This is a genomic window from Paraburkholderia sediminicola (genome assembly GCF_902859805.1).
GTDB lineage: Bacteria > Pseudomonadota > Gammaproteobacteria > Burkholderiales > Burkholderiaceae > Paraburkholderia > Paraburkholderia sediminicola.
Window position 1 is genome coordinate 288,357 of sequence record NZ_CADIKC010000009.1, and the last position, 56,789, is coordinate 345,145.

The following is a 56,789-nucleotide window of genomic DNA, read 5'->3' on the forward strand; positions in this document are numbered from 1 at the left end:
GCGATTCGCGCTCCACGTTGTACTGCTCGGACGTCGTCAAGATGATCGAGGCGCCGGTGCTGCACGTGAACGGTGACGATCCTGAAGCGGTCGTGCTGGCTACGCAGCTGGCTATCGACTTCCGGATGCAGTTCCACAAGGACGTGGTTGTCGACATCGTCTGCTTCCGCAAGCTGGGTCACAACGAGCAGGACACGCCGGCTGTCACGCAGCCGCTGATGTACAAGACGATTGCGAAGCACCCGGGCACGCGCGCGCTGTACGCTGAAAAGCTGGTGCAACAAGGCGTGATCACCGCGGCAGAAGGTGACGAATTCGTCAAGGCTTACCGCAAGGCGATGGACGAAGGTCATCACACCGTCGACCCGGTGCTCTCGAACTACAAGAGCAAGTACGCGGTGGATTGGGTTCCGTTCCTGAACCGCAAGTGGACCGACGCAGCCGACACGGCAGTGCCGCTGGCTGAGTTGAAGCGCCTTGCTGAGCGCGTCACCACGATCCCGGAAAACTTCAAGGTTCACCCGCTGGTCGAGCGCGTCATCAACGACCGTCGCGCGATGGGCCGTGGTGAAGCGAAGCTCGACTGGGGCATGGGCGAACACCTGGCATTCGCGTCGCTGGTCGCATCGGGCTACGCAGTGCGCCTGACCGGTCAGGACTCGGGCCGCGGCACGTTCACGCACCGTCATGCAGTGCTGCACGATCAGAACCGCGAACGCTGGAACGACGGCACGTACGTGCCGCTGCAGAACATCGCCGAAGGTCAGGCGAAGTTCACGGTGATCGACTCGGTGCTGTCGGAAGAAGCGGTGCTGGGCTTCGAATACGGTTACTCGACCGCTGAACCGAATACGTTCGTCGCATGGGAAGCGCAGTTCGGCGACTTCGTGAACGGCGCGCAAGTCGTGATCGACCAGTTCATCTCGTCGGGCGAAGTGAAGTGGGGCCGTGTCTCGGGTCTCACGATGCTGCTGCCGCATGGCTATGAAGGTCAGGGTCCGGAGCACTCGTCGGCACGTATCGAGCGTTTCCTGCAATTGTGCGCAGACCACAACATGCAGGTCGTTCAGCCGACCACGCCGGCGCAGATTTTCCACCTGTTGCGCCGTCAGATGATCCGCCTGTTCCGCAAGCCGCTGATCGTCGCTACGCCGAAGTCGCTGCTGCGTCACAAGGAAGCCGTGTCGGATCTGTCCGAACTGGCGAAGGGCGCGTTCCAGCCGATCCTCGGTGAAATCGACGAAGCGATCGAGCCGAAGAAGGTCAAGCGCGTGGTGGCCTGCTCGGGCCGCGTGTACTACGACCTGCTGGCACATCGCCGTGAATCGAAGTCGAACGACGTCGCAATCATCCGTATCGAACAGCTCTATCCGTTCGCGCATAAGCAGTTCGAAGCGGAAATGAAGAAGTACGACAACGCGACCGAAGTGGTGTGGGTGCAGGACGAGCCGCAGAATCAAGGCCCGTGGTTCTACATCGAGCATCACCTGAAGGAAGGCATGAAGGAAGGGCAGAAGCTGGCATACAGCGGACGTCCGGCTTCGGCCTCGCCGGCAGTCGGCTATTACGCGAAGCACTACGAGCAGCAGAAGGCGCTGATCGAAGGCGCTTTCGGCCGCCTCAAGAGCGCGTCGATCGCTAAATAAGGAAAACAGACGAACCGGGAAAGCGCGTTGCGCTTTCCCGTGCCGCGTTCAGTCACCACATGGTGGTTCGTTCCCGGCAAGTATGGTTCGCAGGCGGTCGTCGAGTACATAGATCGCGCGCCGTCACCCGATACGTATTCAGGATATTCATAATGGCTATTGTTGAAGTCAAGGTTCCCCAGCTTTCCGAGTCGGTCTCGGAAGCCACGATGCTGCAGTGGAAGAAGAAGCCCGGCGAGGCTGTTGCTCAAGACGAAATTCTCATCGAAATCGAGACCGACAAGGTCGTGCTCGAAGTGCCGGCGCCCTCCGCCGGTGTGCTTGCACAAGTGATCTCGAACGACGGCGACATCGTCGTAGCGGATCAGGTGATCGCCAAGATCGACACCGAAGGCACGGCAGGCGCCGCTGCTGTCGAAGCCGAAGTGAAGCCGGCTCCCGCCGCCACGTTGGCACCGGCTGCTGCACCGGCCGCTCCGGCTGCATCCGCAACGGGTGCGAACACCGCTGCTTCGCCGGCTGCCGGCAAGCTGATGGCCGAGAAGGGTCTGGGCGCGGGCGACGTCGCCGGCACGGGCCGCGACGGCCGCATCACCAAGGGTGACGTGCTGACGGCAGGCGCACCGGCTGCCAAGGCTGCACCGGCACCGGCTGCTGCCGCACCGAAGGCTGCGAAGCCGTCGCTGCCGGACGTCAAGGCGCCGGCCTCGGCCGACCAATGGCTGAAGGACCGCCCGGAACAACGCGTGCCGATGTCGCGTCTGCGTGCGCGTATCGCCGAGCGTCTGCTCGAGTCGCAGCAAACCAACGCCATCCTCACCACGTTCAACGAAGTGAACATGGCGCCGGTGATGGACCTGCGCAACAAGTACAAAGACAAGTTCGAAAAGGAACATGGCGTGAAGCTGGGCTTCATGTCGTTCTTCGTGAAGGCGGCTGTTCACGCGCTGAAGAAATTCCCGCTCGTGAACGCGTCGATCGACGGTAACGACATCGTCTATCACGGCTACTTCGACATCGGTATCGCAGTCGGTTCGCCGCGTGGCCTGGTGGTGCCGATCCTGCGCAACGCAGATCAGCTGAGCCTCGCTGAAATCGAGAAGAAGATTGCTGAATTCGGCCAGAAGGCCAAGGACGGCAAGCTGTCGATCGAAGAAATGACGGGCGGTACGTTCTCGATCTCGAACGGTGGTGTGTTCGGTTCGATGCTGTCGACCCCGATTATCAACCCGCCGCAATCCGCCATTCTGGGCGTGCACGCCACGAAGGAACGCGCTGTGGTCGAGAACGGCCAGATCGTGATCCGCCCGATGAACTATCTGGCGCTGTCGTACGACCACCGGATCATCGACGGCCGCGAAGCGGTGCTGTCGCTGGTCGCGATGAAGGATGCGCTGGAAGACCCGGCGCGCCTGCTGCTCGACCTGTAATCGACGGTATGGCCGGTGTCGGCTTGCCATCGCGCAAGCCGACACCATATAAGCAGCACGTCTCTAGCATTCCGCAGTACTGGATCGACGCGCGCCACGAAGCGTGGCCGCGCGTCGATCCGTCATCAAAAGGATTGTCATGTCCAAAGAATTTGACGTCGTCGTGATTGGCGCCGGCCCCGGCGGTTATATCGCCGCTATCCGCGCAGCGCAACTCGGCAAGACCGTCGCATGTATCGAAAAGTGGAAGAACCCGGCCGGCGCGCTGAAGCTCGGCGGCACGTGCCTGAACGTGGGTTGTATTCCGTCGAAGGCGCTGCTCGCGTCGTCGGAAGAATTTGAAAACGCGTCGCATCACCTCGCTGACCACGGCATCTCCGTGGAAAACGTGTCGGTCGACATTTCGAAGATGCTGGCCCGCAAGGAAGGCATCGTCGAGAAGATGACCAAGGGCATCGAATTCCTGTTCCGCAAGAACAAGATCACGTGGCTCAAGGGCCATGGCAAGTTCACCGGCAAGACGGACGCCGGCGTGCAGATCGAAGTGAGCGGCGAAGGCGAAACCGAAGTCGTGACGGCGAAGAACGTCATCATTGCAACGGGTTCGAAGGCGCGTCACCTGCCGAACGTTCCGGTCGATAACAAGATCGTTGCCGACAACGAAGGCGCACTGACGTTCGACTCCGTGCCGAAGAAGCTCGCCGTGATCGGCGCAGGCGTGATCGGTCTGGAACTCGGTTCGGTGTGGCGCCGTCTGGGCGCGGACGTGACTGTGCTCGAAGCGCTGCCGGAATTCCTCGGCGCGGCTGACCAGGCCCTCGCTAAGGAAGCTGCCAAGCAATTCAAGAAGCAAGGTCTGGACATCCACGTCGGCGTGAAGGTCGGCGAAATCAAGACCACGGACAAGAGCGTCACGATCAATTACACGGACAAGGACGGCAACGCGCAAACGCTTGAAGCCGACCGCCTGATCGTGTCGATCGGCCGCGTGCCGAATACCGACAACCTCGGTCTCGAAGCCATCGGCCTGAAGGCGAACGAGCGTGGTTTCATCGACGTCGACGACCACTGCGCAACGGCTGTGCCGAACGTTTACGCGATCGGCGACGTGGTGCGTGGCCCGATGCTCGCGCACAAGGCTGAAGACGAAGGCGTGCTGGTTGCCGAAATCATCGACGGTCAGAAGCCGCATATCGACTACAACTGCATTCCGTGGGTGATCTACACCGAACCGGAAATCGCGTGGGTCGGCAAGACCGAGCAGCAGCTGAAGGCCGAAGGCCGCGAAGTCAAGACGGGCCAGTTCCCGTTCATGGCGAACGGCCGCGCGCTGGGCATCAACAAGGCGGAGGGTTTCGTCAAGATGATCGCCGACGCGAAGACCGACGAACTGCTCGGCGTGCACATCATCTCGGCAAACGCATCGGATCTGATCGCGGAAGCTGTGGTGGCGATGGAATTCAAGGCGGCGTCGGAAGACATCGGCCGCATTTGCCATCCGCACCCGTCGCTGTCGGAAGTTATGCGCGAAGCGGCTCTGGCCGTGGACAAGCGCGCGCTGAACATGTAATCACGCGCACGCCTGACTGAACGCAACTCTGGCATCACCACGAAGGCGGGCGGGTTCACTCCCTCCCGCCTTTCTTTTTGCAGCAACACAATGAACGTCACCGAATACTACGAAAAAGAACTGCAGACGCGGGGTTATCAATCGGACCCGGCGCAACGCGCGGCGGTAGACCGTCTGCAGCGGTGCTATGAAGAGTGGACCGAGTACAAATCGCGCCGCTCGAATGCGTTCAAGAAACTGCTCATCCATCCTGATCTGCCGCGCGGCGTGTATATGTGGGGCGGGGTAGGGCGCGGCAAGAGTTTCCTGATGGACAGCTTCTACATGATCGTGCCGCTGCACCGCAAAACGCGGCTGCATTTCCACGAGTTCATGCGCGAGGTCCATCGCGAACTGGAAGACCTGAAAGGCACCGCCGATCCGCTCGACGAACTCGCGCGCCGCATCGCCAAGCGCTACCGGTTGATCTGTTTCGACGAATTCCACGTCTCGGATATCGCCGACGCGATGATCCTCTACCGTCTGCTCGACAAGCTGTTCGAGAACGGCGTGCAATTCGTAATGACGTCCAACTACGATCCGGACACGCTCTATCCGGACGGTCTGCATCGCGACCGCATGCTGCCGGCCATCGAACTGATCAAGTCGAAGCTCGACGTGATCAATGTCGACGCGGGGATCGACTACCGTAAGCGCACGCTGGCTCAGGTCGAGGTGTATCACACGCCGCTCGGCGCGGCGTCGGACAAAGCGTTGCGCGACGCGTTTTCACGACTGGCCGCGGTTCCTGATGAGAGCCCGATCCTGCGCATTGAAAAGCGCGAGCTGAAGGCGCTGCGGCGTGCTGACGGCGTCGTGTGGTTCGATTTTGCGACGCTCTGCGGCGGTCCGCGTTCGCAGAACGATTATCTGGAGCTGGCGAGCCGCTTTCACGCTGTGATCCTGTCGGGCGTGCCGCAGATGTCGGTGCGCATGGCTTCGGAGGCGCGCCGCTTTACCTGGCTGATCGACGTGTTCTACGACCACAAGGTCAAGCTGCTGATGTCGGCTGCGGTGCCGCCCGATCAGCTGTATGTCGACGGTCCGATGGCCAACGAATTCGCACGCACGGTCTCGCGCATCGTCGAAATGCAATCGAAAGAATATCTCGACACACCGCGTCGGCTCGTCGACACATCGCTGACTTAAGCCGCCGCGTGACGCGGGCGCGGATGCTTTTGCGATAGATCACGGTCCGCTTGTCGAAGAGGCGGAGTCCGAAGTCGTATTTTTAAGATTCGGATTGGTCTTATGTTCCGTCCGCGGACGACTGGATATCTTCTTTGTCATGGTTCTGACAAAGGAGAAGCCATGAATCCGTACCGTGATATCAATGATGAAGAATGGCAACGTGTTGCACCGTTGCTCCCCGAACTGCGTCCGCGTTCCGAACTGCGCGGCCGGCCACTCGCCAACACGCGCTCCGTGCTCAACGGCGTGCTGTGGGTGATGTATAGCGGCGCGACGTGGTCCGCCATGCCGCGCAAATATCCGTCGTATCAAACTTGCCATCGCCGCTTCAAGGCGTGGTATGAGTCCGGCGTACTCAAGCGCGTCATGGACCAGTTGTTCGGTGCAGCGAGCGAGGAACTTTGCAACTTGATGGAAGCGCGCATGCGCACGCATGTGAGCGCGGAACAGAAGGGCGTTGAGGCAGAGAAAGTGCCCGCGGCAGTGCCACCGGTGTACAGCCCGGCAGCGGCCAAGCCGTTACCGTCTTCGCCATTCGCGTACGCGTCGCCGTTCAAGCACGCTGCATGAGAACCTCAACCAGCCAGACTCAAACAAAAAAACGGCCGCACGATGGCGATCGTCGGCCGTTTCTTGTGGTTCCATTCTGGCAGCAGATACGGCCCTGATGGAACACTACCTTCGCGCGTCAGGCATCGGCGCCTGAACGACGCGCTTCATATCTTTACTGCTGGCGAATCCAGGTCTGCGAGCGGCCCAGCAGCGAAACGCCAATATAGCCACGCACCACCAGCTTGTTCCCACCGTCTTCCAGGTGCATTTTGCACTTGTAGACCTTGCCGTTTTCCGGGTCGAGAATCTGCCCGTGATCCCAACCGTCGCCGTCCTTTTTCATATCGTTGATGATCGTCATGCCGAGGATCAATTGGTCCTTGCGCGCGTCCGTGCATTCAGTGCAGCGGCGATCCGGTTGATCGTTCGCGCTGAGTCCCTTAACCACCTTGCCGCTCAGCGAGCCGCTGCTGTCCTGTGCAATTTGCACGAGTGCCTTGGGCTGGCCGGTGTGATCGTCGATGGTTTGCCACATACCGATCGGGGAATCGGCCTGCGCCATCGCCGTGACGGCGCTAACGAGCAGCACGCCCGCGAGGGCGGCATGTTTGGCTGTGCGAAGCGCGATTGCGCGCGCGCGTTGAGTGAATTGCATCATTGTCTTCCTCCTTGATTAAAGACGGCGCGATCATGGTCGCGCGGCGTTATTGGCGTCTCGGGCGGTCTTTAGTTGCGGGCTGCCGTGATGCCTGGTATTGCCTCTCAGATTCAACTTCGGCACATCGGTGTGTGCGGTGTACGGCTCGCGGCCCGGGTGTCGCGGGTCGCATACCGTCAGCGCAGAATACGTGAAAGTGCGCGTGTCGTTTGATAGTGGAACCTCTAATCAGGACGCGGCACTTTCGAACCTCAGTTCAGCTGATACGAGAACGTCGCGTTGATGCGTGGGCTGCGCGACGCGCTTTCCACCGGCGCATCGCCGATCGGTTTGGCTACCGACAAATCCAGGCTGTAGTACTTCGCGTCCGAGATCCGGAAGCCGAACGCAATCGACGAAAGCTTCGACGGCGAGGGCGTGCCCGCATGCAGATACACGCGCGCCATGTCGAACGAGACATACGGTGTGAAGGTGCGCAGATAGGTGAAACCCGGCGTGAACGGCCGGTTGACTTCGAATATCGCGCCCCAGCCCGAATCGCCGGACGCTTCGCCCGGTTCATAACCCTGAGCAAAGCGTTGCGCGCCGAACGAGATCTGCTCCGACGTCGGCAGCGAGACGGCGCTGTACTGACCGGTCAACGAAACCGAGGTGCCGATCTTCAGCGGCCACTCGTTGGTTTGCGAAAAGCTTGCACCGGTCCGCACGAAGTTGATCGACGCCGGATTCGTGACCGTCGTGCCGGGAACGTTCGAGTCTCCGGATTTCGACGCACCAAGGATATCGAAAGCCTTCGCCACATTGATACTCGCGCGGCGCACCTGGCCGGTCTCCACGTTGGTGTAGTCGGCCTGCAGTTGCAGCACCCGCACCTGTGAGCGAAAACCGATCTGCGCGCCGGTGTCGTGATTGTTATAGCGATCTTCATCGTGCGACGCATACACCGAGGCCGTGCCGATCACGCTCTGCTTGTTGCTCAACAGGATCGGATACGCCAGCGAGCCGCCGACCTTGTCGTTGATGACCGTGCGCTCGATATAGGAGGGCAGGCCGGGATTGTCGGTGGGGTTGCCGCGATAGTGCGACGCGTCGATCTTCCCAATCAGCCCATTGCTGCCGATCGGCACCGCGGCGTGTGCAGCAAGATACGTGACGTTGTCGCGGCCCTTCGGCAGCAACGCAGACACGCTCAACTGCTCTCCGAGCGCGGTCAGGCCGTTTTCGGTGGCCGTCAGCAGGCCTTGTACGCCCGGGTGATTGAAGTCGATGCCGGTGCTGACGTCGAACGGTTTGCGGTCCACGTTCAACTCGAGCGTGGTGGCGCCGTCGGTATTTTGCGGAGGCGCCACGTTGGCCGCGACTTTGATGCCGGGTAACAAACCGAGCACGTTGATGTAACGCTCGAAGGTGGCGCGCCGCAACGGCCGGTCGGCAACGATGTGATCGGCAATCGCGCGAATCTTGTCTTCGACCGCGCCCGGCTTGCCCGTCACCTTGACGGCGGACACGTAGCCTTCGACCACCGTCACGCGCACTACGCCGTCGTCGAACGTTTGCGCGGGAATGAACGCGAACGAGAGTGCATAGCCGCGGTCCTGATACAGCTTCGTAACGCCATTGGCGACCTGAATCAGATCGCCGATGGTGGTGTCTTTGCCGACGAGCGGCGTGAAGCGCTGCGCGACTTCGTCGAACGGAATGGACTTCACGCCCTCAACTTGAATCTTCGACGGCGTCAGATGGCGGGCGAGCAGTTCCTGAAGCTGGGGAGCTTGCGGTGTGACCTGCATGGTCACGTTCGGGCCTTTGTCGGGCGCCTTGATCTGCGGCAGCGAATCGAGAGGATTGCCGCCGACGGTCGGGCCGGCTGGGCGTGACTGCGCGTGTGCTGCTACTTGCATCCCGCTTGCCGCGATCGCCGCGAGCAGGAGGGTCCATTTGCTACTACTACCGTACCCGAGTTTCATCGGATTTTCCTCGTATGCCGTTCTTGTCTTGCGGACGCGCCGCCTGGCCGGGCTGGTCGCGATCGCTTATGTGTGGCTCGACGCATACTGCCATGCTTGCATGTATTACGTCACGTGCTCCGTTGTGCTTGAGCATTGGCTGCAAAAAGCGCGGAGCACGTGATAACGCGGACTGCTTATGCGCACTGCATAACGGGGCGTCCAACGGGACGCCTTGTACGCGCGGCATCAACGAGCGACTTATGCGGACTACTTATGGCTCACCGGCACGAGGCCGCCGAGCAGTGTCGTCAAACCGCCCGTCGCGCTACCCGAGCCGCTCGTCGAACCTGCCGCCGAGCTGAGCGTGCCGGTCAATTGGCCGACGAGGGCGGTCACCGGAGCGAGCGGGTTGCTGCCGCTACCCGAGGCGCCGCTGGTGACGCCGGAGAGCGCGCCGGTCAGCGTCGACAGCGGATTCGATGCGCTACCCGAGCCGCCCAGCGCCGAGGTGAGCGAACCCAAAGGCGTGCCGCCCAGCACCGAAGTCAGCGAACTCAGCGGCGAGCCGCCCGAAGTCAGCGAGCTCAAGGGCGTGCCGTTCAACGCCGAGGTCAGGCCGGCCAGCGGCGTGCCGCCGAGCAGCGTCGACACCGAGCCGAGCGGGTTGTTGCCGAGCCCGAGACTCGCGAGCGTGTTTTGCAGCGGGCCAAACGGGCTGCCGTTGGCAGGCGGGCCATTGACGACCGGCACGTTGGTGCTGCCGACGAGGCTCGTAATCAAGCCGGGAATCGGATTCGCGCCGTTCGGGCCGTTCGGATTGACGAGGCCGCCGGCGTTCGTCACCGTGTTGCCGAGCGAGCCGACCAGGTTGCCGAGGTCCGCGCCGAGCGGGTTGTTGGTTGCCGCGCCGACTTGTGTGCTGGTCGATTTCAACGTGCCGCCGATTTGCGCGAGCAGGCCGCCTACCGGCGCGCCGAGGCCGGTCTGCGTGCCGACCGTCTGCGTTACGAGTCCGACGGTCTGCACGATCGGCGTGATCGCGGTGCTGATCGGCTGGGTGATCTGCTGCACCGGCGCGGAGGCCAGCGAATTGCCGAGCGTCACGCCACCGGCGTTCAGTGCGCCGGCGGTGGTGGAGAGGACCGTTGCCAGCGGTGTGGTAAGCGGCGACAGCGGCGCGAGATTGCCGGTGCCGAGCCCGCCGACTGCAGTGCTCAGACCTTGCACGACGCCGCTTGTCGAACTGACCACCGAACCGAGGCCCGCGACCGTGGTGCCGACCGGGTTGGAGGTCGTGCCGATTTGCCCGACGCCGCCGCTCACTGCGTCAGCCAGTGAGTTCAGCGTGCTGCTCGTGCTCGACACCGCGTTGCCGAGACCTTGCGTGACCTGCGGGCTGAGGCCCGGGATGGTCTGCGAGGCGATCGTGTTGCCGAGGTCCTTGGTGGTCTGCGCGGCGGCAGTGGCGAGGCCGGTGGTACCCGACGACGCGCTGGTCGGCGGCCCGCCGCTCGACGAACCGCCGCCGGCGGCGCTACCGCCGTTGGACGCGGTGGGTGGTGCAGTGACGCCATTGCCGCCACACGCGGCGAGCAAGCCTGCGGCCGCAACGGCGATCAACGGTGCGCGCAACGACGACACTGTCGCGCACGCCGCATGGAGAGTAAAAAAACGTTGGCTGGACATATGTGCTCCTCAGTGTCTTCTAGGTGTCGTATGCGTGGTTTGTGTGCGCCTGTGCAACGGGTGTCTGAGCGGCGCGGCTCAGTTCATTCAGGTTCCGGCAGCGCCGAGGCACGGCTGGTGGGCCGCACACTCGGGGACCGGTTACGGCACTTCTTTCGATAGCATTACTTACTTCTTCGTCAGACCACCAAGCAGGCCGCCAACGAGCGACGTCACCGGGGCAAGCGGATTGCTGCCCGATCCTTTGCCGCTGGTGCTCGACAGCGAGAGTCCGGGGCTCGATGTGGTCGTGGTCGTCGTGGACGGCGTCGCGGCCGCCGTTGTCGTGACGCCGCCGAGCGCGCCGGTGACGCTCGCCAGCAAGCCGGTAACCGGAGCGAGCGGGCTGCTGCTGCCGCCGGTCGCGCTGCTCAGACCGTTCGTCACGCTCGAGAGCAGACCTGTGACGGGCGCCAACGGGCTGCTGCCACTCGATGCACCGCCCAGACCGCCCAGGCCGCCCGTTACGCTGCTGAGCACGCCGGTGAGCGGAGCGAGCGGGCCACTGCTGGTGCCACCCGTCAGGCCACCGAGTACGCTGGTGAGCGGAGCGAGCGGGCCGCTGCTGGTGCCGCCGGTCAAGCCACCGAGTACGCTGGTCAGAGGACCGAGCGGGCCGCCGCTGGTGCCGCCCGTCAGGCCGCCGAGTGCGCTGGTGAGCGGAGCAAGCGGATTACCGCCGGTGCCGCCGGTGAGCAGGCCGCCTACCGACGCGACCGTGGTGCCCGTGTCCGTCACCGTATGACCGAGAGCCGCCGTGATCGGATTGCCGCCTGTTGCGCTGATCAGCGTGCCGGCCTGACCGAGGCCGCCGCCGAGCGTTGCAAGCAGGCCGTTCAGCGGTGCGCCGAGGCCGGTCGTGGTGCCGACCGTCTGCGTGGTTGCCGCGACCATCGACGTAATCGGTGTGATCGCGGTGCTGAGCGTTTGCGTGATTTGCTGGACCGGGCCTGTCGAGAGTGCCGTGGTGAGTGTGCTGCCGCCGTTGGTGACTGCATTGCCAAGCGTATTGACGACGCCGCCGAGCGGCGTGGTGATGGCTGCCAGCGGCGCGAGCGGGCCGCTGCCGAGGCTCGTCACGAGGCTGCCTGCATTCGTCACTGCGCCGCCAACGTGACCGACCACGCCACCGAGGCTCGAGACCGTCGTGCCGACCGCATCGCCGCCGGTGCCGAGTTGGCCGAGCCCTTGCGATACGCCGGTGCCGAGCGTCGAGACCGCCGAGCCGACCTGTTGCACGATGCCGCCGGCGGCCTGGGTGGTTTGCGCGCTGACGCCAGGCAGGCTTTGCGAACCGATCACGCTACCGATGCTCGAGACCGTCTGGCCGAGATCGTTGACCACGCCGCCGCCGTTGCCGACGACCGTGCCGAGCGCATTCGCAACCGGCGTCGTGCCGGTTCCCGTTCCTGTTCCGGTGCCCGTGCCGGAGCCGTTTCCTGAGCCGTTACCGCTGGTGTTCGTGCCGGAACCGCCCGAGCCCATCGACCCGCTGCCGCTACCGGTGGTGGTGGAAAGTGCGCCGCCGGAGGAGCCGCTACCGCTGCCGCCGGTGCCGGCACTTAGGGTTCCGGAGCCCCCGCAGGCGCCGAGAGAAAGCATTGCTGCCACGCTGGTGGCAATCAGGGTTGTTCGAAGTGTGGTGTTGGCCGTTTGAATGTTCATGTCGCCCTCGCATCGCATGTGTTATTGGGTGTTGCTGCGTGCCTTCCTCTGCATGAGCCGTGCCATTTCGACTGAGTAATGCAGAAGATTTTTTTGCGAAGAGGCTTAAAGCCATATGTGATATGGCTTTGCGATGAATTGATGGAGTGTCTGCTGACTCAGATATACGGCGGGAAAATGAATTCGCTAAACGTTTGCGAGGGCTGCGTAACGTAACGAGCCGCGCGCGCCGTTACGAAACACGGCGTAACGCAAGCGCAGCGGGAGGGTCCCGGACGCTTGAAACGTTCTGTTCAAACAAATAATTAGTGCAGCGAATCTAACTCATGGTTATTCCTATGTGCTGCAACGCACGAACTGCCGTTAACCTGAGTACGACGCTAAAACGCATATGGTGTCGAGCTAAGGGCAGCGGACAATTGCTTAAATATGATTGTTCGGCTATAAAACCCGAAAGCATCACGGATTGACGAGGGAGGTGCGTAATCGAACAGACAGCTCATAGACATCTGTTTTATTGAAGCCGGCTGCAAGGCGGTGCTTCCGCAGCGCAACACGCAGGACCAGGAATGAGAGACCAATGGTCCGCAGCGCTGAAGACTCCGTCATCCGAAGCAGCACGTAAACAAACGAAATAAATGAAAGTCCGAGGGTAAAAATGAAAAAGTTCACACAACGCTTCCTGAGAGATAACCGTGCGGTCACCGCACTGGAATACGGGCTGATCGCGGGCCTTATCGTTGTCGTCATTGGGACGACCGTATCGGGTCTGGGCCTGCAGTTGAAGGCGGCATTCGTCTCCATCACTACCATGCTACCGGCGGCTTAATAGACTGCCACGGCCTCCAATCGCTTCTCGAGAAATGCCGGCATGCACGTCGGCTGACTTGGTGATCATTAAGAGGCCTTCCCGATAGGAGGCATACGGACTGTGGTCGTGGTCCGTATGCGTTTTGTTTCGCCTGTCGAGGCTGACATGAACCCGTCCGTCGCTCTAATTCTGTTCGTTGCGTGGGCAGCGTGGGTCGCCGTGTGCGACTGCCGTAGTCGGCGCATTTCGAATTCAATAATCGTTACCGGTTTGGTGACGGCGTTGGCTTGCGCATTACTGCGCCAGAATCCATTCGGCATTTCCATCGCGCAGGCTGCACTTGGTGCCGCGGTGGGTCTGGTCGCGTTACTGCCGTTCTTCGCCATCGGTGTGATGGGTGCTGCCGACGTCAAAGTGTTCGCAGTGCTCGGAGCATGGTGCGGTGTGCACGCACTGTTTGGGTTGTGGGCGATCGCGAGTCTCGCGGCTGGTGCTCACGCAGTCTGGTTGCTGATTGCGACTCGTACCCGTTTCGCATCATTGCTGCAGCGTCGAGCGCCGACCTTCGAGTTGGCTGGCAGGCGCGCCACGCCGTTTGTTGCATGCCTGACCGTGCCGACGATTGTATGGTTGGCGACTCAGGTTGTTGCCGGAGGCGCGCGATGACCACGTATCCGGCGCAACGCAACCCTTGCAAGCGAGCGCGAACTCTCAGTTGCCGAAGAGATGCGCAACGCGGTGCGACGGCTATCGAATTCGCGCTGGTGTTCCCGATCTTTTTTTCGATTTTTTACGTGATCGTGACGTTCAGCATGATCTTCGTTGCGCAACAGAGCCTGACGCTCGCGACCGCGGAGGGCGCACGCGCGGCGCTGAACTATCGATCGGCGAGCAGCGTGCCTGGCGCGATTAGCTTGCGTGCGACCGCGGCTTGCAATACGGCTACTAACATGGTTGCACCGATGATTCAGAGCGCCGCCTGCCAAACTGCGCAAGCTACGTGTAACTACGATTCCACCATGACCTGTATCGCCGTCACGTTGACCTATAACTACGCGGCCAGTCCGCTGATACCGACCTTGCCGGGTCTAGGTCTTTTGCTGCCACAGAATCTAAGCAGTACTGCAACAGTGCAACTCAATCCGGTGAACATACTTTGACTTACGCGCCTGCTCCTCGTCGTACTGTCTGGCTTCGCTCTTCTGAGTGCATAAGCCAACGGGCGCAATCGACTCATTCAGCGAGCCAGCATGCCTAAACTAACCAAAATCGCGGCGGGCGCGCTGATTGTATTGGCACTGTTGCTCGGCATTTTCGCGGTAACGCTCTCGCGCAAGCCCGCCGCCGTGCCTGCAGCGTCAGTGGCACAAGCCAGTTTTCCTGTGGTTGTGGCAACCCGTCTACTGCCAGCCGGCCAGCCCATCACCGCTGACGGATTGCGCGTTCAGTCGTTGCCGATCAATCCGAACGGTGCCTTCACCGATCCAGCGCAGTTGGTAGGCCGTATTCCGAACGCGGATGTCGGTGCGCAGACACCGATACTGGAAGCTCAACTGTCGTCCGGGATTGCCGAGCGCATTGCGCCGGGTGAGCGTGCGATTGCCGTGCGCGTCGACGAATCCAATGCGGTCGGCAACAGGCTGCGGCCCGGCAATTTCGTCGATGTTTTCTTCACGCTCAAGCGTGACGGAAACATGGGTGGCAACGCAGAGATCGATCGGTCGCAGGCGCGCCTCCTGATCTCGAAGCTGCGGGTGTTGGCTTTCGGCAATGCCACGGCTGGCAATGACAATTCGGGAGACCCGAACGGAATGGTGCGCACCGCTGTGCTTGCGGTGCCGGTCGCCGACGTCGACCGGTTGACGCTCGCCGAAACCTCCGGTCGTCTTGTATTCGCGTTGCGCAATCCGAACGATGCCGAAGTCGTCGACGCCGGCGCGTTCGCGGCACTACCGGCAGTGTTGAAAACATCGGGGCAAGCTGGCGGCGAGCCTCTCAAAGATTCGACTCGTGCGGCCGCCGGCGTTTCGCTCGACGCGTTATCGGGTACAGCAGGAAACACGACTGGCCGAACACTAGCAGCTCCGCGGATTGCCGCCCCCATGACGAGGGTTGCAGGCAATACGAGTGGTGCGATTGAAGTTATACGGGGTGGGCGAGCCGAAACGGTCGCTCGATAGCAGTTTCAGGGAGCAGGCGGCCAACGCGCCCAAAACAAAATGAAAGAACGCTTTTTTGCATACGGGACTATGGCGATGTTGTGCGCAGCATCGCTCGCCGTGTCGTCGGTGAGTGATGCTGCCGCTAACGCACGAAATGTCGACATCATTGTCGGCTCACAACAATCACTCGCGAGTGGCCACACCTTGCGACGTGTCGCGATCGGCGACCCGACGGTGGCGGACGTGCTGATCATAAAAGGCGACAAAACGGGTGGCGTGCTGCTGATCGGAAAATCACCCGGCACCACCAGCGTCATGCTGTGGGAGCAGGGTAAAGATGCGCCAGTTTCCTATACCGTCAACGTGACTACTGCCGCATCGCAGACTCTGCTCGGACCCGATACGCCTGCTGTGAAAGTGCTTGGTGACACCGCGCTGATTTCAGGCACGACGCCAACTATGGAAAAGCACCAGCGAGCAGTGGCGGCCGCGGAAATCGAGGCGCGTCAGCGTGCGGCTCGCGGCGACGGTGGCACGGGCACCGGTGGTGCTGCTGGGTTCGGTGCGAGTGGCAAGGGTGGCGGTGCGGGCGGGATTGGTGGCGACGCTGGCGCAGGTGTCGCGACGTACGACACGTCGACGGTCGCCACGCGCTCGGTGGTTCAGGTCGACGTGCGGGTTGTGGAGTTCAGCCGCTCGGTGCTCAAACAGGTGGGTTTTAACTTTTTCCGGCAGAACAATGGATTTTCATTCGGCACATTCGGCCCGACGGCGAGCACCTCGGCGACGTTGCCGCCCACGCAGATAGCCCCGAATGTGAGTACGCCGATCGGTCCGGCGCTGGCGACGCCGCTGTCCTCCGCTTTCAACCTGGTCTTCAATTCGGCGTCGCACGGTATTTTTTCAGATCTGAGCCTGCTGGAGAGCAACAACCTCGCACGGGTTCTCGCAGAACCAACGCTTGTTGCGTTGTCCGGACAAAGCGCAAGTTTTCTCGCTGGGGGAGAGATCCCGGTACCGATACCCCAGGGGCTGGGTACCACGTCGATTGAATACAAACCCTATGGCGTAGGCCTGACGCTCACGCCGACGGTGCTCAGCCCGCAGCGAATCGCGCTGAAAGTGGCACCGGAGGCGAGCCAGCTCGATTTTGCGAATGCGGTGACGATTAGTGGTGTGTCGGTTCCCGCGATCACCACCCGGCGCGCCGACACGACGGTCGAACTCGGTGACGGCGAGAGTTTTGTGATTGGCGGTCTAATCGATCGCGAGACGATCTCGAACGTTGCCAAGGTGCCGTTGCTAGGCGACCTGCCGATCATCGGTGCGTTCTTCAAGCAATTGAACTACCAGCAGAACGACAAGGAGCTGGTGATTATCGTGACGCCCCATCTGGTGTCTCCGCTTGCGAAAGGTGCAACGTTACCGTCCACTCCAGGCGAGCAGGCTGAGCAGCGTAACGCTCCAGTGTGGCGAGCGTTGATCGGTGGATTCGCATCTCCGGATGCTGTACCAGGGTTCTCGAAGTGAGCAGGCGCGAGCATTCAGCATGTGGCGCGCTCCGGCACGGCGACGAAGCGTTTTGCGCTTCGGTGCAGGCCGCGCGCCGCGGCGAGCAGTACAAGGCGGCGGCGCTTCAGCCAATGCCGCAACAGGATGTCCAACATGAACGCGAGAACGCATTCATTGACTGAACGGGCTGTCACCGATTCCTTCGTGTTCGCGTCATTGGTTGACGAGCACGTGCGTTGGCTCGTCGAAACGCTGATCGCAGCAGGGCGGGTCGAAGCGGTGACGCTTGACCCGGCGACGCTTACGCAACGCATTGCGGTGCTCAATCCGTCGCTGGTATTCATCGACTTTTCGGGCGGCCGAGCGGCCGCTGCGAGTGCTGCCGCAAGCACGGTGCGTGCAGCCTATCCGGGACTGCAAATCGTTGCCATAGGTTCGCTTGCCGAGCCGGAGAGCGCTATCGCCGCGTTGCGTGCCGGGGTGCGCGACTTTATCGATCTCTCCGCTCCCGCAGCCGATGCACTACGTATTACGCATCAGGTCATCGACAATCTTGTCGAACCGGTCAGCCGGCACGGCCGTGTGACGGCGCTGGTGGGCGCACGCATCGGTATGGGTGTCAGCACGCTCGCCGCGAATCTGGCGGTCATGTTGCAGCGTCGCGACGTCGAGCAGGGCCGGCAGGCGGCGTTGCTCGATCTTGGGTTGCCGGCCGGCGATGGTTCGTTGTTGCTCAACACGCGCAGCGAATTTCATTTCGTTGAAGCGGTGCGCAACTTACGCCGCTTCGATCAGACCTTCGTTCACACAGCACTTTCGCATCACGCAAGTGGTCTTGCGTTTACCTCGCTACCGCCGAACCTGGCGGAGATGCGCGAAGTGTCGTATTCGTCGTCAATCAGTTTGCTGAATCGTTTGCGCGCTTTCTTCGACCAGCAGATCGTCGATCTCGGAGGCTTCTCCAGCAGCGAGTTCATCGCGCACGTGGTGCAGTCTGCGGACGAGACCTGGTTAGTGTGCGATCAGGGGGTGGCGTCAATTGTATCGGCGGTCGGCGTGCTCGACTCGTTGCGCGAGGAGGGTATCGACTTGGGAAACGTGCGATTGATCGTCAACAAGTTCGATCCGGACCTTGGCCTGAGCGCCGTCCAGATTGGTCAGCGTCTGGAAATTCCATTACTCGCTACTTTGCCTGAACGGCGCGTGGCACTCGGTCAGACTGCCAATCAAGGGCACCTGTTGGTCGAGGCGGCGGTGCGCGACCCTTACGTCCGTGCGCTGGAGCCGCTTATCGAACGCCTCGGCGGCGCCGCTCGCGCATCAGCGCAGTTGCCAGGCAAGTCTGCGCTTGGTGCTCTCAAGCGCCTTATTCCAACCTCCACCAAGCGGTCATAGACGATGGTAAAAGAGATCGAATTCGCCGACGACGTGCCATCGTTCGCGCAAAGCCAGCAGTTCCAGGACATCAAGAACGCGGCGCACGAACATCTGCTCACTCGCATCGAGGAACTGGGTTCCGAGTTCGGCCGGTGGTCGCGTAATGCGATCAACCAGTTCGTCGATCTGGAAATGGACAGCTTTGTCCGGCTGCGCAGAATCCCGATCAACGAAGCCGAGGTCCGCGCGATCGCAGAGGCGCTTACCAAAGAACTCGCGGGCTTTGGTCCCATTGAGGATTTGCTGAACGATACGGCCGTTGAAGACATTCTGATCAACGGCTACAACGACGTATACGTGTCGCGCCACGGTATTCTGACCAGAATTCAAGTGCGCTTTGCCGATAACGCGCATCTGCTGCGGATTGTTCGACGGATTCTGGCACCGATCGGTCGTCGTCTGGATGAGTCGAATCCTATGGTCGACGCGCGCTTGCCGAATGGCGGTCGCGTCAACGTGGTGATCGAACCGCTGTCGATCGACGGTCCGATCGTTTCGATACGCAAGTTCCGCAAGGATCCGCTGCGCCCCGACGATCTGCTCGGCAATGGCACGTACAGCCCGGAAATAGGCGCACTGCTCGAAGCAGCGGTGGCCGCACGTTGCAACGTGCTGGTGTCTGGCGGCACGAGTTCGGGGAAAACGTCGCTGCTTAATGCACTGGCATTTCACATTCCCGAAGTAGAGCGTGTGGTGACGATCGAGGACACGGCAGAACTGTCGTTAAACCACCCGCACGTGGTGCGGCTTGAAAGCCGCCCGGGTGGATTTGACGGCGCGGGTGTTGTGACGATTCGCGACCTTCTGCGCAATACCTTGCGGATGCGCCCGGACCGGATCATCGTCGGCGAAGTGCGCGGCGGCGAAGTGCTTGAAATGCTGCAGGCGATGAACACCGGTCACGACGGCTCGATGGGTACGGTCCACGCCAGTTCGCCGCGTGAATGTCTCTACCGGTTGGAGATGCTGGCGGGGTTCGCCGGCTTTCAGGGTACCGAGTCGAGTTTGCGCCGCCAGATCGCCAATGCGATCGATTTCATTGTGCAGATTGGCCGGCTGTCGAATGGTCGCCGGCGGATTTTGTCGATCACTGAAGTGACCGGGCTTTCCGACAACATTATCGCGACTCAGGAGCTCTATCGTTATGAGCCTGTGGTGGCGCAGGATGGGGAAGAACTGGATCAATGGGTGTCGCTCGGTATTCATCCGCATTCGCCCAAGCTGGCGCGCTTCCGACAGGCGCTCGGCGGGGGCGGCGGAACGGACTTTGGTGGCGGCACCGGCGGGTTCGGCGGGGGCTTCAATGTCTAGCACGGTCATGGTCTTTGCCGCGCTCGCGCTGCTGTGCGCAGCGGGTGCGTTGCTGATATTGCAGCGCGGCGCGCAACGCGAAGACCAGGCGAGCACCAAACGCTTCATCGACAGCCGGATGGTTGTTGCCCAGCCGGCAGTGTCTGCACCGGTACCCCATACCGCCACTGCGCGCCGGACGACGCCTACGGTTTCGTTTGCACCACAGGCTCCCGCAGCCGGCGCGGAATGGACCGAATACTGGCGTTATCTCAAGGCGCGGATCGGTTATTCGTTCGCAAACCTGATGAATCGTGCGGGACTGGGAAAAGCGCGTGCGCCCGCACTGATCGTCTTGGGCGGCGTGCTGACGCTGTGCCTCGTGGCGGCAAACCAGGGCGGCGCACTGGCAGCCGTTGTGACATTGCTTGCATGTCTTGTGTTTCTCTACTTCGTGCTGTCGATACGCGCCCACAGGCGTCGCCAGGCAATCGTTCGGCAATTGCCATCGTTTCTCGACGGCATTGTTCGTCTGATTACGCTTGGCAACAGCGTGCCGGCGGCTTTCCAGGCCGCACTGCAAACCACGGAAGCACCACTGCGCGAGTGCCTGGATTATGTCTCGCGGATGCTGCGATCCGGTGTCGAAATTGATCGTGCGCTCTCTCACGTTGCGTTGCTGTATGGCGCTCGCGAGCTGGAACTGGTGGGTGCAGTACTGCGTCTGTCGGTCAAGTATGGTGGCCGGGCCGACGTTATGCTCGATCGGATGTCGTCGTTCATGCGTGACCTGGAACAGGCAGAGCGCGAGCTCGTGGCGATGTCATCGGAAACGCGCTTGTCGTCCTGGGTACTCGGTATGTTGCCGGTCGGGATCGGCGGGTTCCTGATTCTCACAAATCCGAGCTATTTCGGATCGATGTGGTTCGATCCGAGCGGACGCCAAATACTGTATCTCGCCTTCGGCCTGCAACTACTTGGCGCATATTTGTTGTACCGGTTGGCTCGGCTGAAATCATGACAATGCAACCAAATTATCTGATTGCCCTTGCGCTCGGTCTGGTGGCGCTTGCTTCGCTGCTGATCGCAGGACTTCTGATCGTACGGATTTCGGCCGCGCGGCGGAGCGACCGTACGCTTATGCAAGCACTCGACGAACGAGCGTTGCAAAACGCTGTCGCAGCAGCGGCACGCGGCACCGTTGGCGCTCAGGGCAAGCAGAGTGCGAGCACGCCGGCGAGAGGCATGAAGGGATTGTTGGAGCGCTTTGCGCATGCCGGTGTCCGTTGGCTTGATACGCCGATTGGCCGGCATATCGTAGCGGAGGAAGATCGCCGCCTGCTGGAGCAATGCGGCTTTGTCGATGTGCGTAGTCGTGGACTTTTTCTGACCGCCAGGATCGCGGGCGCAATCGTGCTGCCACTGCTCGCCGGCACGATTGCCAGCGGTCGTATTGACGGGTCGCGCTACGTGATGCTGGTGATTGCCGCGGTGGCGTGCGGCATCATGATCCCGAAGGTTGTATTGAGCCGGCGCGCGGCGGCACGGCGCCGCGGCGTCGTCGATGAATTGCCGATGTTGGTCGATCTTTTGCGCTTGCTCCAGGGTGTCGGCTTGTCACTGGATCAGAGTCTCCAGGTGATGGTCAGTGACTTCCACGGAATATTGCCCGTACTGTCAAGCGAGCTGGAGATAGCACAGCGGCAGTTTGCCGCCGGCCGCACTCGGGAGCAATCGTTGCAGCGGCTTGCTTCAAGTTACGAAAATGAGGACTTGCGAGCGGTGGTGCGTTTGCTGATTCAGGTCGATCGGCACGGCGGGGCGGTGCAAGAACCGCTTAAGCAGTTTGGTGACCGACTACGCGAAACGCGCCGCGCGATGTTGCGCGAACGGATTGGCCGAATGGCGGTGAAGATGACCGGCGTGATGATCTTGACGTTGCTTCCAGCGTTAATGATCGTCACTGCTGGTCCCGGAGTTCTGTCGGTATCACATGCGCTGAATGCGATGAATCGGTAGGGATATGGCGATGAAGCTTAATGTGAGACCAAATGGCTTTGTACGGGTGGCTCGGTGCGTCGCTCCCGGCATCGCGCTCGCACTGCTCGGCGCTTGCGCAAAAGATATCGGCTATGGTGTCGGCGCACAGGCGGAACGCCAGGCGTTGATCCAGCAAGCTAATCGGGACCCCGCGCCGGACACTCCGGGAATGTATCTTGGCCTGATCGACCGCATGCAGTCGCAAGGGCTGTACTTCGCGTCGCTCGCGCATATTGACGCCTACGAAAAGCAGTACGGAGTGACGCCCGACACGATTCTATTGCGTGCCGACGCCTTGCGCATGACCGATCAGCCCGCGGCGAGTGCGGTCGCGTACGAACGATTGCTGCAAACGCCGCTTGCGTCGCGTGGACACCGTGGCTTGGGGTTGATTGCAGGCGCATCAGGCGATTTCAATCGTGCTGCAGACGAGTTGCTGCAGGCGGCGCAACTGGCGCCGACAGACGCTTCAGTGCTATCGGATCTCGGCTACGCGCGCATGCGTGCCGGTGACATCAGGGGCGCTCGTGTTCCGCTGATGAAAGCCGCGGAGCTTGACCAGAACAACCCGAAGATCGCCAGCAATATTGCTCTGTATCTGCTCGTCGAGGGGGAGACGGACCGGTCGCAAGCATTGATGAATCAGCAGAAGTTTTCGCTTGATGTGCGTACGGCAATCCGCAATGAAGCGGCCAAAGTCGTCGCCGCCGCGCGCACGCAGGCACAGGGAGCAGGGCGGTCGCAAGGGGTCCAGCCAGGGACTGTCGCCAGTACGCAGGGAACGATGGAACCCGCGCCGCGCTTGCTGCAGCGGTTCGCACAATAACAGGCCGACGGGCAGGAGAGACCATATGAAATACCTGGGAAAAATTAGGCGAGTGCGGAGGCTGGCGTGCTGGGCGTTGATCGCGGCGCTGGCAGGCGGCACGCTGGAAATTGCGCACGCTCAGGCCGTATCTGCACCGCCGGTCGCACGCAGCGAAGTCGGTCATGCGGCGACGGCATGGCTCGATCTGCAACGTAGTAATAGTCAGGCCGCTCCGGAGCAGCCAATGCTCGGCGAAGAGGCTGGTCTGGCGTACCGGCGTTACATGGGGTCGTTCAATTCGAAAATTCCCGAAACCTACGGCTCGGCGATCAATCAAGGCAGCGGAGGCGGGCAGGGCGGCGGCATGAGCGGGCAACTGCCTCAGAATTGATATGTTGTCACGGATTGCATCTCTCCCCTACGTCCGGCGCTTGCGCATATTGCGCGTGCGCCGCGTGGCCGGCATGTCGTCACGCTCACAACGCGGTGCTGTTTCAATTCTGGCGGCGGTATGGGTGAGCGTCGCGGTTATAACGATGGCTGCAATCGATATCGGCCACTTCTACTATGTGCGTCGCGACTTGCAACGCATCGCAGATCTGGCCGCCGCGGCAGGTGTGCAAACGATCGGCAGCGCGGGAAGCTGTGCAGCGGCAATGAACTCGGCGCAGTTGAATGCGACGAACGCGAATGGTTTGTCGAGCAACGGCTCCATTCAGTCAACCTGCGGCCGATGGGATCCGTCGGCGAACGCCGCGCCATCGTATTTTGTCGCGGGTAATACGCCGCTTAATGCTTTGCAAGTGGTGGTCAGCCAGCCTGTATCGTTTTTGTTTCTCGTCGGGCAGACCCGCACGCTGACGGCAACAGCAACAGCACAAGCAACAAATATCCGGTCCTTTTCGCTTAGCACTTCGGTGGCCAGCCTGTCGGGCGGCATGATAAACGGTCTGCTGAATGCTTTGCTCAACACCAGCCTCAATCTGGATGTAGCGTCGTATCAAGGTCTGGCGACAGCTCAAATCAAGTTGCTTGATCTTGCGACCGCACTTGGCGTGAGTTCGATGAATGACCTGCTCAATGCACAGGTCACCGTTGCGCAACTCGCGAAGGCAATGGCAACCGTGCTGGGCCAGGGCAATATCGTCAGCGCCAACGTCACGAGCGCGTTGAACACAATTGCGAGCGTGTCGACCGGTACAACGACAATCCATCTGGGCAATACTTCTTCGCAGACCGGGGGGTTGCTGGCTGTTGGTCTCGGCGACCCACAGGCGGCAGCCACGGCCACGGTTAACGCACTCGATGTGCTGATGGCGGCAGCCGAGATCGCGAATGGGACTTCAGCCATCAATCTTGGCGCGGCGCTCAATCTCAGTCCGATTGCGAGCGTGACTGCACAGGCCCAGGTTATTCAGCCGCCCGTCATCGCGGTGGGAGAGGCCGGCACCTATCCGGACGGCAGTTACCGGACTAGCGCGCACTCCGCGGTGGTGCGGTTGTACCTGAACGTGGCGCTCCTCAACTTGAGCATTCCACTGGTAGCAACCATCAATGCGTTGAATTTGCCGATCTATGTCGAAGTTGGGCAGGGGAACGCTTATTTGCAGACCACGCAGTGTTCGACCCAACTTGCGAGCAGCTATAGCTGGATTTCAACGACGCCTGGGGTAGCGGCCTTGTGTATTGGAGGCGACGCTGCCAGCAATATGACCAACGCAACCGTTCCAACCAGCTGCAACCAGCCTGCGCAGATCACCTCAGTGTCGTTGCCTCTGCTTGGGCTGGGACTGGCGAATGTTTCGGTCCAAAGCGCGTCGGGCGGTGGACTCAATCTCAGCGTGCAGCCGCCGTCCGCCACTGTTTTCAAGTTCAACGGCGTGCAAGGTGACAGCGATGATTATCAGACTACCAACAGCAACGGTTTGGGCTCCGCGGTCGGCGGCCTTCTCACGCAACTCGCCAGCGGGCTTTCGGGGACGATCCACGTAACGGTGTTGGGTTTGGACGTCACCGGTGTGGCCACACCACTGGTCAATGGATTGGTGACATTGTTGACACCAGTCCTGCAATCGCTGGACGCGCTGCTTATTCCTCTTTTACAACTCCTCGGTGTCCAGATCGGTGTAGCGACGGTCCACGATCTCGGGCTTGCCTGCGGTCAGGCACAACTGGTCAATTGATTTCGCGCTTATGAGAACCAACCCCAAAATCGAGGAACTCGATATCTACGTCTGGGAAGGCAAGGCCGACATCGTCGACCGGGTCGCGCGCTGCATGGCGAGCTTCGACGTCGAAGTGATCCGCGCGGACGATATCGCGATCTCGCCTGAGCGGACTGCGCTGCGGCCGTCGCTCGCGATCATCAGCGTTTCGGTGATCGACAGCGGCGCGCTGCTCATGCGCGACTGGCAGGCCGCGCACGGCATTCCCGTCGTGTGGGTCGGCGCCGCGCCGCGCGACCATGATCCGGCGACATACCCATCCGACTATTCGCACATCCTGCCGCTCGACTTCACCTGCGCCGAATTGCGCGGCATGGTCATGAAGCTGGTGCTGCAATTGCGCGCGCACAGCGCCAAGACGCACGAGTCGGATGCGATGATCGCCAACTCGGAGTGCATGCAGGCGCTGCTGCACGAAGTCGACACGTTTGCCGACTGCGACACGAGCGTGCTGGTGCATGGCGAAACCGGTGTCGGCAAGGAGCGCATCGCGCAACTGCTGCACGAAAAACATACCCGCTACGGCCAGGGGCCGTTCGTCGCGGTGAATTGCGGCGCGATTCCGGACGGTCTGTTCGAATCGCTGTTCTTCGGCCACTCGAAAGGCTCGTTCACGGGCGCAGTGGTTGCGCACAAGGGCTACTTCGAGCAGTCCGACGGCGGCACGCTGTTCCTCGACGAAATCGGCGATCTGCCGCTCTACCAGCAGGTCAAGCTGTTGCGCGTGCTCGAAGACAGCGCAGTCACGCGAATCGGTTCGGCAACACCGGTAAAGCTCGATTTCCGGCTGGTGGCGGCGACCAACAAGCATCTGCCGCAACTGGTCAAGGACGGCACCTTCCGCGCCGATCTTTACTATCGGCTTGCAGTGATCGAGTTGAAGATTCCGTCCCTCGAAGAGCGGGGCGCGGTCGACAAGATTGCGATCTTCAAGGCGTTCATTGCGCAGATCGTCGGCAGCGAGCGTCTTTCCGCCTTGCCGGACCTGCCGTACTGGCTCGCCGACGCGGTGGCCGACACCTACTTCCCCGGCAATGTGCGCGAACTGCGCAACCTGGCCGAGCGGATCGGCGTGACGGTACGCCAGATCGGCGCGTGGGATGCAGCGCGCCTGCAGCGGCTGCTCGCGCTCGCGCGCACCAGCCAGCCGGTGCCGGCGGAGAGCGCCGCCGAGGTGCTGGTGGACCGCAGCAAATGGGACATGGCCGAGCGCAATCGCGTGCTGGCCGCGCTCGACGCAAACGGTTGGCGCCGGCAGGACACGGCCCTATATCTGGGGATCAGTCGCAAGGTTTTGTGGGAGAAGATGCGCAAATACCAAATTTTTGATGAAGAGCCCGAAACACGCGAAAGTGAGTAATAATGAGACGGTTGTACTAAAACAAAAACTGTTCAAGCAGGATTTACATGGACCGAAAGTCGAAACTACGGCAGATTGCCCTGGCAGCATTCATCGCGATGGGGGCCGTGCAGGGCGTGAATGCGCAGGCTCTGCCGGATAGCGGGTCGAGCGCTGGCGTCGTTTCCCAGCCGGGCACGACAACAGCGTTGCCGTCCACTCAGACGCAGACGAGCGCCCTGACACCGGACGAAGCCAAGCAGTCTGCAGCGGGCAATGTGGCGGAATTGCAGCAGATGATCCGGGGTTCGGATCTGAGCGAATTGCGCACGACATACAACGGCAGCTATGGAGCGAGCTTGCTGTTTTATGGCAAGGAGATGACGTACTACGTGGCGTTGTTCCAGCAGAAGAACTTCTGGCGCGTCATCAAGACGCAGGACGCCACGCGTGCGGACATGATCTATAAGGATTTTGTGCGTCAGACGCTGCAACTGTCGGACGTCGAGATTCGCCGCACGCAGCTGGAAGCGCAGAAGGCGTTCACGGAGCGGATGATCGCGTTGTCGCAGGATCGTGCCAACCGCTTGCAGGCCGACCTCGACGTTGCGCATCAGCAGCAGACGATTGTCGCGAACCAGCAGCAGCAGACCCGCGCCGAAGCAACGGCGCTGGCACAGCAGAAGGCTAGTGCACAAGACCAGCTGCGCGCCGCACAACGCCAGGTCCGCGAACTGCAGCGTCAACTGGAAAGTGGCCTGCCGTCGCACTGAAAGCGATGGCCGGAATACCGGAAGATGGGCGGGCAAGGCGGCTTTGAGAGCGCCGCCCACCCATCGAACGCACAAACGGCGCACGAGCCGAACATACGAACGGACGCAAAAGCCGTTTAGTACCGCAAGTCACCCACCCCGCAGCAAAAAGCCTCGTTTCCGAAGCATCCCCACCGCAAGCGCAGAAATCCCACGCTCGGTTTCCCATGCAAACCCGTCCGCGACGCACGCAGTGCGGAGTGGGAGCTGATGAGTCCTTTGTCACTAACGCCGAATGCGCGAGGGCACGGATTCCAGTCGCACCACTACCCGCAGCAGACCACGGTGCCCACTTAGCATTAGCGGTTTGAGCCGCTTTCTTTTGCCTACTTTTCTTTGCGGCAAGCAAAGAAAAGTAGGTGCCGCCCCGCACAGGGGCAACGCTAATAGACCACAAACAAAACAGGAAAGGCACCACCCCAAGGCGCCCCACCAAAAACACGCGCCCCGCGAGGAAAACCACCCTCAATCTAATGCCCTTTCTTCCCCGCCGAAGGCACCTGATCAACAGCTGAGTGCCGCGGCTCACTCACATCAACTGCAATCGGATCACTAGCGGGGAAACTTTCTTCAAGAGCCTCATCGAGCCGACTATCGGCGGACTCAGCGGCCGGCTGCACCGCTTCCTTGGGATGAGTTGCATGCTGCTTCTGCTTGGTCATAACGTGCTCCACGAGAAGAGATTCAACAACTCAGGATAGCGCAAAGCAACCTCAGGCAGAGCATCAGCCGAACAACCCGATTCCCCCACCGTAAGCATTTCCTTCAAACCCCAAAAAAACAGAAACCACCAAGCAAAAAACAAAACTTAAAACCAACCCGCATCAAGTCGTTCTCCGAGTGTCGCCTGACAACAAAAAGCATCCGCCGGCCACAAGGCCCGGCAAAAAAAACCGCACGGCATACCGTGAACGGGCAACGTCCAAGCTCGGGAGGGGAGCAAACAGAAGCAGCGAACAACAAGGCAGCGAACGACATGGACCGAAAAAAACCGGCGCGCGCGCAGCGCTTCAACGCGTCACACGTGGTGGAAGCCGAACTGGAACATCTGGATTGGGCGACAAGGCAACCGGCGCTACGCATGCTGGACGCCGTGTACTGGCGCCGCCGCGTGCTGGCGGTCAAATGTGGATTTGAGCTGACGGAATTGCAGGTGATGCGGCTGGAGAAAATCTTGCAGCGGCTCGGCTATCCGTCGGAGTAGCCGGCCGCTAGAACGGCGATTTATTCGTTGCCGCCGCTGGTGCCGCCATTACCGCCATGGCTGCCGCCGCCGTGGTTGCCACCGTCGCCGCCGCCCGTGCCGAACAGACGCCGGCGGCGTGTGACGACCACCGGACCGTCAGACGTGCTGCTGCTACTGCGATCGGGCGCAGGGCGATCCGAAGACGGCGCGCCATATGACTCGCGCGGTTCACGCGGCTCACGGTGATCGCGCGGTTCACGCGAGCCGTGCGGACCACGTGTGGTGTGCTCGCCGTGCGAAGGCCGCCCCCCGGCGCGCGGCGCCGGACGCGTGCCGGTGTCGAGCTGGATCGTCGAGATCGCGCGCTTGTAGATGCCTTGCAGGCCGACAGGCGTGCGCAGCATCACCAGATACTGATCGAACGACTCGATGCATCCTGTCAGGCGAATGCCGTTGACAAGATAGATCTCGACGCGCTTTCGTTCTTTGCGCGCAGCGTTCATGAAGTCGTTTTGCGGATGCGATTCTGCGGAAGCCATGGACAATTCAGGTTAGAAAGACGGTTGTTCGCCGCGATTCTACCCTGTGTGGGGGCAGAACGCGTCGGCGGGCGAACTGCGTCCACTATAACGGCTTGCGCGCACATAAGCATCTGATAACTATTAGCTGTAACGTTGAGTTACGAATCTGCCCACGAATAGCGCTTTCACCGGCCAGGTTCGGCCGGACCCGCGCTGGGGCACGCCCGAGCGGGGTAACGGAAAAAGATAGCCCGTGCCGGTGCTGTACATGGAATAAATCACGGCCCGCTCACGTTAAGTCAGGCATGGCAGCGTTGCATTTCGCACGTGGCCGATCGGATCCCCGGTTCGCAGGCGCCGGCCGGGCGCTCATCAGGAGACTGACCATGAAAGTATCCCGCATTCTTTCCGCCACCTTCGTGCTGCTGGCGCTCGCGCTAGGCTCGCTCGCAACGAGCGGCTGCACCTCCGCGACGGACAGCAGTGCTTCGGGCGCCAGCGGTAACTCGGGCAGTGGCGGCGGCTACTGAACGTTGCCACGCCGGGTGAGTTTCGAAGCGGAAGTGATTTCGTGGCTCCCGCAGCTGCGCCGCTACGCGCGCGCACTGACGGGAGACCGCGCATGGGCCGACGACCTCGTGCAGGATACGGCGGAGCGCGCGCTCGCGCGCTGGTCGGCGTTCCGTCCGAACAGCAACCTGCGCGCTTGGCTCCTGACGATCCTGCGGCATCTTTATATCGATCAGCTGCGCGGCCGCCGCGAGATTGCCGTCGACGACGAAAGCGCGCCGTGGCGCAATCTCGAAGCGCCGCATGGCGAGGTCGACGGTCTGGTGTTGCGTGATCTGCAGCGCGCGCTGTATTGCCTGCCGGTCGAGCAGCGGGAAGTGCTGCTGCTGGTTTGCGTGGAGGAACTGTCTTATCAGGAAACGTCGAAAGCGCTCGGCGTGCCGATCGGCACGGTGATGTCGCGGCTGTCGCGCGCGCGGGAACATATGCGCGTGCTGATGACGGAGGGGCCGCTCGAAGGGGGCGCTGTGGGGTTGGCGCGAAAAGTCCCGCCGTTGAAAGTAGTGAGAAATCCGTGATGAATAACGACCACGATTCCAGCTTGCCTGAAGGGCCCGATCTTCGAGCGCTGTCGGCGTTTGTCGACGGCGAATTGCCGCCCGGGGAGCGCGCCGCGATCGAGGCGCAACTGGCGCAGCAGCCGCAGGCTGCCGCGAGAGTGGCGGCGTGGCGCGCGCAGAAAGCGGCGCTGCAGGCGCTGTGCGGCGCGCCGCAGCGCAGCGAGCACAGTGAGAGCGCCGGACAGGGCGACGCGGACGACGAGCCGGCTTTCATCGTTGTGCGGCGGACGACGCCGTGGTGGCAACGCGTCGGTCTTGCGGCGTGCTGGCTCGCGGCCGGCGCGGGTCTCGCGCTAGCCCTGGGGCCGCTCGCTCCGCGTCTGACGGGCGGCGCGTGGAATGGGCTGGGCGGCCAGCCGCCGAGCTTTGCCGAGCGCGCCGATATCGCCTACGCGGTGTACACGCCCGAGCGGCGTCATCCCGTCGAAGTCGCCGCGAACGAGGAAGAGCATCTGATCAACTGGCTGTCCAAACGCCTGAACCGGCCGCTGTCGGTGCCGTCATTGCAGGAGTACGGTTACTCGCTGGTGGGCGGGCGTCTGTTGCCCGGCGAAGCGGGACCTGCCGCGCAGTTCATGTACGAAAATACCAGCGGCGCGCGCCTCACGCTGTACATCACCGGAATTGCTCGCGACGAAACCGCATTCCGCCTGTTCCGCGACGGTAACCGCCGAACCTTCTACTGGGTTAGCGACCGCATGGGCTACGCGCTATCCGGGCCGATTTCGGAAGACAAGCTGCGCTCGATTGCCATCGAAGTGTGCAGCGCGCTCGGCGGCAAGCCGGAGGCCTGGCAGTAGCGCTGAACGCACGGCAGGCACATCATCGGATTGCCGCTGCAACACGTGGTAACAGAAACGCGGTGCGTTCGCGCGCGCCGTCGGAATAGGGTCGCGCGGCGCTACGTTTACTCGATGCAGGATCATGCTGTCCCGCCTTGCAATCTCGCTGGTACGGCAGGGTCTCGTGCGAGGCAAACCGACGGGGTCTTTACGGTGTCGATACGCTTTTTGCGAGTCGCAACGCCGGCGCGTCGAGGCAGCGAAATCATGCTTACTTCTCATCAGTTCGGCACGGGGCTGCGTTTCGGCGTAGCGTGTCTGTGCCTGGGCGCCGTTTACGCGGCGCCGGTCGAAGCGCAATCGGATGCGCCGTCGACTGACACGTCGACCTGCCGCTTCGTGGTGGGTCAGGCGGAAATCGACGGCGTCATGCAGCAGGTCAGCGGCCGCGCTTGCCTGCAGCCCGACGGCAGCTGGCAGATCGTCGAAGACGATGCCGCTGCGCTGGCCTTGGCGCCGGCGCCGGTGTATTACTACGATCCGTGGTACTGGGGACCGCCGGTGATATTTGGCGGTGTGTCGGTCGTTTTCGTCGACCGCTTTCATCATTTTCATCACATGGATCATGTGCATTATGTGCGCGGATCATTTGGAATGGGCGGGCACGGTGGCTGGCATGGCGGCGGGTCGACGCACATGTGGGGCGGCATGTCGCATGGCGGTGGTGGCGGTGGAATGCACCGCTAGCTTGCCGCCGCACCTGCGCACACGTATCGCCGCAAAGGAGATGCCTTGACGCGTAGCTTGCCGCCGAAAGTTTCCGCCGCCGGGTTCGATCGCGCGCTCGCCGGCTGGCGCGCGATCGTCGGCGAGTCGCACGTGGTGACCTCGGCCGCCGGGCTCGCCTCCTACCTCGATCCGTTCGCGCCCGGCGAGCGCGAAGCGTTCTCCGCGTCGGCCGCGCTGCTGCCCGCATCGGTCGACGAGATTCGCGCGGTGTTGCGGATTGCCAATCAATTTCGCATTCCGTTGTGGACGGTCTCGACCGGACGCAACTTCGCGTACGGCGGCGCCGCGCCGCGGCTGGCGGGTTCGGTCGTGCTCGATCTGCAACGGATGAATCGCATCATCGAAGTGAACGAGACGCTCGCCTACGCGTTGGTCGAACCAGGTGTCAGCTACTTCGATCTCTACGCGCATCTGCGCGAAAAAGGCTACAAGCTGTGGGTCGATCCGCCCGCGGCGGGTTGGGGCAGTGTGGTCGGCAATACGCTCGAGCGCGGTTTTGGCTATACCGCGTACGGTGATCACGCTGCAACGCAGTGCGGCATGGAAGTGGTGCTTGCCAACGGCGACGTGTTAAGAACCGGGATGGGCGGAATCGAAATCGGCACCGCGTGGCAACTGTATCAACCAGGCTTTGGGCCTTCCTTCGATGCGATGTTCATGCAGTCGAACTACGGCATCGTCACCAAGCTCGGTGTCTGGCTGATGCCCGCGCCGCCCGCGTATCTGCTCGGCGAAATCCAGTTCCGGCACGAAGAGGACCTCGAAACGATCGTCGATATTTTGCGGCCATTGCGGCTCGATGAAACGATCCGTAACAACGCAGTGATCGAAGGCGGTTTGCGCCGGGCCGCGGGACTCTCGGCCCGGCAGCAGTGGTACGAAGGCAAGGGTGCGATGCCCGAAAGCGCGGTGGCGGCCATGCTCGACAAGCTGAACGTGGGCCGCTGGAATCTTCATTTCGCGCTATACGGCACGCCTGAATTGATCGACGCGCGTTATGCGATCGTGCAGCGCGCGTTCGCTCGCGTGCCGCAGGCGAAACTGTCGGCGGTTCGTTATAAGGGCGATGCGCAACCCACCGCGGGCGGCGATCGCAACCTGGCGGGCATCCCCGCGATGAGCGCGTTTCGCATGCTCGACTGGCGCGGCGGCGCGGGCGCGCATGTGGACTTCGCGCCGGTGTGCCCGGCGACCGGGCGCGACGCGCTGCGCCAATATTCGATGGTCAAGACGCGCGCGGCGGAATACGGCTTCGATTACTACGGCGGTTTTACGGCAGGCGTGCGTCATCTGCATCACATCTTCGCGGCGATCTTCGACCGCGACGACGCCAATCAGGTCGAGCAGGCTGGTGCTCTATTGCGTTCGCTGATGAGCGATGCGCGCGCGGCAGGTTACGGCGAATATCGCGCGCATCTCGCGTATATGGATTTCGCGGCGGCGCAGTACAGTTTCAACGACGGCGCGTTGCTGCGGCTCTCGGAAACAATCAAGGACGCACTGGACCCGAACGGTATTCTCGCGCCGGGCAAGCAGGGGATCTGGCCGGCGGCGTGGCGCGACCGGCGGGGTTATACGTGAGGCGCGTAAGGCGCGTGAGTCAGCGAGCGAGGGGGAACAGGCGATGGACCGACGCGCTTTCATGATGACCGGCGCATGGCTCTCGAGCGCGGCAGGGGGCGCGTGGCCGTGGCTTGCCGATGCAGCTGCTCGCCGTGACACGCTCGCCGTGATCGATTCCACGCTCGCGGGCGGCCCGGCATTCGCCGACTACGTGGCACGCATGAAGCTAAGCGTCTTCGAAGCCGGTGACGACATCGGCGCGCTCTGGTACACGACACTTGCGCTGCGTTTCAGGCAGACGCCCGCGCAAACGCCAGCGTCGCTGATCGGCCTCACACGCGCATCCGATTACTTCGTGCTCAGGGAACTGGCCACCCGCGTAGGCCAACTGATCGAGCACAGCCATGAGCAGGGCGCGGGGCCCGTCGCACATGTCGCCTTCGCACTGACGCCCCGCCTTATCCTCTAGAACCCTAGAACTTATAAGCCTTGTTCTTCGGATCGAAAGTCGAGTCGTCGAACGTTTTCGGCGTGATGCTTTCGAAGACGATCTTCTCGAAGATCTTGCCGTCGTTGTCATAAGACTCGACAGTGCGGAAATACGGATGCCGCAGATCCAGCCCGAGCGTTTCTTTCTTCGCATAGAACTGCGGCTGGCCGTTCGGCGTTTCGAAGGTGAAGGCGACCACGCGCACGCCGTCGATCGTTTTCACTTCCACCTGGGTCGAGCGCGGTAAGCCGGCCTCAATGAATTTTTTGCCTTCGGAGAGGTACTGACCGGCTATGTATTCGGTGCCCAGATCGCGCACCTGGTGGTTCGATTGTGCACGGGCGAGCGCGCCGTTCAGTGAGGTCCATAGCGGCATCACGTTCATGATGCCGCCAAGGTGGCCATACATTTCGTCGGTGCGTTTGGACTCGTCGTAGATGATTTCCTGGCCGGCGTGCGCGCCGTCGGGCAGCCACTTCGCGTAGATTCGCAGCGGATCGTGGGCGATGCGCACCAGCATGTGATCGGGCTTGTCGGGCCACTGGCCGTGAATGCGTTCCGAGCGCGACATGGTGAACTCGTACGACGGAAAACCGTTCGGCCCTTCCTTGATGTAGCGCGGCAACGCAAGCGGATCGAGCGACTGGAACAGGGCGACCAGTTGCGCGTCGTCGAGCTTCTCCATGGCGCCGCTCTGTTGCGCGGCGCGCAGCCACTTGACCTGCTGATCGAGCGTGAGCTTGCCAGCCTGCGAGGACGGGATGGAGGGCGCCTTGACGTTGCTGGCGGTGTCGAGCGCGGGCGGCGTGTCGTCGTTCTGCGCGAACGCCGCCGGGGTTGCCAGCATGGCGACACTGGCCACCAGCGCGCCGATCAGCAGTCTCCGTGACGAAACCGCACGCCATGAGGCGGCGAGAGACGCGCCCAACGTAGCGGTCTCCGACGAAAAACGGGCGAGGCGCATGAAGGCCGGCGAGCGGCTCGAGCGTACGGACATGCTGTGCTTCATGAATCTCTCCGAAAGGATGGCGCAAGGCGTGGTACCAGGCGCCTTGCCTGTCAGGCAGGTTTTTGCTTCGCGAGTTCCTCGTCGCGCAGCGCGCGGCGCAGAATTTTGCCGACATTGGTTTGCGGCAGCTCGTCGCGGAACTCGACGAGCTTCGGCACCTTGTATCCCGTGAGGTTCTTGCGGCAATGGGCGATCACCTGTTCCGCGGTCAGCGACGGATTGCGCTTGACGATGAATACCTTCACGCGCTCGCCTTGCGCGGCATCGGGCACGCCGATTGCGGCGACTTCGCGCACATCCGGAAGCATCGCGATCACGTCTTCGATTTCGTTCGGATAGACGTTGAAGCCCGACACCAGGATCATGTCTTTCTTCCGGTCGATCAGGCGGATGAAGCCGCGCGAATCCATCACGCCGATGTCGCCGGTAGCGAGCCAGCCGTCGTCGTCTATCGCCTTGGCGGTTTCTTCCGGGCGATTCCAGTAGCCTTTCATCACCTGTGGACCCTTCACGCACAGTTCGCCGGCTTCACCAATGTTTGCCCACGACCCGTCGTCTTTCCTGAAGCGTACGTGCGTGGACGGCGCGGGCAAACCGATCGAGCCTTCGAAGTCGCGCAGATTGGTCAGGTCCACCGGATTCATCGACACGATCGGCGAGCACTCGGTCAGCCCATAGCCTTCGATGATCGGCTTGCCGGTGACCGCCTTGAAGCGATCGGCGACCGACTTCTGCGTGGCCATGCCGCCGGCCATCGCGAGTTTCAGGTTCGAAAAGTCGCGCTTGCAGAACTCTTCGTTGTCGAGGAACGCGTTGTAGAGCGTGTTCACCGCGGTGATGCCGGTAAATTTCTCGTGACGGATGATCATCATCACGCGCTTCATGTCGCGTGGATTGGCAATCAGGATGTTGCGCCCGCCGAGGCCCATGAAGATCAGGGCGTTCACCGTCAACGAATAGATGTGATAGAGCGGTAGCGGCGTGAGCACCGTTTCGATATCGCCGCTCAACTGCCCTTCGGACCAGACCTTCGCCTGCAGCAGGTTGGCGATGATGTTCCTGTGCGTGAGCATCGCGCCTTTGGCCACGCCCGTGGTGCCGCCGGTGTATTGCAGGAAGGCGATGTCATTGTGCGTGGGTCGCACAGGTGTCAGCGGCCGCGTGTAACCGATCGAGAGCGCGTCCAGCAGCGGCACCGCTTTCGGCAGCTTGTATTCCGGCACCATCTTCTTCACATGGCGCAGCATGAAATTGAGCAGACGTCCCTTCAGATTCAGGCCGTCGGCGAGCAGATCGCCGAGACCCGTCACGATAACGTTCTGTATTTTGGTGCCGGGCAGTGCGTCTTCGACGGTCTTCGCGAAGTTCTCGAACACGATGATGGTTTGCGCGCCGCTGTCCTTCAACTGATGCGCGAGTTCGCGCACCGTGTAGAGCGGATTCACGTTGACCACTACGCCGCCCGCCTTGAGCACGCCGAACAGCGACACTGGATACTGGAACGTATTCGGCAGCATGATCGCGACGCGCTCGCCGGGCTTCACGCCGATGCTTTGCAGATACGCGGCAAACGCAGCCGCCTTGCGGCCGAGCTCGCCATACGTCATGTTCGCGCCGACGCTCACATAGGCAACGCGCTCGCGAAACTGCGCGATGCATTCGTCGAAGAACTGCGCGACCGACTCGTACTGGTTGACGTCGATCTCATGCGGGACGTCTGCCGGATAGGACGTGTACCAGATGCCGTCGGTATTGGGCGCGCGATTCGCCGCCTGACTGGGCGCCGGGTCCGCAGTATTTGCGAGCGGTGCGGATCCGGCGGGGGGCGAGAGCGGGACTTGCGTGGGCTGGGTCATCGGTCGTCTCCTGAAGCAGTCGCTTCATCGGTTTGTATGCTGGTCTTGCAGCCAGTCATTGAAGTCATCAAGGCCGCAATCAAAACGGTCATTGCTGCAGCCTTCGAAATAAGGCATTCATTGAAACACGCGCGACGCTCAGCGTTCCAGAATTGCCACCACGCCCTGGCCACCCGCCGCGCAGATCGAGATCAGTCCGCGCGCGGTGCCGGCCGGCTTGTCGAGTTGCGCGAGCATCTTTGCGAGTCCGGCGACGATACGGCCGCCCGTGGCGGCAAACGGATGGCCGGTGGCAAGCGAGCTGCCATTCACATTCAATTTTGCCCGATCGATCGCGCCGAGCGGCCCGGGCAGACCGAGCTGCGTGCGGCAATACTCGTCATCCTGCCACGCCGCGAGCGTGCACAACACTTGCGCCGCGAAGGCTTCGTGAATTTCGTATAGATCGAAGTCCTGCAAGGTGAGCCCGGCGCGCGCCAGCATGCGCGGCACTGCGTAGGCGGGCGCCATCAGCAAGCCTTCCTTCTTGTCGAAAAAGTCGACGGCGGCGGTTTCGGACCAGCTCAGATACGCCAGCACCGGCAGGCCATGTCTGGCTGCCCATTCTTCGCTTGCGAGCAGCACGGCGGAAGCGCCGTCGGTCAGCGGTGTCGAATTGCCGGCGGTCAGCGTACCCGCGTCGCGATCGAATACCGGCTTCAGACCGGAGAGTTTTTCGAGCGTCAGGTCGGAACGCAGATTGTTGTCGCGCGCAAGGCCGCGATACGGTGTCATCAGATCGTTGACGAAACCACGTGCGTAAGCCTCGGTGAGCTTGCGGTGACTCTCGTAAGCGAGCACGTCCTGCGCTTCGCGCGAGATGTTCCAGCGCTTGGCCATCAGCTCGCAATGCTCGCCCATCGAAAGCCCTGTGCGCGGCTCGCCGTTGCGCGGCAACAGCGGCTTGAAGAACATGCCCGGCCGCAGTTTGGCAAGGGCACCGACACGTTGGCCGGTGCTCCTGCTGCGATTCGCTTCCAGCAGGATCTTGCGCATGCGCTCATTGACACCGATCGGTGCATCGGAGGTCGTATCGACGCCGCCCGCGATGCCCACTTCGATCTGCCCGAGCGCGATCTTGTTTGCGACGAGAATGGCCGCTTCCAGCCCGGTGCCGCAAGCCTGCTGCACATCGTAGGCAGGCGTTTCCCTGGCGAGCGTGGTGGACAGTACGGATTCACGCGTCAGGTTGAAGTCGCGCGAATGTTTGATGACGGCGCCGGCCGCCACTTCGCCCAAACGTTCGCCGTGCAGGTTGTAGCGGTCGATCAGGCCTTGCAGCGTGAAGGTCAGCATGTCGTGGTTCGACGCGGTCGCGTAAGCGGTGTTCGAGCGGGCAAACGGAATCCGGTTACCGCCGATGATGGCGACGCGGCGCACGGCGGGCAGCGGGTTGGACATGCTTGGCTCCTTTGGGTCGTTCCCTGGTTATTGAATGGGGCGAACGGTGCGAACGAGACGAATGGTGAGTCGTGTACGGTGACGAAAACATGCGCGTACCTGTGCGGCCCTCATAGCAACTTCCATTGCATACGGCCGCGCAAATGCGGTTTTTCTCCGGCAATATCGCGCACCTCGATGTCGCGCTCGATCAGCGAAGGCGATGCGCTCCAGAGCGACGCCTCGCCCGGCAGCAGCATCGGCAATTTGAATTCGGCACTCAAGGTGGCCTCGGCGAGCGGTTTCGGCGGTTGCAGCGCGGCGGCGGCGCGCGCCAGCGTCCACATGCCATGGGCAATCGCACGCGGGAAGCCAAATGCCTTCGCGGATAGGGCGGTGAGGTGAATTGGGTTGTAGTCGCCGGACACGCGCGCATAGTCGCGGCCCAGTTGCGGCGGCAGTTGCCAGCGCGAGATGCGTTCTAGCGCGTCGTGCCCGAGTTCCAGCGGCGCGAGCGGACTGCCGCTCGCCGGCACGCCGCGCTTCAGATAGACGCTGTCACCATCCCAAACCGCTTCGCCGCGGCGGTACATGCGGGTATGCAGCACGAACGCCTGGCCCTTGTCGTGACGCAGCAGCGCGCCGAATTCCACCTCGACGCGCAGCATGTCCTTATAGGTGAGCGGCCGGCGCAGCCGCACGTGGTTCGCCAGATGCACGAGGCCGAGCGCCGGCCAGGGAAACGCCGGGTCGGTGAGCATCAGCAGATGCAGCGGGAAGGCCAGCAGATGCGGATACGTGAGCGGCACGCCATGTTCGGGGATGAAGCCGCAGACCCGCGAATAACGCCAGATCGGCCCGGGGTCGAGGGCCACCGCCGGACGCACGAGGCGCAATGCCGGCAGCTGCGTGTCACGCCCGCGTTTGACGATGCCGGACAACGCGCGCCCATACAGCTTCGCTGGCGCGGGCAATTGCTCGATGACGACGGTCTTCGGCCGGGCCGCGCCCGCTGCGTGACCACCCCGGAACGGATCACCCGGTTCACCCATGATCACGCTCCAATCAGGCTTTGTCCGCACACGCGCACGATCTGGCCGCTCACGCCCGCCGATCCCGGATGCGCGAGCCACGCGATGGTCTGCGCGACATCCACCGGCTGACCGCCCTGGCTCATCGAGTTCATCCGGCGGCCGGCTTCGCGGATGGTCAACGGAATCTTCGCAGTCATCTGCGTTTCGATAAAGCCGGGCGCGACCGCGTTGATCGTGATGCCGCGCGCGCGCAGATGCGGCGCCATGCTTTGAACCCGGCCGATCACGCCGGCTTTTGACGCGGCGTAATTGGTCTGGCCGAGATTGCCGGCAATGCCGCTGATCGACGACACGCCGATGATGCGGCCGCCGTCGCGCAGAATGCCTGCCGCGAGCAGGGCGTCATCGATCCGCTCCTGCGCGGAGAGGTTGATGTCGATTACGCTTTGCCATGCGGCGTCGGTCATCTTCGCGATGGTTTTGTCTTTCGTGATGCCCGCGTTGTGCACGACGATGTCTACGCCCTGCTCGTCGAGCGCCGCGGCGATCTGCGCGGGCGCTTCGGGCGCGGCGATGTCGAAGGCGAGAGCGGTGCCGTTCAGTTGGCGCATGGTCGAGTCGAGCGCTTCGCGCGCCGACGGAATGTCGATGCCGATCACGTGAGCGCCTTCCGCGGCGAGCACGCTCGCAATCGATGCGCCGATGCCGCGCGCCGCACCGGTCACGACGGCGCGCCGGCCCGCGAGCGGCTGGTTCCAGTCGAGCGCCTGCAAGGCGTCGGCGCCGGCGCGCACGCCGACGCGCACCACCTGGCCCGAGACATAAGCGGAGCGTGGCGATAGAAAGAAGCGCAACGTCGCTTCGATACCGTTCTCGGCGCCTTGCTCCACGTAGACCAGATTCGCGGTAATGCCACGCCTTGCTTCCTTGCCGAGCGAACGCGTGAGGCCTTCGAGCGCGCGCTGCGCGGTCCATTGGCGCGGAGTTGCGCAGGTTTCCGGCGGCCTTCCCAGCACAATGATGCGGCCGCACTTGCCGAGCGAGCGCAATGTGTCGTGGAAGAATCCATGCAGCGGTTCAAGCTGGCTGCTGTCTTCGATCCCGCTCGCATCAAACAGCAGGGCAGTGAGCTTGCCGTGCGAACCGGACTCAGCCGGTTCGAAACGGCCCGTCATCAGACCATGGCGATTCGCGAGCGGCACCCACAGCCCCGCGCTTTCATGCGCCACGCTGGTCATGCCGACGCTCGCCACGAGATTCGCGAGCGCATCGAGCAGATGCGGTTCGCGGCCCGCGCCGATCGCGATCAGTCCGTCGAACTCGGGGCGGTCGGCACGATAGCGGTGCAGCACCTCGGGCTTCGGTAAGCCCAGGGAGCGCGCGAGGCGCGCGCCGAACGGCGAGTTGACGAAGTTCAGGTATGAGTCGTTCATATTATTGGTTGCTCCGCTGGCCACGCTCCGAAGGAAGTCCCATGGGGGACTTCAAACGTGTGTCAGTGTGCACCCAGTTTGAGGCATCTGGGTGAGCCCCGCCTGGATGTTTTTTTCAAGGCGCTCAGGCCGCGAGCTCCAGCGCTTTTTCGAGCGCGTCCTTGCGCTTTTGCAAATTGGCGAGCATGTCGAAGTCGGCCGGGAAGTCGTCGACCTTCACGACTTGTGCGCCATACCGCGCATAGTCCTCGAGCACGCGGCGATCGTCGGCGTCGATCAGGCCTTTCTGTCGCGCCGTCTCGGTCCACGCGGCCAGTTGCGGCAGGCTCTGCGGCATCGGTTCGAGCAGGCCTTGTTTGACCGCGTCGCGCAATTTCTGGTCGATCTCCGTGAAGCGCGGGTTCAGCTCGAAGACGAGCTCACCGTAGCCGAGCGCGTCGACATCCGGATGCGGCACATACGAGTCGGACACGAGGCGGTTGCGTGCCGCGCCCGGTGTTTGCATCAGTTCGGCGATCTCGGTGCCGAGGCGATCGGACGGCTCGCGATGCGGCAGGCCGAACGGAAATGCCAGCACGCGTACGAGACCCGCGGCAAGGCGGTTCGGGTAGTTCGCGAGTACGCCGTCGAGCGCCTGTTGTGCCTTGTACAGCGAATCTTCGACGCCCCAGCGCACCAGCGGCAGGTCTTCTTCCTGACGGCCTTCGTCTTCGAAACGCTTGAGCGTTGCGGAGATCAGGTAGAGCTGTGAGAGCACATCGCCGAGGCGCCCGGAGATGCGCTCCCGCCGTTTCAGATCGCCGCCGAGCACGAACATGGAGACGTCGGCGAGCAACGCGAACGCGGTGGAGATGCGAGTGGCCGCGCGGTAATACGACAGCAGCGGGGCGTATGCCGTGCGCGGTTTGGTGATGAACGCGCCGCCCGTGACGCCATAAACGAAACTGCGCACCACATTGGAGAGCGTGAAGCTCACGTGGCCGAAGAAAGCCGCATCGAAATCGCGTAGCGCCTTGCTGCGATCCGTTTCCCGCGTGGCCTCCATTTCCTTCAGCACGTACGGATGACAGCGAATCGCCCCCTGGCCGAAGATGATCAGGCAACGCGTGAGAATGTTCGCGCCTTCCACGGTGATCGCAATCGGCACCTGCTGATACGCGCGGGCGAGGAAGTTCGACGGTCCCATGCAGATGCCCTTGCCGGCGGCGACGTCCATGCCGTCGTTGATGACCATGCGGGCGCGTTCGGTGATGTGATACTTGGCGATCGCCGAAATCACCGAGGGTTTTTCGCCGAGGTCCACCGCATGCGCGGAGAGGCGGCGCGCGGCGTCCATCACGTAGAGATTGCCGCCCATGCGGCCGAGCGCTTCCTGCACGCCCTCGAACTTGCCGACGGGGGTGCGGAACTGGCGGCGAATCGCGGCATAGGCGCCGGTGCCGCGCACGGCGATCTTCGCCATCCCCACATTCGACGACGGCAGCGAAATCGCGCGGCCTGCTGCGAGACACTCCATCAGCATGCGCCAGCCGTTGCCGACTTGCGCGCGGCCGCCGATCACCCAGTCGAGTGGAATGAAAACGTCTTTGCCCGAGTTCGGACCGTTCTGGAACACGGCATTAAGCGGCCAGTGACGGCGGCCGATGTTCACGCCCGGATGGTCGGTCGGAATCAGTGCGCAGGTGATGCCGGGCTCTTCCTCCGAGCCGAGAAGATGGTCCGGATCGAGCGCGCGGAACGCAAGGCCGAGTACGGTCGCGATCGGTCCGAGCGTGATGTAGCGCTTGTCCCACGTCACGCGAAACCCCAGCGTTTCGCGGCCTTCGAACGTCCCCTTGCAGACGACGCCGACATCGGGAATCGCCGCCGCATCGGAACCGGCGTAGGGGCTCGTCAACGCGAAGCAGGGGATATCGTCGCCGCGAGCGAGGCGCGGCAGATAGTGGTTCTTCTGGTCTTCGGTGCCGTAGTGCATCAGCAACTCAGCCGGGCCGAGCGAGTTCGGCACCATCACCGAAACGGCGGCGGCCGAGCAGCGCGTGGAGAGCTTCATGATGACCTGCGAATGCGCGTAAGCGGAGAACTGTTTGCCGCCGTACTGTTTCGGAATGATCATGCCCAGAAAGCCGTGCTCCTTGATGTACTGCCAGGTTTCCGGCGACAGGTCTTGCCACACCATGCTGGTTTCCCAGTCGTTCGCGAGATCGCAGAGTTGCTCGCATTCGACATCGAGAAACGCCTGTTCTTCGGCAGAGAGCGTGGCCGGACCGTAGCCGAGCAGCGTATCCCAATGCGGGCGTCCGGAGAATAGTTGGGCGTCCCACCAGACGGTGCCGGCTTCGATGGCGTCGCGCTCGGTCGGCGACATCTCCGGCAGGATCTTGCGGAAAATGTCGAGCACCGGTTTCGTGAGCCATGTACGGCGCAGCGGTTTGATCGTGAGGACGAGGGCGGGGAGCACGAAGACGATCGCGAGCAACGTTGTCGCCACCGGTCCCGCTGCTCCGCTGACATGCGCGGCCGCCACCCAGACGATCATGAAGGCAAGCCACCATGAGGCCCGCGCCTGAACGTAGACGAGTGCGAGAGCGGCAATGACTAACACTAGGATGAACCACGGCATGACGTTTCCTCCTGTTTCGATGGTGCGTGCGAACGCATCCACGGGTCGCGGACGGCTCGCGTTCTATTGATCTTCTAACTGGCGATGTTGCTGCTACGTCGCGTGCTCAGGGCGCTTTTGCGTTGCGCCCCTGCTGCGTTTTCCGTGTCGTTTTTTCAATTCGACAGCGTGACGTTGTTTAGGTGCGGGACTTAGACGTGCTGCTCGGATATGCGCTATTCGTTCATGTTCTTGCACGCGGGCGGCCCATCGCGGCGCCGCCCGCATCAGCTTCAGTTCCAGTCAGGCCGTGCCGTGCAACGCGGGCTGAAATGAGCTCGCCTCAACGTCGCCGCTACGGCGTTCACCGTCCGAGACCGCCGACGCTGACGATTCGAATCCGCCAGATTCACTCGATCCGCCTGACGCCGGTTGCGTACCCGCCATACCTGCAGCAGGATTCGCGCCTTCCGTCTGGCCTTCCGGGGCGCCTTCGGTGGCGTCGCCCAGCACGGCGGCGAACGTGGCCAGTTGCGTGCCGTCGGGCAAGGGCGCTTTCAGTGCGGCGACCATCAGCGAAGCAAGGCGCGCGATCAATTGCAGGTCGTTCATCGACTTGCCCTGCGAGAACTCCGAGATCAGGCTGTCGGTATCGGTGCCGGCCAGCACTCCGGATAACGCGCCGATCGCGAAGTGCAGACGCCAGCCGAGTTCTTCACGCGGCAGATGCGGCAGCGCACGCTGGAACGCATCGAAAAAGCGCACCGCCACGGACTCGTAATGCGCATTCAGAAAGTCGCGAATGAACGAGGATGGATCCGTGTAGGCGCGCCCCAGCAAGCGCAGAAACGCCTTGCCGCCGACCCGCGGATCGCGCGAGAGCCGCAGCGCCGGAATGAACATGGCGCCGAGCACGTGCTCGCAGGTCAAGCGCGCGCCGAGCATCTGGTCGAAGCGGTCGAGCAGCTTGAGCCGCTCCTGGTTGAGCCGGTCGAGCCGGCGCGACAGCATCGAGTGAATCAGCGATTCCTTGCTGCCGAAGTGGTAGTTGACTGCAGCGAGATTCACTTCGGCCCGCGAAGTAATCTGGCGCAGGGACATGGCCTCATAGCCGCATTCGATGAACAGTGTTTCGGCGGCGTCGAGGATGCGGGACTTCGTGTCGCCGGCATGCCGGCCTGTTGTGCGAACTGCCATTTTGCGTCTCCCAGTTGCCGGGCATCCGGCCCGCAAACAAGCGATTCAAATGACTATTTGAAACAGCCGTTTTTTTCAGGATAAAGAAGGATCGGGACTGCGATCAAGGTTCGGTGTGGACTAACTCCTCTAGAAGACCTGACGAAGGTCCGTTTTTGCAATGCGCGCGGGCGCGTCAAACCGCGCGGAAATAAAAAAGGCCGTTCCGATCGAAATCGGAACGGCCTCGTATTGCTTGCTACCTGTGTTTGGCCTTGCGTTTTTTTCTGGCACCGGGTTCGCGTGATCCTGCTTTGCGTTTGCCCGGCGCCTGTAGTGCTGTTTATGCTGCTTTACGACGGTTCGAGCCGCCTTTGTAGCTATTGTGCCCGATAACGCGCCGGCGAAATAGCTGTTTAGTTCGAACGCTTAAAGCTGTGCCGCGAGGCGGCTTCCTCAGGTGCTCGCCGCGACCTCTTTCGCCGATTGTGTCATATCGATGCCGCGGCGTTCGCGGCTGAACGGAATCAACGCGGCGATCACCACCGCCACAATACCGATCACGACGGCCATGATCAGAGCGTAGTTGTTGCCGTGAGCTTCGGCGGCGCTCGCTTGCAGCGGGCCGTTCACCGACGCGATCAGATTGCCGAGCTGGTACACGAGACCCGGGAACGTCGCACGAATTTCATCGGGCGAGATTTCGTTCAGGTGCACCGGAATCACCCCCCATGCGCCTTGTACGGAGATCTGCATCAGGAAGGCGCCGGCCGCGAGCAGCACAGGCGTGGTGGAGAAGGCCCACAGCGGCAACACCGGCAACGCGATCAGGGCGGCAATAAAGATTGCGCGCTTGCGGCCGATCTTCTCCGAGAACCAGCCGAAGAACAGGCCGCCGCAAATCGCGCCGATGTTCAGCGTGATCGTGATCAACGACACCGTATGCGCGTCGAATCCATGCTGCACGCGCAGGAAGGTCGGATACAGATCCTGTGAGCCGTGCGAGAAGAAGTTGAACGCGGTCATCAGCACGATCGCGTAGAGCGACAGGCCAATGTTCTGCTTCAACGTGGCGACAAGACCCGGGCGCACTTTCTTCTCGAGCGTCTTGAAGGCCGGCGACTCCGGCACGTGCGCACGCACGTACAGCACGAGCAATGCCGGCAGCACGCCGACGAAGAACATGCCGCGCCAGCCGATGTATTGATAGAAGACGCCGAACACGACCGAGGCGAGCAGGTAGCCGCTCGGATAGCCGGCCTGCAGGAGACCCGAGACGATGCCGCGCGACTTGGGCGGCACGGTTTCCATCGTCAGTGCGCCACCCACACCCCATTCGCCGCCCATCGCGATACCGAACAGCGCGCGCAGCACGAGCAGGGTGGTCAGGTTGGGCGAAAAGCCGGACAGCAATTCAAGCAACGAGAAGCATGCGATGTTGACCATCAGCGTCGGACGGCGGCCGTACTTGTCGGCGAGCCAGCCGAAAATCAATGCGCCGACCGGACGCATTATCAGCGTCAGCATAATGCCGAAGGCAACCGTCGGGATTTTTGTATTGAATTCCGCCGCGATATCTTTCAATACGAACACCATTAGAAAGAAATCGAATGCGTCGAGGGTCCAGCCCAGATAGGCGGCGATCGTGACGTTTCTCTGTTCCCGTGTCCAGCTCATTGATTGTTCTCCTGAGTCTCCAATAACCCGTGTTTGACGACGGGCGGCTCTGCAGCCCCGTGCGACCCGTGGTGCGGGCTTCGAGCGAGTGTACGCCGAGCGTTAAACGCTTGCATGGTTGATGCCGCGTTTATCCGTATTAATCCCTGGAGCGAATTCCGGTGCGAATCTCAATGCATGGCGAATGTCGGCTTAATGTAATTATTGTATTAATCACGTTTGATGCATTGTTTGTTATTTGTAATGTGTTTTTGCCTTTAAGAGGCGGGGAATCAGGTCAATCTGACTGCGTCCTGGCGAGTGTTTGTAGAGGCGGCGCTCGCGGGATTCAGGTTGGCGACAGCGGATGCACGCGGGTATAACAGCGGCTCGCGGCATTCGCGCCGCGCATACAAGGAGACTGACGAATGACGATTCCGCATTTATGCCTGCTCATCGTGGTGGTGCTGCCGTTCCCGTGGATCATGCTGGCGAAGGTCAGCAAGCGCTACGACAATGCCGTGCCGCGCGCTTATCTCGCGGGCCTCCAAGGCTGGCGTGGGCGTGCTCACGCTGCGCATCAGAACGCGTGGGAAGCATTGGCGATGTTCACCGCAGCGATCGTCGTCGCGGGGCAGGCGGGCGGTTCGGGTTCGAGTCCATGGATCAACTGGCTGGCGATTACCTTTGTCGTCGCGCGCGTGCTGCACGGCGTTCTGTATGTGGCGAACCTGGCGTCGCTGCGCTCGTTGGTATGGTTTGTCGGCGTCGCTTGCGTGGTGTCGATGTTTTTCGTGTCGGTGAACTGAGGGACACGAAGCGTGGGGCGGGACCGATAGATGTATGCGCATGCATCGTCGGTTCTCACGATCCGGGTTGGTTCAAATGTTTACGTTTCCATTGCAGGAAGCGGGTGCGTGCAATCTATGCGCATGACGCATCAGTCGAGTAGAAAAAGCAATTTGATTCATGTTGCGACGCGGAATAAGATGATCGCTATTCCGTTAATTCCGCCTCTGTCGACGCACCATGTCAGTCAAATCAATCACTTCGGAGCCACGGCGCCGCGCGCGCAATCCACTTGCGGCGCTGGCCTTCGTCACGTTGCTGACGGGGATCGGCGCCGGTCTCGGCGGCATGTTGCTCGCCTTGCTGCTGCACGGTATTCAGCACCTCGCGTATGGCTACAGCGTGACGCACGTAATCAGCAGCGAGAGTTTCCTGGAAGGCGTTACCGGTGCCACACCTGAGCGGCGTGTACTTGTCCTGACGATGTGCGGACTGGTTGCAGGGCTCGGCTGGTGGTTGCTGTATCGCTTCGGGCGGCCGCTCGTGAGCATTCGTCAGGCTGTCAAATCCGACGATCCGCGTATGCCGGTGGTGAGCACTATCGTGCATGCCCTGCTGCAGATCGTGACGGTAGCGCTCGGCTCGCCGCTCGGACGCGAAGTTGCGCCGCGTGAGATCGGTTCGGTACTGGCCGGCTGGCTCTCACATCGCGCGGGCTTATCGGTTGAGCAGAGCCGGATCATGGTCGCGTGCGGTGCCGGTGCGGGTCTGGCCGCTGTCTACAATGTGCCGCTTGGCGGCGCGGTGTTCGTGCTCGAAGTTCTGTTGGGCACGTTTGGCTGGAAGGCGCTGGTGCCGGCTGTGGTGACGTCGGCCGTTGCGGCGCTGGTCGCGCAATTCGGTCTGGGCAACGAGCATCAGTATCTGGTGCCGTCGTTGACGGTGAGTACCTCGCTGATCGTCTGGTCTGTGGTGTGCGGTCCGATTTTCGGCGCTGCGGCGTGGGGCTTTACGGAGCTCACGAAACGCGCGCGGGCAGAGGCGCCGAAGGATTGGCGATTGCCCGTATTGTCGTTGTTGAACTTCGCGATCATCGGCGTGCTGGCGATGCATTTTCCGCAGTTGCTCGGCAATGGCAAAGGGCCTGCGGGACTGGCGTTCGACGGCAACCTGACGATGGCGCTCGCGGCGATGCTGCTGGTGCTGAAGGTGGTGATCACCGCGAGTAGTTTGCGCGCGGGTGCTGAGGGCGGCTTGTTGACGCCCGGGCTTGCGAATGGTGCGTTGTTGGCGATCGTCCTCGGCGGAGCCTGGAGCCTGTTCTGGCCGGGTGCTTCTTCAGGCGCATTTGCTATTGTCGGCGCGACGGCGTTTCTGGCCGCCTCGATGCAGATGCCGATTACGGCGGTGGTACTCGTTTTTGAGTTTACTCGTGTGAGCCACGACTTTCTGATTCCGGTTCTGTTTGCTGTCGGCGGCGCTGCGTTGAGTTTTCACGCATGCGCGAAGTGGGTGCCTGTGCTGCAGTTCAGTGCTGGTTTCAATTGGGGTGGGGCTGGCAAAGCGCGATAAGTTTTTTTGCCTTTGCCGGACAGCCCAAAAACAAAAAACCCCGTGAAGCGCTAAGGCTTAACGGGGTGCTTTGTTCCATGTATTTGTTGACGTACTCATTAGGCGCTGGCGGAGCACGGACTGTTGTGATGCAAGGGAGCTTTGGCCTCCCTCTTGCTGATCTCGACAGTCCCTTAATCCGACGTGCCGCGCCTGCGCGAAGCGCTTGATGTGGCTGAAAGGTTTCCTTCGACACGAGTCGGCGATGTCGCGATCATGCGCTCGAAGCCGGTCGGGACGAGATTCTTTCGTACCACTTCTTAAACGATTGGTGCGTTTCTGAAATCGGCATTTTCAGGGCACTCGCCGCGAAATCGACGGTAACGAGGGTCGTAATGTCTGCTGCTGAGAAATCATTGCCTGCAACGAACGGGACACTTTCGAGCCGTGCATTGAAATCCGCGAAGAAGTTCGACACGCGCTGCTTGCTACGCTCGACCAGTGCGGGAATCTGCTCGTAATCGTGCGGGCCCGACAATGCTCGTCCTTTCAATCCGGGCAGAGCATTTCGGACCGCTTCCATGACCGAGGCGAAACCATCCAGCTCCGCGCGTCGCTCCCACATGGTGACGAGTGCCTTGCTCTTGGCTGTCACCCCAAGAAGGGGCTCGTGTGGATAGGTTTCCTCAAGATAGCGCCAGATAGCAGGCACTTCCGTGATAACCGTTCCATCGGCGAGCTGTAGCGCAGGAACCTGCATTCGTGGATTCACGGCCTTGAAGGCGTCTGAAAATTGCTCCTTGCTACCAAGATCAATCGCTGTTCGTGCAATTTCAATACCCTTCTCGGCGACAAAGAAGCGAACACGCCGGGCGTTCGGTGAACCTTTGGATTCGTACAGGAGAGGTGTTTCGATTGGCATTTTGTTAATCCATTCTGTTTGTTGGGTGACGGCCGCTGGTGGGTCAAGTCGCGCGCCACGGAGAGATCCGCTTCCGTGTACTGAAGTCATATCAGTGGAATCGACGACATGGTCCGGGAAGGTCGACTATTGATTTGTGACTGAAGGCGGTTGGAAGAAGGGAACAGGCTTAAGGATCAGATTTTCCATATCGACAAGTGTGTCTTCTTCCAGCGCGACGCGCCTATATGCTTGCCAGTCCGGATCTGCTTCCATGGCGTCGCGGCGTTGCTCGCGATCCGCCAAACTATCGTATTGCCAGAGATGAACAACCCGGCTAAGCGGCCCGATATGGGTCACAAAGAAGCCATAGGGTTCACCAAGATATTTTCGCTGAAGCGGTAACGCCAGGCGTTCGTAGGTCTCCAGAAATCGGGCGAGCCGGTTCGGCTTGATGGTGTATGTACGGTGATCGAAGATCATTCTTCTGCCTCGTACATCGGGTAATCGGCATAGCCATTTTTCCCACCGTAGTAAAACGTGTCGCGGTCATAGGGATTGAGCAGGAGATCGCGCTTCATGCGCTTGGGAAGATCCGGATTTGCGAGGAAGTGCCTGCCGAACGCGACAAGGTCCGCGTCGGCCGCGCGGATGATTGCTTCAGCACCGCTTGCGTCAAAGCCACCAGCGGCGATCACCGGACCACCGAATAGCGGTCGGAGCTGCCCGGCCGCCACGGGGCTCTGCGAATCGTCTGAAACGTTTCCTGTGACCCGGGGTTCAATGACGTGAAGATAAGCCAACCCATATGCGGATAGCGCGCGGGCAACGTAAGGGAAAGTCACGGCGGGTGAGCTGTCGCCCATGCCGCCGAACTTATTGCTTGGTCCAATGCGAACACCGACACGATCAGGACCCCAGACGCTTGCCACTGCATCGACAACTTCGAGGAGGAAGCGGGCGCGATTTTCTACCGAGCCACCGTATGCATCCGTACGGAGATTGGAGTTGTCCTGAAGAAACTGGTCGATGAGATAGCCATTCGCGGCGTGTAGTTCCACACCGTCGAAGCCGGCCGCTTTCGCTCGCCGGGCCGCTTGACGATAGTCGTCAACAAGCCCCGGGATTTCGACGAGTTCGATTGCTCTCGGGACAGACGCGGCACTAGGGCCGCTCGCCAGAAGGGCTCGAACGTCGGCATGGGTTACGGACGGCGCTATCGGCGCCTGGCCATTTGGCTGAAGGTCGACATGCGATTGTCGCCCAACGTGCCAAAGTTGCAGGAAGATCCGTCCACCCTTCGCATGTACTGCGTCGACAACTCTCCGCCATCCTGCCACCTGTTCGTCGGTATAGATTCCGGGTGATCCATAACCCCCATTCCCTGCTGGCGTGATGAAAGTGGCCTCCGCTATCAGAAGCCCTCCTTGAGATGCACGCTGTTCGTAGTATGTGACCATCAGGTCGCCCGGCACATTGCCGGGCACGTCTGCCCGCATTCTCGTGAGGGGCGCAAGCACCACACGGTGCGACAGTTCGACCGCGCCGATGCGGATCGGTGAGAAAAGCTTTGACATACGGGTTCCTGTAAATAACGTGGAAAGCAGCGCTTTCCAGGCGCGTCAGAATCGAATCGGCGACCGTCAGCTCGCTGTCTTGCCGCCGTTTACTCTGATGATTTGTCCGGTGATAAAGGCGGCCTTATCTGACGCGACAAAGACAATGGCATCGGCGATTTCCTCAGGCGTTGCGCCGCGCTTGAGCGGTACGGCGGAGTAGAACGCCGCACGCTGGTCGGTTGAACCAGTGAGGCGATCCAGCATTGCTGTCTCGGTTGGTCCAGGCGCCACCGCATTTACGCGGACACCGTAAGCCGCGGCCTCGATCGCAGCGGACTTGGTGATCCCTTCCACAGCGTGCTTACTGCCCGCGTAGAGCGAGAGGTTGGCGGCGCCGCGCTCGCCGAGCGTCGATGAGATGTTGATGACATTCCCGCTGCCCTGACGCTGCATCACGCGCAAAGCGTGCTTAAGCCCCCACAGCGTGCCCAGCACATTGGTGTCGAACAAGGCTGTGTAAGCGTCGGCAGATACATCGGTAACGGGGCCTGGCTTGCCCTCGACACCCGCATTGTTGACGACGACGTCGAGCCGGCCGAAGCGCGCCACCGCCTTGTCGACGAGGGCGTTCACTTCGTCTTCGCGACGTACGTCAGCAACGACGAACTCGGCCTCGGCACCGAGGCGGCGCAATTCCTCTTCCAGCGCTTTACCCTCGTGCTCCCTGCGACCAGAAACCACCACTCGTGCCCCGTCCTGCGCAAAAGCGATCGCCGCGGCTCGACCAATTCCCGTCAGGGCGCCGGTAATTAAAACAACACAATTCGTCACGTTAAGTCCTCAAAGGTATGGGTTGACCGTTGTTGCTCGGGTTCGCATGGCGTCACCCTGCCAAATTCACGGTCAATTCTGGGTCGCAGCTCAAATGTGGCTTAAGCGTAGAATGTTTCAGCGGTTCGGGATAAGACTTTGTATATCTGGAGCCATATTTGGCAGGCATGGAGAGAGAGCAATGGAGCTTCGACATCTTCGCTACTTTGTCGCTGTTGCGGAGACGGGTAGCTTCACGACGGCGGCCGAACAGAGGCTGCATACGGCCCAACCCTCCCTCAGCCGTCAGATCCGTGATCTTGAGGAGGAGGTGGGTGTCGATTTGCTGATACGCGGCGCCCGCGGAGTTGAATTGACAGCGGCAGGTCAGGCTTTTCTCGAGCACGCTCGCGGAACGTTAGCGCAAGCGCAATCCGCCATTGATGCGGCTCGACGGGCGGCGCGTCGTTTAAAGCCCGTATTTGCGCTTGGATTCCTTACTGGGCAGGAGATAGAGTGGTTGCCGGAGGCGATGCGGGTTCTCCGCGACGAACTCCCGAAAATTGAGGTTACGGTCTCCAGCCAATACTCACCGTCGCTTCGCGATGCCCTGGTCAAAGGCGATCTCGATCTCGCATTCATGCGGCCAGAGCCAAACGTACCGGAGCTGGAGTACCGGCTTGTTGTCAAGGAGCCGTTGGTGGTGGTTTTGCCAAGCGATCACCCTCTTGCGGCTTGCGAAAAGATCGCTCTTCAGCAGTTCATTGGCGAGACATTCATCATTGTTTCGCACACCGCTCCTACTGTCCGGACCGTCATCGACGAGTTTGTCCTGCAGTCAGGCCTCGACATACGTGCAAGCTACGAAGTGGATAATCTCGCGATGGCGGTGTCATTGGTGGCATCGACGCGCGGTCTTGCGTTGCTTCCGTGTTACGCCAGGAATTTCCTTCCCTCATCGTTGACAAGCCGTCCACTTGCTGTTGAATCGCCGACTATCGACCTGGTCATCGGCTATAGCAGGGCCAACACTTCGCCGATATTGAGTTTGTTTCTTTCCAGAATCGACCATCTACTCGCCCGCTGCAGATCCATAGCGGCAGAAAATCAGGCATCCATAGCATAGTTGCTACGACACAGCGACGCCCGCTCATACGCATTTTCATTTGCCCTTGTATTGGGAGCGATGACGGCTTCACTTCCTCCATTCCCAGAAAAAAGGATTTCGAGTCTTTCCATTTGCGGGATCTTTAACGGAGAGCCAACTGCGTTAGCTCATCAACTCTCCGTTGTGTCCGCAGGAACCTTGACCTTCTTCAAATCCACACGCCGAACATATCCCCGGGCTCAGGCATTCATCCCACCATCAACAGTAAGATTCGTCCCGGTAACGTACGAGGCCTCAGGCCCGGCAACGAACGCTACCATCGCAGCAATCTCCTCAGCGCGCCCGTAGCGGTCGAGCGCCGTGGCGGCCTTCTGCGGCATCGCCCAATCGCCGGAGGCGGGATTCAAGTCGGTATCGATCGGTCCCGGCTGGACATTGTTGACCGTGATGCCCCGGCCGCCCAACTCTCTGGAAAGCGCCTGGGTGAACATCCTGACGGCCGCTTTCGTGGCTGCGTAGGGCACCAACCCGGGCGCGATAGCACGCTCGCCCACCGCCGAGCCGATCATGATGATGCGGCCACCATCGCTAAGGTGCCTCAGCGCCGCCTTGGTCGTAGCGAAAACGCCGCGGATATTGATGTTGATCACTCGATCCATCTCTTCCAGCGTCGTGTCTTCGAACGGTTTCGGAATGGCCGTGCCGGCGTTGTTCACCAGCACATCAAGCCGACCGAAGGTTGCAAAAGTTTTTTCGACCGCGGCTTCGACAGCTTTGACGTCAGCAGCGTCCGCCTGGATTGCAATAGCCTTTCCGCCATTGAGTTCGATCTCTTTGACCACTGCCGATGCCGCGCTTGCGTTCTTCGAGTAGGTAAAGGCCACACTCGCTCCATCCGCGGCCAGACGTTTCGCGATTGCCGCACCGATACCGCGTGAGCCACCGGTAACGAGTGCCACTTTTTTGGCTAATGCAGACATTTGATTTCCTTGAGTATGCGTGAGCGATTCACCGCGTCACTGAATCAGAAAATAGATTTGCAGTACAAACGTTCGATGTATGGTGCTGCAACGATTGTAGGTTTCCGTGACGGGCGCGACAAAGACCTTGTAAGCAGGGCGCCATGCGTTTTGAGCATGGCAGAAGAGGGCAAGTCTGCATGCTCTCCTCGTTCCGATTTCTCGCTTGACAAAGTAACAGACCTGTCCGTAATATAAAAATTAGTTACAGGTTAGTCACTTTATTGTGAGCAGGTCATGGATCAGTTGAACAGGCAGCGCTATCTGGAAGATTTTGCAGTGGGGCAGACGTTCGGCTCAGGGCGGCTGCGCATCGACAAGGAGCGGGTCCTCGCGTTCGCTGCCGAGTTCGATCCGCAGCCCTTCCATCTCGATGAGACTGCGGCGCGCCACTCGATTTTCGGTGGTCTGGCCGCCAGCGGCTGGCATACCGCGGCTGTGACAATGCGGTTGATGATCGAGACCGAACTCAGGCCGGCTGGCGGCTTCATTGGCGCCGGCCTCGACGAGTGCCGCTGGCCCCGGCCCGTGCGCCCCGGTGACGAGTTGCGGGTCGAGTGCGAGGTGATCGACGTGCGACCGTCAAAGTCTCGCCCGGAGCAGGGCCTGATCAAGCTCCGAACGACCACGCTGAACCAGGACGACGAGGCAGTGCTCGTGCATGTTGTGAACATGGTTGTGCCGCGCCGGCAACACCATTCGTCTTGATACCGGAAGGCGGGATATTCATGGACATCGGTTTCATCGGCTTAGGTACCATGGGACAGCCCATGGCGCTCAATCTGGCCCGCGCAGGCACACAACTCATTGTCTGGAATCGCTCGGCTGACAGATGCGAGTCTTTGCGAGTCACGGGCGCAACCGTCGCGACGAATCCTGCCGAGATATTTGAACGGACCCGCGTGGCATTCCTGATGCTGGTCGATGGCGACGCGGTCGATGCCGTCCTCGGCCGCGGCACATCGCAGTTCGGCGCGAACGCTGCGCACCACACGATCGTCCACATGGGGACGACTTCGCCTGACTACTCGCGCGGACTCGACTCCGACATTCGCAAAGCCGGCGGCAGGTACGTGGAAGCGCCCGTCTCGGGCTCGCGCAAACCCGCCGAAGCGGGGCAGCTCCTGGCGATGCTGGCAGGCGAAGACGCGGCCATCGAAAGCGTCCGCCCTCTGCTCGAGCCAATGTGCCAGCAGACAATGGTGTGCGGCCCGGTTCCGAACGGGCTTCTCATGAAGCTCGCGGTGAACCTGTTTCTAATGACCACAGTCACCGGCCTTGCGGAAGCGGCTCATTTTGCCGAACGGTATGGTCTCGACATGCAGCAGTTCCGCACCATCGTCGACGCCGGTCAGATGGCGAGCGGCATCTCGCGCGTAAAAATACACAAGCTGGTGACACGCGATTTCGAAGAAGTGCAGGCGTCGATCGTCAATGTGCTGGAGAACAATCGCTTGATTGCGGATGCGGCCAGAGCAGGTGGAGTCGCATCACCGCTATTGGACGTTTGCTACGCGCTATTCGGCGAGACCCGGGCGTTGGGGCACGGGCAATCCGACATGGCGGCCGTCGTCCACGCATTCGAGGCAAGAACCGATTCCAGCAAGTGATCGCGTTCGATCAGGCCAACAACTTAGTGGCGGCATCAATGAGGTCGCCCTTCACATTGCCCGACTCCGCTATCGGACCAGTGACATATGCGCCGTTGATGATCAGCGCTATCTGAGACGCGGTGCGGTTGGGATTGCTGACACCCAGCCTGGCGACGATTGCTGCCAGCCTCGCCTGCATTTCCTCTTTGTTGTCTCGGGCGATAACCCGGCCAGGATGGTTGTCGTCGGGAAACTCCGCCATCAGATTAAGGAAGGGGCAGCCACGAAAGGCCGGGTGCGCAATCCGTTTCGCGATTCCAGATAGCAGCGCCTCCAACAAGGCACGCGGGTCATCGGCGTGCTTCTTTTCGACGTCATCCCACCACGCCCAGAACAACCGATCTTTCTCAGCGGCGAAAGCGCAGATCAAAGCGTCCTTGGAGTCGAATACGCGATAGAGGCTCGTCTTCGATACCCCGGATTGTTCGACGACCGTGTCGACGCCGATGGCACGTATGCCCTCACGGTAGAACAGATCGCTTGCCGTCGCGAGGATCCTGTCGCGCGCGCTCACTTCGCCCTTGGGCGGGGCTCCCCGCCGGGGTCGGGCTCCTGCCTTCATATCCGCAAACTCCTTCGATTCAGATTTTCTGATTGACAAAGTAACAGATCGGTACCTAGTATGAAAGTTACAGGTCTGTTACTTTAAAGGATATACCAATGCGTGTGATCGAAGCGGAAACCTTTTCGGGTTATGACGGGTTGCGGCAGATTGAATTACCCAGGCCGCAACCGGCGAAGGGCAGGGTGTTGGTTCGTGTGACGGCTGCTGGTGTCACGCCCCTCGAACACACGCTCCTGTCTGGTGGACACCCTCGAGCCAAGGCGCCGCTGGTGCTGGGCAATGAGGGCGTCGGTGTCATCGAGGACGCAGGCGATTCCGGGCTCGCGGTGGGAAGCCGCGTGATGTTCACCGGGCCCTACGGCGTTGGCGAGAATGGCACGTGGCAGGAATGGCTGCTGGTGAGACCGGAACATCTGGCGTTGTCTGACTCGATCGGTGACATCGTCGCGGCCAGCATTCCGGTGGCTTATCTGACCGCGCAGATCAGTCTCGCCGACGCCTGCTTCAAGCCAGGTATGACGGTGCTGGCTCCGGGAATCGGCGGGTCGGTCGGCAACGCGACCTATCAGCTCGCACGGGCGCAGGGCGCCAGCAAGGTGATCTCCACGGCCGGCAGCGCGGCGAAGGCTGCGAGAGCGCGTGAACTTGGCTTCGAGGACGTGATTGACCTTACCGAGGAGGGTCTCGCTGACGGCGTTCGTCGAATAACGGCCGGCAAGGGCGTCGATATCGTCATCGATAGCATTGGCGGTGCTGTAACGAGTGAGGCGTTGGGCAGCCTGGGGCACGGCGGTGTCCTGATCACGTTGGGCTATTCCGCCGGCCGAAAAACCACGATCGATGTCACGAACCTGATCTGGAAGCGCGCGCGGATGGCGGGCTTCTCCCTGTTCGCCCAGTCACCGGCCGCGATTGCCACTGCGTGGCAGCACATCATTCCGTTAGTCGTAAGCGGATCAGTCAAGCCGATCGTCGAGCGGATCTACCCCCTCGCTGAAGCACGCGAAGCCTTGCGTCATCTGATAGAGGATCGGCCGTTTGGCAAAGTCGTTTTGACGATGTGACCGACATGACTTCCGGCTATTTTTTGGCAACCGCCCGCCCGGAGGCGCTGCCAGCCGGTATTGGCAATCAACGGAGTAGTTGCTATGGATAAGTTGCAGGGAAAGGTGGCCGTCATTACCGGCGGCTCGTCAGGGATAGGTCTCGCTGCCGCGAAGCTCTTTGTCGCCGAGGGCGCCTACGTCTTCATCACCGGCCGTCGTCAGAAGGAGCTTGACGAAGCCGTCAGGGCCATCGGGGGCAATGTGACTGGCATCCGTGGAGAC

54 protein-coding genes (2 of these 54 cut by a window edge) are annotated in these 56,789 nt (G+C 61.4%); 33 read left to right on the forward strand and 21 right to left on the reverse strand.

The window, feature by feature from the left end; all coding sequences use genetic code 11:
- The 5 genes from R8871_RS28345 to R8871_RS28365 all read left to right on the forward strand — a co-directional run.
- Positions 1–1,646, forward strand: the 3' portion of a protein-coding gene (locus tag R8871_RS28345) for a 2-oxoglutarate dehydrogenase E1 component (protein ID WP_175053434.1). It extends 1,216 nt beyond the left edge of the window; the window shows 1,646 of its 2,862 coding nt (coding positions 1,217–2,862); its start codon lies off the left edge, out of view; its stop codon occupies positions 1,644–1,646.
- 152 nt (positions 1,647–1,798) lie between these two features.
- Entirely contained in the window at positions 1,799–3,076 is a 1,278-nt protein-coding gene (gene odhB / locus R8871_RS28350; protein WP_175053435.1) for a 2-oxoglutarate dehydrogenase complex dihydrolipoyllysine-residue succinyltransferase, read from the forward strand.
- Between the two features lie 139 nt (positions 3,077–3,215).
- Complete coding sequence (gene lpdA, locus R8871_RS28355) at positions 3,216–4,646, forward strand: dihydrolipoyl dehydrogenase (protein ID WP_175053436.1); 1,431 nt, start codon at positions 3,216–3,218, stop codon at positions 4,644–4,646.
- 90 nt (positions 4,647–4,736) lie between these two features.
- Positions 4,737–5,834, forward strand: coding sequence for a cell division protein ZapE (gene zapE / locus R8871_RS28360; protein ID WP_175053437.1), 1,098 nt, complete (start codon positions 4,737–4,739; stop codon positions 5,832–5,834).
- A gap of 162 nt (positions 5,835–5,996) precedes the next feature.
- On the forward strand, positions 5,997–6,446 hold the full coding sequence (locus R8871_RS28365) for a transposase (protein WP_175053438.1): 450 nt from the start codon (positions 5,997–5,999) through the stop codon (positions 6,444–6,446).
- A 154-nt stretch (positions 6,447–6,600) separates the two neighbouring features.
- Here R8871_RS28365 and R8871_RS28370 read toward each other — a convergent pair whose 3' ends face one another.
- The 5 genes from R8871_RS28370 to R8871_RS28390 form a co-directional block, all read right to left on the reverse strand.
- Positions 6,601–7,086, reverse strand: a complete 486-nt coding sequence (locus R8871_RS28370) for a DUF2147 domain-containing protein (RefSeq protein ID WP_175053439.1) — start codon at positions 7,084–7,086, stop codon at positions 6,601–6,603.
- A 251-nt stretch (positions 7,087–7,337) separates the two neighbouring features.
- The gene (locus R8871_RS28375) at positions 7,338–9,053 is read right to left on the reverse strand and encodes a ShlB/FhaC/HecB family hemolysin secretion/activation protein (protein WP_175053440.1); all 1,716 of its coding nucleotides are present in this window, start codon (positions 9,051–9,053) and stop codon (positions 7,338–7,340) included.
- Positions 9,054–9,302: 249 nt separating this feature from the next.
- The gene (locus R8871_RS28380) at positions 9,303–10,721 is read right to left on the reverse strand and encodes a collagen-like triple helix repeat-containing protein (protein ID WP_175053441.1); all 1,419 of its coding nucleotides are present in this window, start codon (positions 10,719–10,721) and stop codon (positions 9,303–9,305) included.
- A 168-nt stretch (positions 10,722–10,889) separates the two neighbouring features.
- Complete coding sequence (locus R8871_RS28385; RefSeq protein ID WP_175053442.1) at positions 10,890–12,425, reverse strand: collagen-like triple helix repeat-containing protein; 1,536 nt, start codon at positions 12,423–12,425, stop codon at positions 10,890–10,892.
- A 459-nt stretch (positions 12,426–12,884) separates the two neighbouring features.
- The gene (locus tag R8871_RS28390; protein ID WP_175053443.1) at positions 12,885–13,097 is read right to left on the reverse strand and encodes a hypothetical protein; all 213 of its coding nucleotides are present in this window, start codon (positions 13,095–13,097) and stop codon (positions 12,885–12,887) included.
- Between R8871_RS28390 and R8871_RS28395 the strand changes: the two genes are divergently transcribed.
- From R8871_RS28395 to R8871_RS28460, 14 genes are all read left to right on the forward strand, one after another.
- Positions 13,084–13,254 carry a Flp family type IVb pilin gene (locus tag R8871_RS28395; RefSeq protein WP_175053444.1) on the forward strand — a complete coding sequence of 57 codons (171 nt, stop codon included), beginning with the start codon at positions 13,084–13,086 and terminating at the stop codon, positions 13,252–13,254. The two genes, R8871_RS28390 and R8871_RS28395, sit on opposite strands and share 14 nt — an antisense overlap.
- A 147-nt stretch (positions 13,255–13,401) precedes the next feature.
- Entirely contained in the window at positions 13,402–13,902 is a 501-nt protein-coding gene (locus tag R8871_RS28400; protein ID WP_175053445.1) for an A24 family peptidase, read from the forward strand.
- Positions 13,899–14,396, forward strand: a complete 498-nt coding sequence (locus R8871_RS28405; RefSeq protein ID WP_175053446.1) for a TadE/TadG family type IV pilus assembly protein — start codon at positions 13,899–13,901, stop codon at positions 14,394–14,396. The genes R8871_RS28400 and R8871_RS28405 overlap by 4 nt, the downstream gene beginning before the upstream one ends.
- A gap of 90 nt (positions 14,397–14,486) precedes the next feature.
- Positions 14,487–15,416 (forward strand): Flp pilus assembly protein CpaB, encoded by a 930-nt coding sequence (gene cpaB / locus R8871_RS28410; RefSeq protein ID WP_175053447.1) that lies wholly within the window; start codon positions 14,487–14,489, stop codon positions 15,414–15,416.
- A gap of 39 nt (positions 15,417–15,455) precedes the next feature.
- Positions 15,456–16,928 carry a type II and III secretion system protein family protein gene (locus R8871_RS28415; RefSeq protein ID WP_175053448.1) on the forward strand — a complete coding sequence of 491 codons (1,473 nt, stop codon included), beginning with the start codon at positions 15,456–15,458 and terminating at the stop codon, positions 16,926–16,928.
- Between the two features lie 135 nt (positions 16,929–17,063).
- On the forward strand, positions 17,064–18,305 hold the full coding sequence (locus R8871_RS28420) for a fimbrial protein (protein ID WP_175053449.1): 1,242 nt from the start codon (positions 17,064–17,066) through the stop codon (positions 18,303–18,305).
- A 3-nt stretch (positions 18,306–18,308) separates the two neighbouring features.
- On the forward strand, positions 18,309–19,658 hold the full coding sequence (locus R8871_RS28425) for a CpaF family protein (RefSeq protein ID WP_175053450.1): 1,350 nt from the start codon (positions 18,309–18,311) through the stop codon (positions 19,656–19,658).
- Positions 19,651–20,658, forward strand: a complete 1,008-nt coding sequence (locus tag R8871_RS28430) for a type II secretion system F family protein (protein WP_175053451.1) — start codon at positions 19,651–19,653, stop codon at positions 20,656–20,658. Before R8871_RS28425 ends, R8871_RS28430 begins: the two co-directional genes overlap by 8 nt.
- Positions 20,659–20,660: 2 nt before the next feature.
- Positions 20,661–21,656, forward strand: coding sequence for a type II secretion system F family protein (locus R8871_RS28435; protein ID WP_175053553.1), 996 nt, complete (start codon positions 20,661–20,663; stop codon positions 21,654–21,656).
- A gap of 10 nt (positions 21,657–21,666) precedes the next feature.
- Entirely contained in the window at positions 21,667–22,503 is an 837-nt protein-coding gene (locus R8871_RS28440; protein WP_175053452.1) for a tetratricopeptide repeat protein, read from the forward strand.
- 25 nt (positions 22,504–22,528) lie between these two features.
- Positions 22,529–22,876 carry a DUF3613 domain-containing protein gene (locus R8871_RS28445; RefSeq protein ID WP_175053453.1) on the forward strand — a complete coding sequence of 116 codons (348 nt, stop codon included), beginning with the start codon at positions 22,529–22,531 and terminating at the stop codon, positions 22,874–22,876.
- Between the two features lies 1 nt (position 22,877).
- Positions 22,878–24,668: a TadG family pilus assembly protein gene (locus R8871_RS28450; RefSeq protein ID WP_175053454.1), complete on the forward strand. Its 1,791-nt coding sequence runs from the start codon at positions 22,878–22,880 to the stop codon at positions 24,666–24,668.
- 10 nt (positions 24,669–24,678) lie between these two features.
- On the forward strand, positions 24,679–26,070 hold the full coding sequence (locus R8871_RS28455) for a sigma 54-interacting transcriptional regulator (protein ID WP_093632485.1): 1,392 nt from the start codon (positions 24,679–24,681) through the stop codon (positions 26,068–26,070).
- 47 nt (positions 26,071–26,117) lie between these two features.
- A complete protein-coding gene (locus R8871_RS28460; protein WP_175053455.1) occupies positions 26,118–26,822 on the forward strand; it encodes a DUF2968 domain-containing protein in 705 nt (234 codons plus the stop codon).
- Between the two features lie 509 nt (positions 26,823–27,331).
- On the opposite strand, the gene R8871_RS28465 is transcribed toward R8871_RS28460, so the two are convergent.
- Positions 27,332–27,523 (reverse strand): hypothetical protein, encoded by a 192-nt coding sequence (locus tag R8871_RS28465; protein WP_175053456.1) that lies wholly within the window; start codon positions 27,521–27,523, stop codon positions 27,332–27,334.
- Positions 27,524–27,837: 314 nt separating this feature from the next.
- Here R8871_RS28465 and R8871_RS28470 point away from each other — a divergent pair, with 314 nt between their 5' ends.
- Complete coding sequence (locus R8871_RS28470; RefSeq protein ID WP_093632487.1) at positions 27,838–28,065, forward strand: hypothetical protein; 228 nt, start codon at positions 27,838–27,840, stop codon at positions 28,063–28,065.
- A 20-nt stretch (positions 28,066–28,085) separates the two neighbouring features.
- On the opposite strand, the gene hfq is transcribed toward R8871_RS28470, so the two are convergent.
- Positions 28,086–28,586 carry an RNA chaperone Hfq gene (gene hfq / locus R8871_RS28475; protein ID WP_175053457.1) on the reverse strand — a complete coding sequence of 167 codons (501 nt, stop codon included), beginning with the start codon at positions 28,584–28,586 and terminating at the stop codon, positions 28,086–28,088.
- 368 nt (positions 28,587–28,954) lie between these two features.
- Between hfq and R8871_RS28480 the strand changes: the two genes are divergently transcribed.
- From R8871_RS28480 to R8871_RS28505, 6 genes are all read left to right on the forward strand, one after another.
- Positions 28,955–29,098, forward strand: a complete 144-nt coding sequence (locus R8871_RS28480) for a hypothetical protein (protein WP_175053458.1) — start codon at positions 28,955–28,957, stop codon at positions 29,096–29,098.
- Between the two features lie 15 nt (positions 29,099–29,113).
- Positions 29,114–29,656, forward strand: a complete 543-nt coding sequence (locus R8871_RS28485) for an RNA polymerase sigma factor (protein WP_054034633.1) — start codon at positions 29,114–29,116, stop codon at positions 29,654–29,656.
- Positions 29,656–30,498: an anti-sigma factor gene (locus R8871_RS28490; RefSeq protein ID WP_175053459.1), complete on the forward strand. Its 843-nt coding sequence runs from the start codon at positions 29,656–29,658 to the stop codon at positions 30,496–30,498. The genes R8871_RS28485 and R8871_RS28490 overlap by 1 nt, the downstream gene beginning before the upstream one ends.
- A gap of 249 nt (positions 30,499–30,747) precedes the next feature.
- Positions 30,748–31,227, forward strand: a complete 480-nt coding sequence (locus tag R8871_RS28495; protein WP_175053460.1) for a hypothetical protein — start codon at positions 30,748–30,750, stop codon at positions 31,225–31,227.
- Positions 31,228–31,272: 45 nt separating this feature from the next.
- Positions 31,273–32,850, forward strand: coding sequence for an FAD-binding oxidoreductase (locus R8871_RS28500; protein WP_175053461.1), 1,578 nt, complete (start codon positions 31,273–31,275; stop codon positions 32,848–32,850).
- Positions 32,851–32,893: 43 nt separating this feature from the next.
- On the forward strand, positions 32,894–33,301 hold the full coding sequence (locus tag R8871_RS28505) for a hypothetical protein (RefSeq protein ID WP_175053462.1): 408 nt from the start codon (positions 32,894–32,896) through the stop codon (positions 33,299–33,301).
- Positions 33,302–33,305: 4 nt separating this feature from the next.
- On the opposite strand, the gene R8871_RS28510 is transcribed toward R8871_RS28505, so the two are convergent.
- The 8 genes from R8871_RS28510 to R8871_RS28545 all read right to left on the reverse strand — a co-directional run bounded on the left by R8871_RS28510 (position 33,306) and on the right by R8871_RS28545 (position 45,528).
- Entirely contained in the window at positions 33,306–34,331 is a 1,026-nt protein-coding gene (locus R8871_RS28510) for a DUF1571 domain-containing protein (protein ID WP_175053463.1), read from the reverse strand.
- Positions 34,332–34,381: 50 nt separating this feature from the next.
- Entirely contained in the window at positions 34,382–36,187 is a 1,806-nt protein-coding gene (locus tag R8871_RS28515) for an AMP-binding protein (protein WP_175053464.1), read from the reverse strand.
- 138 nt (positions 36,188–36,325) lie between these two features.
- Positions 36,326–37,627, reverse strand: a complete 1,302-nt coding sequence (locus R8871_RS28520) for an acetyl-CoA C-acetyltransferase (RefSeq protein ID WP_175053465.1) — start codon at positions 37,625–37,627, stop codon at positions 36,326–36,328.
- Between the two features lie 110 nt (positions 37,628–37,737).
- A complete protein-coding gene (locus tag R8871_RS28525; RefSeq protein ID WP_175053466.1) occupies positions 37,738–38,658 on the reverse strand; it encodes a MaoC family dehydratase in 921 nt (306 codons plus the stop codon).
- Positions 38,659–38,660: 2 nt separating this feature from the next.
- Complete coding sequence (locus tag R8871_RS28530) at positions 38,661–40,073, reverse strand: 3-oxoacyl-ACP reductase (protein WP_175053467.1); 1,413 nt, start codon at positions 40,071–40,073, stop codon at positions 38,661–38,663.
- 124 nt (positions 40,074–40,197) lie between these two features.
- Entirely contained in the window at positions 40,198–42,696 is a 2,499-nt protein-coding gene (locus R8871_RS28535) for an acyl-CoA dehydrogenase (protein WP_175053468.1), read from the reverse strand.
- A gap of 282 nt (positions 42,697–42,978) precedes the next feature.
- Positions 42,979–43,872 (reverse strand): TetR/AcrR family transcriptional regulator, encoded by an 894-nt coding sequence (locus tag R8871_RS28540; protein WP_175053469.1) that lies wholly within the window; start codon positions 43,870–43,872, stop codon positions 42,979–42,981.
- A 435-nt stretch (positions 43,873–44,307) separates the two neighbouring features.
- A complete protein-coding gene (locus R8871_RS28545) occupies positions 44,308–45,528 on the reverse strand; it encodes an MFS transporter (protein ID WP_175053470.1) in 1,221 nt (406 codons plus the stop codon).
- A 407-nt stretch (positions 45,529–45,935) separates the two neighbouring features.
- Between R8871_RS28545 and R8871_RS28550 the strand changes: the two genes are divergently transcribed.
- Together R8871_RS28550 and R8871_RS28555 are read left to right on the forward strand one after the other, a co-directional pair.
- Positions 45,936–46,316 (forward strand): MAPEG family protein, encoded by a 381-nt coding sequence (locus R8871_RS28550; protein WP_175053471.1) that lies wholly within the window; start codon positions 45,936–45,938, stop codon positions 46,314–46,316.
- Positions 46,317–46,536: 220 nt separating this feature from the next.
- Complete coding sequence (locus tag R8871_RS28555) at positions 46,537–47,868, forward strand: chloride channel protein (protein ID WP_175053472.1); 1,332 nt, start codon at positions 46,537–46,539, stop codon at positions 47,866–47,868.
- 253 nt (positions 47,869–48,121) lie between these two features.
- Here the strand turns inward: R8871_RS28555 and R8871_RS28560 are convergent, their stop codons facing one another.
- The 4 genes from R8871_RS28560 to R8871_RS28575 all read right to left on the reverse strand — a co-directional run bounded on the left by R8871_RS28560 (position 48,122) and on the right by R8871_RS28575 (position 51,138).
- Entirely contained in the window at positions 48,122–48,769 is a 648-nt protein-coding gene (locus R8871_RS28560; protein ID WP_175053473.1) for a glutathione S-transferase family protein, read from the reverse strand.
- A 126-nt stretch (positions 48,770–48,895) separates the two neighbouring features.
- A complete protein-coding gene (locus tag R8871_RS28565; protein WP_175053474.1) occupies positions 48,896–49,231 on the reverse strand; it encodes an NIPSNAP family protein in 336 nt (111 codons plus the stop codon).
- Positions 49,228–50,325, reverse strand: a complete 1,098-nt coding sequence (locus R8871_RS28570) for an alkene reductase (RefSeq protein ID WP_175053475.1) — start codon at positions 50,323–50,325, stop codon at positions 49,228–49,230. Before R8871_RS28570 ends, R8871_RS28565 begins: the two co-directional genes overlap by 4 nt.
- Positions 50,326–50,391: 66 nt before the next feature.
- Positions 50,392–51,138, reverse strand: coding sequence for an SDR family NAD(P)-dependent oxidoreductase (locus R8871_RS28575; RefSeq protein ID WP_175053476.1), 747 nt, complete (start codon positions 51,136–51,138; stop codon positions 50,392–50,394).
- A 181-nt stretch (positions 51,139–51,319) separates the two neighbouring features.
- Here R8871_RS28575 and R8871_RS28580 point away from each other — a divergent pair, with 181 nt between their 5' ends.
- Positions 51,320–52,243 (forward strand): LysR family transcriptional regulator, encoded by a 924-nt coding sequence (locus R8871_RS28580; RefSeq protein ID WP_175053477.1) that lies wholly within the window; start codon positions 51,320–51,322, stop codon positions 52,241–52,243.
- A 221-nt stretch (positions 52,244–52,464) separates the two neighbouring features.
- On the opposite strand, the gene R8871_RS28585 is transcribed toward R8871_RS28580, so the two are convergent.
- Complete coding sequence (locus R8871_RS28585) at positions 52,465–53,205, reverse strand: SDR family NAD(P)-dependent oxidoreductase (protein WP_175053478.1); 741 nt, start codon at positions 53,203–53,205, stop codon at positions 52,465–52,467.
- 285 nt (positions 53,206–53,490) lie between these two features.
- On the opposite strand from R8871_RS28585, the gene R8871_RS28590 reads away from it, so the two are divergent.
- The gene (locus tag R8871_RS28590) at positions 53,491–53,952 is read left to right on the forward strand and encodes a MaoC family dehydratase (protein ID WP_217468922.1); all 462 of its coding nucleotides are present in this window, start codon (positions 53,491–53,493) and stop codon (positions 53,950–53,952) included.
- A gap of 20 nt (positions 53,953–53,972) precedes the next feature.
- On the forward strand, positions 53,973–54,854 hold the full coding sequence (locus R8871_RS28595; protein WP_175053480.1) for an NAD(P)-dependent oxidoreductase: 882 nt from the start codon (positions 53,973–53,975) through the stop codon (positions 54,852–54,854).
- A gap of 10 nt (positions 54,855–54,864) precedes the next feature.
- On the opposite strand, the gene R8871_RS28600 is transcribed toward R8871_RS28595, so the two are convergent.
- Positions 54,865–55,458: a TetR/AcrR family transcriptional regulator gene (locus R8871_RS28600; RefSeq protein ID WP_175053481.1), complete on the reverse strand. Its 594-nt coding sequence runs from the start codon at positions 55,456–55,458 to the stop codon at positions 54,865–54,867.
- Between the two features lie 98 nt (positions 55,459–55,556).
- Between R8871_RS28600 and R8871_RS28605 the strand changes: the two genes are divergently transcribed.
- On the forward strand, positions 55,557–56,525 hold the full coding sequence (locus R8871_RS28605) for a quinone oxidoreductase family protein (protein ID WP_175053482.1): 969 nt from the start codon (positions 55,557–55,559) through the stop codon (positions 56,523–56,525).
- Positions 56,526–56,609: 84 nt separating this feature from the next.
- Positions 56,610–56,789, forward strand: the beginning of a protein-coding gene (locus tag R8871_RS28610) for an SDR family oxidoreductase (protein WP_175053483.1). 552 nt of this gene lie beyond the right edge of the window; only the first 180 of its 732 coding nucleotides appear in the window; the start codon lies at positions 56,610–56,612; the stop codon falls past the right edge of the window.

Excerpts from the sequence above, each read along its gene's own strand:
- R8871_RS28515 (WP_175053464.1), bottom strand. The coding sequence starts at position 36,187 with ATGACCCAGCCCACGCAAGTCCCGCTCTCGCCCCCCGCCGGATCCGCA.
- R8871_RS28530 (WP_175053467.1), bottom strand. The coding sequence starts at position 40,073 with ATGAACGACTCATACCTGAACTTCGTCAACTCGCCGTTCGGCGCGCGC.
- R8871_RS28460 (WP_175053455.1), top strand. The coding sequence starts at position 26,118 with ATGGACCGAAAGTCGAAACTACGGCAGATTGCCCTGGCAGCATTCATC.
- lpdA (WP_175053436.1), top strand. The coding sequence starts at position 3,216 with ATGTCCAAAGAATTTGACGTCGTCGTGATTGGCGCCGGCCCCGGCGGT.
- R8871_RS28430 (WP_175053451.1), top strand. The coding sequence starts at position 19,651 with ATGTCTAGCACGGTCATGGTCTTTGCCGCGCTCGCGCTGCTGTGCGCA.
- R8871_RS28525 (WP_175053466.1), bottom strand. The coding sequence starts at position 38,658 with ATGGGTGAACCGGGTGATCCGTTCCGGGGTGGTCACGCAGCGGGCGCG.
- R8871_RS28405 (WP_175053446.1), top strand. The coding sequence starts at position 13,899 with ATGACCACGTATCCGGCGCAACGCAACCCTTGCAAGCGAGCGCGAACT.
- R8871_RS28470 (WP_093632487.1), top strand. The coding sequence starts at position 27,838 with ATGGACCGAAAAAAACCGGCGCGCGCGCAGCGCTTCAACGCGTCACAC.
- R8871_RS28375 (WP_175053440.1), bottom strand. The coding sequence starts at position 9,053 with ATGAAACTCGGGTACGGTAGTAGTAGCAAATGGACCCTCCTGCTCGCG.
- R8871_RS28555 (WP_175053472.1), top strand. The coding sequence starts at position 46,537 with ATGTCAGTCAAATCAATCACTTCGGAGCCACGGCGCCGCGCGCGCAAT.
- R8871_RS28365 (WP_175053438.1), top strand. The coding sequence starts at position 5,997 with ATGAATCCGTACCGTGATATCAATGATGAAGAATGGCAACGTGTTGCA.
- R8871_RS28550 (WP_175053471.1), top strand. The coding sequence starts at position 45,936 with ATGACGATTCCGCATTTATGCCTGCTCATCGTGGTGGTGCTGCCGTTC.
- R8871_RS28385 (WP_175053442.1), bottom strand. The coding sequence starts at position 12,425 with ATGAACATTCAAACGGCCAACACCACACTTCGAACAACCCTGATTGCC.
- R8871_RS28510 (WP_175053463.1), bottom strand. The coding sequence starts at position 34,331 with ATGAAGCACAGCATGTCCGTACGCTCGAGCCGCTCGCCGGCCTTCATG.
- R8871_RS28520 (WP_175053465.1), bottom strand. The coding sequence starts at position 37,627 with ATGTCCAACCCGCTGCCCGCCGTGCGCCGCGTCGCCATCATCGGCGGT.
- R8871_RS28545 (WP_175053470.1), bottom strand. The coding sequence starts at position 45,528 with ATGAGCTGGACACGGGAACAGAGAAACGTCACGATCGCCGCCTATCTG.
- R8871_RS28395 (WP_175053444.1), top strand. The coding sequence starts at position 13,084 with ATGAAAAAGTTCACACAACGCTTCCTGAGAGATAACCGTGCGGTCACC.
- R8871_RS28605 (WP_175053482.1), top strand. The coding sequence starts at position 55,557 with ATGCGTGTGATCGAAGCGGAAACCTTTTCGGGTTATGACGGGTTGCGG.
- R8871_RS28580 (WP_175053477.1), top strand. The coding sequence starts at position 51,320 with ATGGAGCTTCGACATCTTCGCTACTTTGTCGCTGTTGCGGAGACGGGT.
- R8871_RS28595 (WP_175053480.1), top strand. The coding sequence starts at position 53,973 with ATGGACATCGGTTTCATCGGCTTAGGTACCATGGGACAGCCCATGGCG.
- R8871_RS28495 (WP_175053460.1), top strand. The coding sequence starts at position 30,748 with ATGCTTACTTCTCATCAGTTCGGCACGGGGCTGCGTTTCGGCGTAGCG.
- R8871_RS28560 (WP_175053473.1), bottom strand. The coding sequence starts at position 48,769 with ATGCCAATCGAAACACCTCTCCTGTACGAATCCAAAGGTTCACCGAAC.
- R8871_RS28535 (WP_175053468.1), bottom strand. The coding sequence starts at position 42,696 with ATGCCGTGGTTCATCCTAGTGTTAGTCATTGCCGCTCTCGCACTCGTC.
- R8871_RS28505 (WP_175053462.1), top strand. The coding sequence starts at position 32,894 with ATGGACCGACGCGCTTTCATGATGACCGGCGCATGGCTCTCGAGCGCG.
- R8871_RS28490 (WP_175053459.1), top strand. The coding sequence starts at position 29,656 with ATGAATAACGACCACGATTCCAGCTTGCCTGAAGGGCCCGATCTTCGA.
- R8871_RS28420 (WP_175053449.1), top strand. The coding sequence starts at position 17,064 with ATGAACGCGAGAACGCATTCATTGACTGAACGGGCTGTCACCGATTCC.
- R8871_RS28570 (WP_175053475.1), bottom strand. The coding sequence starts at position 50,325 with ATGTCAAAGCTTTTCTCACCGATCCGCATCGGCGCGGTCGAACTGTCG.
- R8871_RS28440 (WP_175053452.1), top strand. The coding sequence starts at position 21,667 with ATGAAGCTTAATGTGAGACCAAATGGCTTTGTACGGGTGGCTCGGTGC.
- R8871_RS28540 (WP_175053469.1), bottom strand. The coding sequence starts at position 43,872 with ATGGCAGTTCGCACAACAGGCCGGCATGCCGGCGACACGAAGTCCCGC.
- hfq (WP_175053457.1), bottom strand. The coding sequence starts at position 28,586 with ATGGCTTCCGCAGAATCGCATCCGCAAAACGACTTCATGAACGCTGCG.
- odhB (WP_175053435.1), top strand. The coding sequence starts at position 1,799 with ATGGCTATTGTTGAAGTCAAGGTTCCCCAGCTTTCCGAGTCGGTCTCG.
- R8871_RS28445 (WP_175053453.1), top strand. The coding sequence starts at position 22,529 with ATGAAATACCTGGGAAAAATTAGGCGAGTGCGGAGGCTGGCGTGCTGG.
- R8871_RS28415 (WP_175053448.1), top strand. The coding sequence starts at position 15,456 with ATGAAAGAACGCTTTTTTGCATACGGGACTATGGCGATGTTGTGCGCA.
- R8871_RS28465 (WP_175053456.1), bottom strand. The coding sequence starts at position 27,523 with ATGACCAAGCAGAAGCAGCATGCAACTCATCCCAAGGAAGCGGTGCAG.
- R8871_RS28565 (WP_175053474.1), bottom strand. The coding sequence starts at position 49,231 with ATGATCTTCGATCACCGTACATACACCATCAAGCCGAACCGGCTCGCC.
- R8871_RS28425 (WP_175053450.1), top strand. The coding sequence starts at position 18,309 with ATGGTAAAAGAGATCGAATTCGCCGACGACGTGCCATCGTTCGCGCAA.
- R8871_RS28455 (WP_093632485.1), top strand. The coding sequence starts at position 24,679 with ATGAGAACCAACCCCAAAATCGAGGAACTCGATATCTACGTCTGGGAA.
- zapE (WP_175053437.1), top strand. The coding sequence starts at position 4,737 with ATGAACGTCACCGAATACTACGAAAAAGAACTGCAGACGCGGGGTTAT.
- R8871_RS28480 (WP_175053458.1), top strand. The coding sequence starts at position 28,955 with ATGAAAGTATCCCGCATTCTTTCCGCCACCTTCGTGCTGCTGGCGCTC.
- R8871_RS28585 (WP_175053478.1), bottom strand. The coding sequence starts at position 53,205 with ATGTCTGCATTAGCCAAAAAAGTGGCACTCGTTACCGGTGGCTCACGC.
- R8871_RS28400 (WP_175053445.1), top strand. The coding sequence starts at position 13,402 with ATGAACCCGTCCGTCGCTCTAATTCTGTTCGTTGCGTGGGCAGCGTGG.
- R8871_RS28600 (WP_175053481.1), bottom strand. The coding sequence starts at position 55,458 with ATGAAGGCAGGAGCCCGACCCCGGCGGGGAGCCCCGCCCAAGGGCGAA.
- R8871_RS28370 (WP_175053439.1), bottom strand. The coding sequence starts at position 7,086 with ATGATGCAATTCACTCAACGCGCGCGCGCAATCGCGCTTCGCACAGCC.
- R8871_RS28435 (WP_175053553.1), top strand. The coding sequence starts at position 20,661 with ATGCAACCAAATTATCTGATTGCCCTTGCGCTCGGTCTGGTGGCGCTT.
- R8871_RS28380 (WP_175053441.1), bottom strand. The coding sequence starts at position 10,721 with ATGTCCAGCCAACGTTTTTTTACTCTCCATGCGGCGTGCGCGACAGTG.
- cpaB (WP_175053447.1), top strand. The coding sequence starts at position 14,487 with ATGCCTAAACTAACCAAAATCGCGGCGGGCGCGCTGATTGTATTGGCA.
- R8871_RS28450 (WP_175053454.1), top strand. The coding sequence starts at position 22,878 with ATGTTGTCACGGATTGCATCTCTCCCCTACGTCCGGCGCTTGCGCATA.